This window comes from Lachnoanaerobaculum sanguinis (assembly GCF_033242365.1).
Lineage (GTDB): Bacteria > Bacillota > Clostridia > Lachnospirales > Lachnospiraceae > Lachnoanaerobaculum > Lachnoanaerobaculum sanguinis.
Map to the genome: position 1 here is coordinate 1 of NZ_BTHK01000001.1, position 57,671 is coordinate 57,671.

Annotated in this window: 51 protein-coding genes; 28 read left to right on the forward strand and 23 right to left on the reverse strand. The window is 34.7% G+C overall.

Translation table 11 applies throughout. The features are described 5' to 3' along the window. Window positions 1-278 precede the first annotated feature (278 nt). The 26 genes from SBH76_RS00005 to SBH76_RS00130 all read left to right on the forward strand — a co-directional run bounded on the left by SBH76_RS00005 (window position 279) and on the right by SBH76_RS00130 (window position 28,779). The gene (locus tag SBH76_RS00005; RefSeq protein ID WP_317976322.1) at window positions 279-2,564 is read left to right on the forward strand and encodes a RelA/SpoT family protein; all 2,286 of its coding nucleotides are present in this window, start codon (window positions 279-281) and stop codon (window positions 2,562-2,564) included. After that, window positions 2,564-3,226 (forward strand): MBL fold metallo-hydrolase, encoded by a 663-nt coding sequence (locus SBH76_RS00010; RefSeq protein WP_317976323.1) that lies wholly within the window; start codon window positions 2,564-2,566, stop codon window positions 3,224-3,226. The genes SBH76_RS00005 and SBH76_RS00010 overlap by 1 nt, the downstream gene beginning before the upstream one ends. Beyond that, window positions 3,223-4,647 (forward strand): coproporphyrinogen dehydrogenase HemZ, encoded by a 1,425-nt coding sequence (hemZ, locus tag SBH76_RS00015; RefSeq protein ID WP_317976324.1) that lies wholly within the window; start codon window positions 3,223-3,225, stop codon window positions 4,645-4,647. The genes SBH76_RS00010 and hemZ overlap by 4 nt, the downstream gene beginning before the upstream one ends. Beyond that, window positions 4,634-5,893, forward strand: coding sequence for a histidine--tRNA ligase (hisS, locus tag SBH76_RS00020; protein WP_317976325.1), 1,260 nt, complete (start codon window positions 4,634-4,636; stop codon window positions 5,891-5,893). Before hemZ ends, hisS begins: the two co-directional genes overlap by 14 nt. A 14-nt stretch (window positions 5,894-5,907) precedes the next feature. Then, complete coding sequence (aspS, locus tag SBH76_RS00025; protein ID WP_317976326.1) at window positions 5,908-7,695, forward strand: aspartate--tRNA ligase; 1,788 nt, start codon at window positions 5,908-5,910, stop codon at window positions 7,693-7,695. Between the two features lie 30 nt (window positions 7,696-7,725). Next, the gene (locus tag SBH76_RS00030) at window positions 7,726-8,403 is read left to right on the forward strand and encodes a response regulator transcription factor (RefSeq protein ID WP_317976327.1); all 678 of its coding nucleotides are present in this window, start codon (window positions 7,726-7,728) and stop codon (window positions 8,401-8,403) included. A 32-nt stretch (window positions 8,404-8,435) separates the two neighbouring features. Further along, window positions 8,436-9,887, forward strand: coding sequence for a glutamate--tRNA ligase (gene gltX, locus SBH76_RS00035; RefSeq protein WP_317976328.1), 1,452 nt, complete (start codon window positions 8,436-8,438; stop codon window positions 9,885-9,887). Continuing rightward, on the forward strand, window positions 9,862-11,703 hold the full coding sequence (locus tag SBH76_RS00040; protein WP_317976329.1) for an ATP-dependent helicase: 1,842 nt from the start codon (window positions 9,862-9,864) through the stop codon (window positions 11,701-11,703). The genes gltX and SBH76_RS00040 overlap by 26 nt, the downstream gene beginning before the upstream one ends. A gap of 10 nt (window positions 11,704-11,713) precedes the next feature. Beyond that, window positions 11,714-13,231 carry a sensor histidine kinase gene (locus tag SBH76_RS00045; RefSeq protein WP_317976330.1) on the forward strand — a complete coding sequence of 506 codons (1,518 nt, stop codon included), beginning with the start codon at window positions 11,714-11,716 and terminating at the stop codon, window positions 13,229-13,231. 2 nt (window positions 13,232-13,233) lie between these two features. Next, window positions 13,234-14,418: a cobalt-precorrin-5B (C(1))-methyltransferase CbiD gene (cbiD, locus tag SBH76_RS00050; protein WP_317976331.1), complete on the forward strand. Its 1,185-nt coding sequence runs from the start codon at window positions 13,234-13,236 to the stop codon at window positions 14,416-14,418. Further along, window positions 14,415-15,101 carry a precorrin-2 C(20)-methyltransferase gene (cobI, locus tag SBH76_RS00055; protein ID WP_317976332.1) on the forward strand — a complete coding sequence of 229 codons (687 nt, stop codon included), beginning with the start codon at window positions 14,415-14,417 and terminating at the stop codon, window positions 15,099-15,101. Before cbiD ends, cobI begins: the two co-directional genes overlap by 4 nt. Continuing rightward, on the forward strand, window positions 15,098-15,829 hold the full coding sequence (cobJ, locus tag SBH76_RS00060; RefSeq protein ID WP_317976333.1) for a precorrin-3B C(17)-methyltransferase: 732 nt from the start codon (window positions 15,098-15,100) through the stop codon (window positions 15,827-15,829). The genes cobI and cobJ overlap by 4 nt, the downstream gene beginning before the upstream one ends. Next, entirely contained in the window at window positions 15,822-16,586 is a 765-nt protein-coding gene (cobK, locus tag SBH76_RS00065; protein ID WP_317976334.1) for a precorrin-6A reductase, read from the forward strand. The genes cobJ and cobK overlap by 8 nt, the downstream gene beginning before the upstream one ends. 2 nt (window positions 16,587-16,588) lie before the next feature. Beyond that, complete coding sequence (gene cbiE / locus SBH76_RS00070; RefSeq protein WP_317976335.1) at window positions 16,589-17,812, forward strand: precorrin-6y C5,15-methyltransferase (decarboxylating) subunit CbiE; 1,224 nt, start codon at window positions 16,589-16,591, stop codon at window positions 17,810-17,812. Window positions 17,813-17,913: 101 nt separating this feature from the next. Then, a complete protein-coding gene (locus SBH76_RS00075) occupies window positions 17,914-18,744 on the forward strand; it encodes a formate/nitrite transporter family protein (RefSeq protein WP_315051888.1) in 831 nt (276 codons plus the stop codon). A 132-nt stretch (window positions 18,745-18,876) separates the two neighbouring features. Next, complete coding sequence (locus SBH76_RS00080; protein WP_317976336.1) at window positions 18,877-19,434, forward strand: peroxidase; 558 nt, start codon at window positions 18,877-18,879, stop codon at window positions 19,432-19,434. After that, window positions 19,406-20,017, forward strand: coding sequence for a DUF6707 family protein (locus SBH76_RS00085; protein WP_317976337.1), 612 nt, complete (start codon window positions 19,406-19,408; stop codon window positions 20,015-20,017). Before SBH76_RS00080 ends, SBH76_RS00085 begins: the two co-directional genes overlap by 29 nt. A 4-nt stretch (window positions 20,018-20,021) precedes the next feature. Then, a complete protein-coding gene (locus SBH76_RS00090; RefSeq protein ID WP_317976338.1) occupies window positions 20,022-21,374 on the forward strand; it encodes a cobyrinic acid a,c-diamide synthase CobB in 1,353 nt (450 codons plus the stop codon). Further along, a complete protein-coding gene (locus SBH76_RS00095; protein ID WP_317976339.1) occupies window positions 21,367-22,524 on the forward strand; it encodes a nicotinate-nucleotide--dimethylbenzimidazole phosphoribosyltransferase in 1,158 nt (385 codons plus the stop codon). The genes SBH76_RS00090 and SBH76_RS00095 overlap by 8 nt, the downstream gene beginning before the upstream one ends. Continuing rightward, window positions 22,521-23,045: a bifunctional adenosylcobinamide kinase/adenosylcobinamide-phosphate guanylyltransferase gene (locus SBH76_RS00100; protein ID WP_317976340.1), complete on the forward strand. Its 525-nt coding sequence runs from the start codon at window positions 22,521-22,523 to the stop codon at window positions 23,043-23,045. Before SBH76_RS00095 ends, SBH76_RS00100 begins: the two co-directional genes overlap by 4 nt. Further along, complete coding sequence (locus SBH76_RS00105) at window positions 23,042-23,800, forward strand: adenosylcobinamide-GDP ribazoletransferase (RefSeq protein ID WP_317976341.1); 759 nt, start codon at window positions 23,042-23,044, stop codon at window positions 23,798-23,800. The genes SBH76_RS00100 and SBH76_RS00105 overlap by 4 nt, the downstream gene beginning before the upstream one ends. A 6-nt stretch (window positions 23,801-23,806) precedes the next feature. Continuing rightward, window positions 23,807-24,829 carry an adenosylcobinamide-phosphate synthase CbiB gene (gene cbiB / locus SBH76_RS00110; protein ID WP_317976342.1) on the forward strand — a complete coding sequence of 341 codons (1,023 nt, stop codon included), beginning with the start codon at window positions 23,807-23,809 and terminating at the stop codon, window positions 24,827-24,829. Further along, complete coding sequence (cobM, locus tag SBH76_RS00115; protein ID WP_317976343.1) at window positions 24,814-25,575, forward strand: precorrin-4 C(11)-methyltransferase; 762 nt, start codon at window positions 24,814-24,816, stop codon at window positions 25,573-25,575. Before cbiB ends, cobM begins: the two co-directional genes overlap by 16 nt. After that, window positions 25,562-26,593: a pyridoxal phosphate-dependent aminotransferase gene (locus SBH76_RS00120; protein WP_317976344.1), complete on the forward strand. Its 1,032-nt coding sequence runs from the start codon at window positions 25,562-25,564 to the stop codon at window positions 26,591-26,593. The genes cobM and SBH76_RS00120 overlap by 14 nt, the downstream gene beginning before the upstream one ends. Window positions 26,594-26,598: 5 nt before the next feature. Next, a complete protein-coding gene (locus SBH76_RS00125) occupies window positions 26,599-28,104 on the forward strand; it encodes a cobyric acid synthase (protein ID WP_317976345.1) in 1,506 nt (501 codons plus the stop codon). 18 nt (window positions 28,105-28,122) lie between these two features. Continuing rightward, window positions 28,123-28,779: a precorrin-8X methylmutase gene (locus SBH76_RS00130; RefSeq protein ID WP_317976346.1), complete on the forward strand. Its 657-nt coding sequence runs from the start codon at window positions 28,123-28,125 to the stop codon at window positions 28,777-28,779. Window positions 28,780-29,880: 1,101 nt separating this feature from the next. Here the strand turns inward: SBH76_RS00130 and SBH76_RS00135 are convergent. The 8 genes from SBH76_RS00135 to SBH76_RS00170 form a co-directional block, all read right to left on the reverse strand. Then, window positions 29,881-30,057: a DUF4250 domain-containing protein gene (locus tag SBH76_RS00135; protein ID WP_317976492.1), complete on the reverse strand. Its 177-nt coding sequence runs from the start codon at window positions 30,055-30,057 to the stop codon at window positions 29,881-29,883. Window position 30,058: 1 nt separating this feature from the next. Continuing rightward, a complete protein-coding gene (locus SBH76_RS00140) occupies window positions 30,059-30,787 on the reverse strand; it encodes a YebC/PmpR family DNA-binding transcriptional regulator (RefSeq protein WP_317976347.1) in 729 nt (242 codons plus the stop codon). Window positions 30,788-30,833: 46 nt separating this feature from the next. Beyond that, window positions 30,834-32,234 carry an MATE family efflux transporter gene (locus SBH76_RS00145; RefSeq protein WP_317976348.1) on the reverse strand — a complete coding sequence of 467 codons (1,401 nt, stop codon included), beginning with the start codon at window positions 32,232-32,234 and terminating at the stop codon, window positions 30,834-30,836. After that, on the reverse strand, window positions 32,212-33,504 hold the full coding sequence (locus tag SBH76_RS00150) for a hemolysin family protein (RefSeq protein ID WP_317976493.1): 1,293 nt from the start codon (window positions 33,502-33,504) through the stop codon (window positions 32,212-32,214). The genes SBH76_RS00145 and SBH76_RS00150 overlap by 23 nt, the downstream gene beginning before the upstream one ends. 82 nt (window positions 33,505-33,586) lie before the next feature. Then, on the reverse strand, window positions 33,587-34,765 hold the full coding sequence (gene alr, locus SBH76_RS00155) for an alanine racemase (protein WP_317976350.1): 1,179 nt from the start codon (window positions 34,763-34,765) through the stop codon (window positions 33,587-33,589). Then, window positions 34,752-35,630 carry an NAD(P)H-hydrate dehydratase gene (locus SBH76_RS00160; RefSeq protein WP_317976351.1) on the reverse strand — a complete coding sequence of 293 codons (879 nt, stop codon included), beginning with the start codon at window positions 35,628-35,630 and terminating at the stop codon, window positions 34,752-34,754. The genes alr and SBH76_RS00160 overlap by 14 nt, the downstream gene beginning before the upstream one ends. 17 nt (window positions 35,631-35,647) lie before the next feature. Beyond that, on the reverse strand, window positions 35,648-36,016 hold the full coding sequence (gene acpS / locus SBH76_RS00165) for a holo-ACP synthase (RefSeq protein ID WP_034214985.1): 369 nt from the start codon (window positions 36,014-36,016) through the stop codon (window positions 35,648-35,650). Next, window positions 36,009-36,665 (reverse strand): redox-sensing transcriptional repressor Rex, encoded by a 657-nt coding sequence (locus tag SBH76_RS00170; RefSeq protein WP_317976352.1) that lies wholly within the window; start codon window positions 36,663-36,665, stop codon window positions 36,009-36,011. Before SBH76_RS00170 ends, acpS begins: the two co-directional genes overlap by 8 nt. Window positions 36,666-36,904: 239 nt before the next feature. Here SBH76_RS00170 and abc-f point away from each other — a divergent pair, with 239 nt between their 5' ends. Beyond that, window positions 36,905-38,833, forward strand: a complete 1,929-nt coding sequence (abc-f, locus tag SBH76_RS00175; RefSeq protein WP_317976353.1) for a ribosomal protection-like ABC-F family protein — start codon at window positions 36,905-36,907, stop codon at window positions 38,831-38,833. A gap of 1 nt (window position 38,834) precedes the next feature. After that, a complete protein-coding gene (locus tag SBH76_RS00180) occupies window positions 38,835-39,047 on the forward strand; it encodes a cell division protein DIVIC (RefSeq protein ID WP_317976354.1) in 213 nt (70 codons plus the stop codon). 75 nt (window positions 39,048-39,122) lie between these two features. On the opposite strand, the gene topA is transcribed toward SBH76_RS00180, so the two are convergent. From topA to SBH76_RS00255, 15 genes are all read right to left on the reverse strand, one after another. After that, the gene (gene topA, locus SBH76_RS00185) at window positions 39,123-41,201 is read right to left on the reverse strand and encodes a type I DNA topoisomerase (RefSeq protein ID WP_317976355.1); all 2,079 of its coding nucleotides are present in this window, start codon (window positions 41,199-41,201) and stop codon (window positions 39,123-39,125) included. 12 nt (window positions 41,202-41,213) lie between these two features. Further along, entirely contained in the window at window positions 41,214-42,329 is a 1,116-nt protein-coding gene (gene dprA / locus SBH76_RS00190; RefSeq protein ID WP_317976356.1) for a DNA-processing protein DprA, read from the reverse strand. A gap of 9 nt (window positions 42,330-42,338) precedes the next feature. Further along, window positions 42,339-43,853 (reverse strand): YifB family Mg chelatase-like AAA ATPase, encoded by a 1,515-nt coding sequence (locus SBH76_RS00195; RefSeq protein ID WP_317976357.1) that lies wholly within the window; start codon window positions 43,851-43,853, stop codon window positions 42,339-42,341. Window positions 43,854-43,907: 54 nt separating this feature from the next. Beyond that, window positions 43,908-44,975 carry a UDP-glucose 4-epimerase GalE gene (galE, locus tag SBH76_RS00200; RefSeq protein WP_034214997.1) on the reverse strand — a complete coding sequence of 356 codons (1,068 nt, stop codon included), beginning with the start codon at window positions 44,973-44,975 and terminating at the stop codon, window positions 43,908-43,910. A 110-nt stretch (window positions 44,976-45,085) separates the two neighbouring features. Next, the gene (locus tag SBH76_RS00205; RefSeq protein WP_317976358.1) at window positions 45,086-46,264 is read right to left on the reverse strand and encodes a phosphoribosylaminoimidazolecarboxamide formyltransferase; all 1,179 of its coding nucleotides are present in this window, start codon (window positions 46,262-46,264) and stop codon (window positions 45,086-45,088) included. Then, a complete protein-coding gene (locus tag SBH76_RS00210) occupies window positions 46,264-46,965 on the reverse strand; it encodes an IMP cyclohydrolase (protein WP_317976359.1) in 702 nt (233 codons plus the stop codon). The genes SBH76_RS00205 and SBH76_RS00210 overlap by 1 nt, the downstream gene beginning before the upstream one ends. A gap of 8 nt (window positions 46,966-46,973) precedes the next feature. Next, a complete protein-coding gene (locus SBH76_RS00215) occupies window positions 46,974-48,335 on the reverse strand; it encodes an ABC transporter permease (protein WP_317976360.1) in 1,362 nt (453 codons plus the stop codon). Then, entirely contained in the window at window positions 48,336-50,078 is a 1,743-nt protein-coding gene (locus SBH76_RS00220; protein ID WP_317976361.1) for a COG1361 S-layer family protein, read from the reverse strand. A 5-nt stretch (window positions 50,079-50,083) separates the two neighbouring features. Next, window positions 50,084-50,761, reverse strand: a complete 678-nt coding sequence (locus SBH76_RS00225) for an ABC transporter ATP-binding protein (RefSeq protein ID WP_317976362.1) — start codon at window positions 50,759-50,761, stop codon at window positions 50,084-50,086. 155 nt (window positions 50,762-50,916) lie between these two features. Beyond that, a complete protein-coding gene (locus tag SBH76_RS00230; RefSeq protein ID WP_317976363.1) occupies window positions 50,917-53,406 on the reverse strand; it encodes an ATP-dependent Clp protease ATP-binding subunit in 2,490 nt (829 codons plus the stop codon). A 12-nt stretch (window positions 53,407-53,418) separates the two neighbouring features. Beyond that, window positions 53,419-54,450 (reverse strand): ATP--guanido phosphotransferase, encoded by a 1,032-nt coding sequence (locus SBH76_RS00235; protein WP_317976364.1) that lies wholly within the window; start codon window positions 54,448-54,450, stop codon window positions 53,419-53,421. Beyond that, entirely contained in the window at window positions 54,440-55,009 is a 570-nt protein-coding gene (locus tag SBH76_RS00240) for a UvrB/UvrC motif-containing protein (protein ID WP_034215011.1), read from the reverse strand. The genes SBH76_RS00235 and SBH76_RS00240 overlap by 11 nt, the downstream gene beginning before the upstream one ends. 8 nt (window positions 55,010-55,017) lie before the next feature. Then, window positions 55,018-55,407 (reverse strand): GntR family transcriptional regulator, encoded by a 390-nt coding sequence (locus SBH76_RS00245; RefSeq protein ID WP_315085759.1) that lies wholly within the window; start codon window positions 55,405-55,407, stop codon window positions 55,018-55,020. A 465-nt stretch (window positions 55,408-55,872) separates the two neighbouring features. Next, on the reverse strand, window positions 55,873-56,304 hold the full coding sequence (locus tag SBH76_RS00250; protein WP_315085761.1) for an HIT family protein: 432 nt from the start codon (window positions 56,302-56,304) through the stop codon (window positions 55,873-55,875). Between the two features lie 22 nt (window positions 56,305-56,326). Continuing rightward, on the reverse strand, window positions 56,327-57,625 hold the full coding sequence (locus tag SBH76_RS00255) for a dihydroorotase (RefSeq protein WP_317976365.1): 1,299 nt from the start codon (window positions 57,623-57,625) through the stop codon (window positions 56,327-56,329). Between the last annotated feature and the right edge of the window lie 46 nt (window positions 57,626-57,671).

Consider the following 57,671-nt stretch of genomic DNA (forward strand, 5'->3'; position numbering starts at 1 on the left):
ACATAAAATACTAGAAAATACTATATAATAAAACGAATATTTTGACAAAAATTTCAACTGAAGAATGTAGGTTATATGCGGGTTGTAGGACTTTTTTAATGATTATTTAGGTGAACAAACTGTCAAAGACCCGAAAATAGACTTTTACCGGCACGTAAGTGTCGGTTTTTTCTTAGGTTTTCTTGCTTTTTTTACATTAAATTCGTATAATAAAAGCTTAGACATATATAACCCAAACTATAGCTTTGTAATATTTTAGCCTGAGAATGAGGAATTTAATGAAAGAGGATAAGTTGAACTTTCTGGATGAAAATATAGAAACACCAATTGATAAACCGGCAGATTTTACTTCGCCGGAAAGCTTGTATAAAAAACTTGTTGATATCATATTACATTATCATCCTTCAGATGATATCACGATGATATCAAAAGCCTATGAACTGGCAAAAAAAGCACATAATGATCAAAAAAGAAAATCGGGTGAACCATATATCATTCACCCTATTTGTGTTGCAATTATTCTTGCCGAGCTTGAACTTGATAAGGAGACAATAGCCGCAGGTCTCTTACATGATGTAATAGAAGATACGGCTATATCATTTGAAGAGCTCTCAGATATATTCGGTGTGGATGTAGCAAATCTTGTAGACGGTGTTACAAAGCTTACACAGCTTTCATTAAAGAATGATAAAATAGAGATGCAGGCTGAAAACTTAAGAAAGATGTTTTTGGCAATGGCAAAGGATATAAGGGTTATTCTTATAAAGCTTGCTGACAGACTTCACAATATGCGTACACTGCAATATATGAAGCCTGAGAAGCAAAAAGAAAAGGCAAGGGAGACTATGGATATATATTCTCCTATTGCACAAAGACTTGGTATTTCAAAAATAAAGGTGGAGCTTGATGATCTGTCATTAAAGTATCTGCATCCTGATGTTTACTATGATCTGTCTGAAAAACTGGCATTCAGGAAAGAGCAGAGACAACAATTTGTCGATGAGATAATAAAGAAGTTCAATGAGCATTTATCGGATACAGGAATGAAATATCAGATAAGCGGAAGAGTTAAGCATTTATTCTCCATATATAAAAAGATGGTAAATCAAAATAAGACTCTGGATCAGATCTATGATGTGTTTGCCATCCGTATAATCGTTGAAGATGTTGCAGCGTGTTATCTTGCTCTCGGTACGGCACATGAAATATATAAACCGATACCGGGAAGATTTAAAGACTATATTGCAATGCCGAAACCGAACATGTATCAGTCACTTCATACCACACTTATCTCAGATACGGGACAGCCGTTTGAGGTACAGATAAGAACTTTTGAGATGCATAAAACTGCAGAGTTCGGTATTGCCGCTCACTGGAAATATAAAGAGAGCGGAAGCGGTACATCTGCACAGGGTTCAGAGGATGCCAAGATGAACTGGCTCAGACAAATACTTGAGTGGCAAAAGGACACCTCTGACAATGCGGAATTTTTAAAGGTTATAAAGAGTGACTTGGATCTTTTCTCAGACAGTGTATATTGCTTTACGCCTAATGGTGATGTGAAGAACCTGCCTGCAGGATCAAACCCTATAGATTTTGCCTATTCGATACATTCAGCTGTCGGGAATAAGATGGTCGGTGCAAGAGTTAATGGTCGCCTTGTAAATATCGACTATGAATTGAAGAGCGGCGACAGAGTCGAAATCATAACCTCTCAAAATTCAAAGGGACCAAGTAGAGACTGGCTAAATATAGTCAAGTCAAATCAGGCTAAGTCAAAGATACAACAATGGTTTAAGACTGAGCTTAAAGAAGACAATATACTAAGAGGAAAAGATCTCTTAGAAAGATATTGCAAGGCTAAGGGTATAAACTGGAATGAGATAAACAAGCCTCAATTCCAGGAGAAAGTTATGAAGCGCTATGCCATCAAGGACTGGGATTCAATTCTTGCATCTTTAGGTCATGGTGGTTTAAAAGAAGGTCAGGTCATCAATAAGATGATTGAAGAACAAAAGAAGGTTGCAAAGAAAGAAATTTCCGAGTCGGCTCTTTTGGAAAGTCTTAGTGATAATAACAATACGGCAATACATAAGAAATCTAAAAACGGTATTACCGTAAAGGGAATAGAGGATATAGCTGTCAGATTTTCAAAATGTTGCAATCCTGTTCCGGGTGATGAGATAGTTGGTTTTATTACAAGGGGAAGAGGAGTTTCAATACACAGAACAGACTGTATAAATGTGATGAATCTTCCTTCGGATGACAGAACAAGACTTATACCTGCCGAGTGGCAGGAGTTTGAAGATGCCAAACTTGAAGAGAAGTATCAAACAGAATTGCAGATATTTGCGCACAATCGTCAGGGACTTATATTCGACCTTATAAGAATTTACAGTGAAAACAACATCACTATCAACAATATGAATGCCCGCACAAACAAGCAGGATATTTCAACCATAAATCTTGTGTTTGATATAAAGGGAAGAGAAGAGTTAAACTCTTTGATCGGTAAGCTCAGACAGATTACCGGAGTAATAGATATTGAAAGGGCTACAGGCTGATGAATAAATTAGGAATATATGTACTTACACTCGGTCCGGTACAGACCAACGTGTATGTTGCATACAACAAAGAAACTTTAGAATGTTTGATAGTGGATCCTTCTGCCCAGGCGCAGTCTATTATCAAAGTTATAGAAGAGAATAAGTTAAAACCAAGTGCAATACTTCTTACACATGGACATTTTGACCATATAATGGCGGTAAATGATTTGGTGGAAAAATATAAAATAAAAGTATACATATCAAAAAATGATGAGGAAATGCTTGGAGACAGTTATAAATCCGGTGGAAAGTCATTTATCGGACATGGATATGTTACAAAGGCTGATTTCTTGTTGAATGACGGTGATGTTATCCGCTTACTGGATGAAGATATAAAATTTATCGCTACACCGGGACATACAAAGGGATCGGGTTGCTATTATATAGAGTCTGAAAAGATTTTATTCTCAGGTGATACTGTTTTTAGAGAGGACTGCGGAAGAACGGATCTTTACGGAGGAGATAATCCTACTATAATAAGATCGATATATGATAAGGTCCTTACTTTGCCTGAAGATGTAAACATATTACCCGGGCATATGGATATGACTACGGTAGGACATGAAAAAAAATTCAATCCTGTTGCAATTTATGTAGAAAAGCATGGGATAGATAGATGATTTCATTACTATTGGAAGATATGACCTTCGAGCAGGATATCAGAGAGCTTTTGATGGCTTTTTATCCGGAGGAAAAATATATTTACACAGATGAAGATGTATTTATTTCACTGCTTTTATCAAAGGACAATACTGATTATCATATTAAAATCAAAAGTGAAGACAATGTATTGGAGTTTAGTTCACCGCTTAGAGATACAAAATTTGACACCAAAAATGATTTAAAAAGAAATATTTACATAAATCTTTTAAAGCTTGGCAACAAGGAACTTCCTTGGGGAACTCTAACCGGAATAAGACCCACAAAGATAGTAATGGAAATGCTTGAAAACGGTATGTCTTTAGAAGATATAAAAAAACATTTAAAAGAAGTCTATCTTGTAAGCGATAAAAGAATTAAGCTTTGTACCGATACGGCAAAAAATGAATTCAATATATTAAAGAAAATTGATTATAAGAACGGCTACAGTCTTTATATAGGCATACCGTTTTGCCCTACGAGATGTTTATACTGTTCTTTTACATCTTATTCTATTGCACAGTGGAAGAAAGATACCGATACCTATGTAGAAGCACTTTGCAAAGAGCTTTTAGCAGTATCAAAGATGTATGAAGGAAAAAAGCTTCAAACTGTTTATATGGGTGGCGGAACACCTACTTCACTTGAAGGATATCAATTATCAAAGATTTTAAATGTTGTAAAGACAAATTTTGATCTTTCAAATCTTTTCGAGTTGACAGTTGAAGCCGGTAGGCCTGACAGTATAACAAAAGAAAAGCTTGAGGCATTAAAGGACGTGGGAGTTGACAGAATATCAATAAATCCACAGACAATGCAGCAAAAGACTCTGGATCTGATAGGAAGACATCATAGTATTGAAGATATATATGAAAGCTATAATCTTGCAAGAGATGTAGGATTTGAAAATATAAATATGGACTTTATAATCGGACTAAACGGTGAAACTTTGGAGGATGTAATAGACAGCTTCACAAAGGTGAGAACCTTTGCTCCTGAATCTGTTACCATACATTCTCTTGCACTAAAGAGAGCTGCCAGGTTAAATACAGAAAATAAAAGAGAGATTATGGACAATGATCTGATTTTATCAATGATAAATACAGCTACCGATACCTGTGCCGATTTGGGGTTGGAGCCGTATTACTTGTACAGGCAAAAAAACATGGCGGGCAATCTTGAAAATATAGGATTTTCAAAACCGGGTAAAGAATGTCTGTACAATATATTGATTATGGAAGAAAAACAGACTATCATAGCTTGTGGAGCAGGTACATCAAGTAAAATAGTATTCGGAGACGGCAGAATTGAGAGAATTGAAAATGTCAAGGATCCGAAACTTTATATAGAAAGGCTTGATGAAATGATAATGAGAAAGGAAAGTATGCATGGCATTGATTAAAAAAGGTGTCACAGGAATGAAGGATATTCTCCCTGAGGAAATGGTTATCAGGGATTATTTGATAAATATAATAAAAAAGACTTATGGAAGTTTCGGCTTTACCTCAATAGAGACTCCTGCAATGGAGCATATTGAAAATCTTTTAAGTAAACAGGGTGGTGACAATGAAAAGCTTATTTTTAAGGTTTTAAAAAGAGGTGAGAAATTAAAGCTTGATGATGTTAAAGATGAGAATGACTTGGTAGATGCAGGACTTAGATATGATCTTACATTACCGCTTGCAAGATACTATTCAAATAATCAGGCAAATCTTCCAAATCCGTTTAAGGCATTGCAGATAGGCAATGTATATAGAGCCGACAGACCTCAAAAAGGTAGATTCAGACAGTTTACACAATGTGATATAGATATCCTCGGTGAGGCTTCAAATCTTGCAGAAATAGAGCTTATCCTTGCCACAACAAAAGCACTTAGTGAGATTGCAAAGGGAAAGAAGTTCACTGTAAGAATCAATGACAGAAGAATTCTTCTGGCAATGGCACTTTTTGCAGGCTATTCTGAGGACAATATAAGTAATGTATTTATTATCCTTGATAAGATGGACAAAATAGGACTTGATGGAGTCAAGAAAGAATTGACAGAGCTTGACGGAGCAGATAAATGTGAGAAGTATCTGAATCTTTTTGACGGATTATCCGGTGATACAAAGGCTCTTTTATCTTTAAAGGAAAGTTTGTCCTGTTTTATTGAAGAAGGTGTACTTGACAGTTTATCTGAGATAATGAATACAGTACTTGATGTAAAGGAAAATGATTTTTCACTGGAGTTTGATCCTACTTTGGTTCGCGGTATGGGATACTATACAGGAACCATATTTGAAGTAAGTATGGAGGGATTCTCAGGTTCGGTAGCAGGTGGCGGAAGATATGACAAGATGATAGGAAAATTTACAGGAAGTGATACACCTGCCTGCGGATTTTCTATCGGTTTTGAAAGAATTATCACAATACTTATGGACTCGGGATTTAAGATACCTGATGAGAGCAAAAAAATAGCATTCCTTTATGAAAAGAATATTGATACAAGTGTACTAACATCTATATTAAAGGAGGCATCAGCCCTCAGAGAAGCAGGAAATATTGTCTTGGTTTCAAAGATGAATAAGAATAAGAAGTTCCAAAAAGAGGGACTTGAAAAACAAGGATATGTAGAATTTAAAGAATTTTATAGAGAAGCTTTAAAATAGTGAGGAGATAAAAAATGGCAGAATCAATGCTCGGCTTAAAGAGAAGTCACAGATGTGCAGAGGTGGTTAACGCACCTATTGATAGTGAAGTTACAGTAATGGGTTGGGTTCAAAAGAACCGTAACAAAGGTGGAATTATTTTTTGTGATTTAAGAGATCGTTCAGGTATCTTACAGATTATTTTTGAAGAAGATGAGTGCGGCAGCGAAGTATTTAACAAGGCAATGAAGCTTAAGCAGGAGTTTTGTATTGCTGTAACCGGAATTCTCAAGAAAAGAAGCGGTGCTTTTAACGAATCACTTGAGACAGGAGAGCTTGAGGTAAGAGCAACAGGGCTTAGAATACTTTCAGAGTCTGAGACACCTCCATTCCATATAGAGGAAGATTCAAAAACAAAGGAAGAACTTAGATTAAAGTACAGATTCCTTGATCTTAGAAGACCTGATCTTCAAAGAAATCTTATGATAAGAAGTAAGGTGGCTACAACCACAAGAAACTTCCTTGCAGAAAACGGATTTTTAGAGATTGAAACACCTACATTGATAAAGAGTTCACCTGAGGGAGCTAGAGACTATCTTGTGCCAAGCCGTGTATATCCGGGAAGCTTCTATGCACTTCCACAGTCACCTCAGCTTTTTAAGCAGCTTTTAATGGTATCCGGATATGACAGATATTTCCAGCTTGCAAGATGCTACAGAGATGAGGATCTAAGAGCAGATCGTCAGCCTGAGTTTACTCAGATAGATATGGAGCTTTCATTTGTTGATGTGGATGATGTTTTGGATGTAAATGAGAGACTTTTACAGAGACTTTTCAAGGATGTACTTAATGTTGATGTTAAGCTTCCTATACAGAGAATGACATGGCAGGAGGCTATGGACAGATTTGGTTCAGATAAGCCTGACCTTAGATTCGGTATGGAATTAAAGGATGTTTCAAGTGTTGTTGCAAACTCTGAATTTGTAGTATTTAAGAATGCATTGGCAGCCGGCGGCAGTGTAAGGGGTATTAATGCTACAGGACAGTCAGGTATGCCTAGAAAGAAAATAGATGCCCTTGTAGAGTTTGTTAAGAGCTACAGAGCTAAGGGACTTGCATATATGGCTATTGAAGCTGACGGAAATATCAAGTCTTCTTTTGCAAAATTTATGACTGAGGCTGAGATAGAAGGTCTTAAGCAGGCTATGGATGCCAAACCGGGTGATATGCTCTTCTTTGCTGCAGACAGCAATAAGGTTGTTTGGGATACTCTGGGTGCTCTTAGAGTTGAACTTGCAAGTCAGCTCGGTCTTTTAAAGAAAGATGATTACAGATTCCTTTGGGTTACAGAATTCCCACTTCTTGAGTGGTCAGAGGAAGAAAACAGATTTAAAGCAATGCACCATCCGTTTACCGCACCTATGGATGAGGACTGGCAGTACATTGACTCGGATCCGGGTAGAGTAAGAGCAAAGGCATATGATATCGTACTTAACGGAACTGAAATAGGTGGAGGTTCAGTAAGAATCCACCAAGGTGATGTTCAGGCAAAGATGTTTGATGTACTTGGACTGTCAAAAGAAGTTGCACAGGAGAGATTCGGTTATCTTCTTGATGCATTTAAGTATGGTGTGCCGCCTCATGCAGGACTTGCATATGGTCTTGACAGAGTTGTAATGCTTATGGTTGAGGCTAACTCTATAAGAGATGTTATTGCATTCCCTAAGGTAAAGGATGCATCAGATCTTATGACAAATGCTCCTGACAGAGTAGATGATGCACAGCTTAAGGAACTTGGACTTATAATAAAGAGCGAACAGTAATCTAAATATTTATGCTGTTGTGGGGATTATATGGAAGATGTAAAAATACTGGTGGTTGACGATGAAGCCAGAATGAGAAAACTTGTAAAAGACTTTCTTAGTATAAAGGGGTTTATAGTTTTGGAAGCCGAGGACGGTGAGGAAGCTCTCAAAATTTTTGATTCCAATAAGGATATAAAACTGATTCTTTTAGATGTAATGATGCCAAAACTGGACGGCTTTGAGACATTGGAAGTTATAAGACAGTATTCCAAAGTACCTGTTATGATGTTGACTGCAAGAAGTGAAGAAAGAGACGAGCTGAAAGGCTATAAACTTGGTGTTGATGAATATATCACCAAACCTTTCTCACCTAAAATACTTGTTGCCAGAGTTGAAGCGGTGCTTAGAAGAACAATGGGTGAATCTGAAGAAAAACTTATTGCAGGAGCAATTGAGATAGATAAGGTTGCCCGCAGTGTTTTTATAGATGAAAAGCCAGTTGACTTAAGCTTCAAAGAATATGAACTTTTAACCTACTTTATTGAAAATAAAGGTATTGCATTATCCAGAGAAAAAATCCTTAATTCAGTATGGAATTACGATTATTTCGGAGATGCCAGAACCATTGATACCCATGTAAAAAAACTTCGTGCCAAGATGGGTGATAGAGGTGACTATATAAAAACAGTATGGGGCATGGGCTATAAGTTTGAGATAACACCATAAATAATAATTATATATATAGATAAGGAGCATTTATGACAAAAATAAGGACAAGATATGCACCGAGTCCTACCGGAAGAATGCATGTTGGAAATCTTAGAACCGCATTGTATGCATATTTGATAGCAAAGCATGAGGGTGGAGATTTTCTGCTTAGAATAGAGGATACAGACCAGGAAAGATATGTGGAAGGTGCTACAGAGATAATCTATAGAACATTGGCAGAGACAGGACTTATACATGATGAGGGTCCTGACAAAGACGGCGGTTGCGGTCCATATGTACAAAGTGAGAGACAAAAACAGGGACTATACCTTGAGTATGCAAAAAAGCTTATAGAAAAGAAGCAGGCGTACTATTGTTTCTGTACTCCTGAAAGACTTAATTCTCTCAGATCAAATGTGAACGGTGAGGAAATCATGAAATATGATAAGCACTGCCTTTCATTATCTGAAGAAGAAATAAAGAAAAATCTTGAAAGCGGTATACCATATGTTATCCGCCAAAATAATCCTACAACAGGTACAACATCTTTCCATGATGATATCTATGGAGATATCACAGTGGATAATTCAGAGCTTGATGATATGGTACTTATAAAGTCTGACGGTTATCCTACCTATAATTTTGCAAATGTTGTAGATGACCATCTTATGGGAATCACACATGTTGTCAGAGGAAATGAGTATCTTTCATCATCACCTAAGTACAACAGATTATATGAAGCATTCGGATGGGAAGTGCCTACATATGTTCACTGTCCTTTGATAACAAATGAGGAGCATAAAAAACTTTCAAAAAGAAGCGGCCATTCTTCATTTGAGGACCTTATTGAACAGGGCTATGTATCTGAAGCTATAGTAAACTTTGTAGCCTTACTTGGATGGTCACCTGAAGATGATAAGGAAATATTCTCATTAGATGAGCTTATAAAAGCATTTGATTATAAGCATATCTCTAAATCACCTGCAGTCTTTGATATGGTAAAGCTTTCATGGATGAACGGCGAGTATTTAAAGAATATGAGTGAAGATGATTTCTTCAAACTGGCGGAACCATATATTAAAGAAGTTATAAAAAAGCCTCTTGATTTAAAGAAGATCTCAAATATGGTAAAGACCAGAATAGAAGTATTGCCACAAATTGCTTCACATATTGATTTCTTTGAAGAGTTGCCTGAATATGATACTGAAATGTATACACATAAAAAGATGAAAACCAACTCTGAGAATTCATTATCTCTTTTAAAAGAGGTATTACCGCTTCTTGAAAATACAGATGACTATACAAATGATAATTTGTTTGGTATCTTGCAGGAATTTGGTAAGGAGCATGAATATAAGACAGGATTTGTTATGTGGCCGATAAGAACAGCTCTTTCAGGAAAGCAGATGACTCCTGCAGGTGCTACAGAGATTATGGAAGTTCTCGGAAAAGATGAATCAATAAGAAGGATTAAGATTGGAATTGATAAATTACAGCAGTAATCAAAAAAAAGCCATAGAGCATGGGGTAGGGCCCTTAATGGTATTGGCAGGTCCCGGCTCCGGAAAAACCTTTGTAATCACACATAGAATAAAATATCTTATAGAGGGGTCGGGTATAAACCCGGCCCATATTTTGGTTGTTACATTTTCAAGAGCTGCAGCCAAGGAAATGAAAGACAGATTTGAAAAACTTATCGGAAAAACTCTTGTAACATTTGGAACATTTCATTCGGTGTTTTTCAATCTTCTAAAAACAGCTTACGGATTCAGTGCGGAACAGATTGCATCTGATGAATTAAGATATACCCTTATAAAGGAATTGATAAAGAAAAATGAAATAGTGAATGAAGATATCAATACACTTTCCGGTAATCTTTTAAATGAAATAGCTCTTATAAAGCAGGATAATATAAATATAAAAAACTATTATTCAAACAGTATTGCAAGTGATACTTTTAAGAAACTTTACAATGAATATGAAGCTGAGCTTGAAGCAAGAAATAAACTTGACTTTGAAGATATGCTTTCACTTACATATGAGCTATTAAGCGAAAGAACAGATATTTTATCCGCGGTACAAAACAGATATCAGTATATCTTGGTAGATGAGTTTCAGGATATAAATTTTTTGCAATATAATATCATAAAACTTATGGCAGGCAAGAATCAAAATATCACTGTTGTAGGAGATGACGATCAATCTATCTATAGATTTAGAGGTGCAAGACCCGAGATAATGCTTGGATTTGAGAGAGACTTTAAAAATGTTTCTAAAGTATTTTTGGATATAAATTTCAGATCAAGTACTCAAATAGTGGATGCCTCGACCAAACTTATATCTTTTAACAGTAAGAGATTTCCTAAAACTTTTACGGCACATAACGGAAGCGGTGCACCTGTATCGGTAATAGAATTTAAAAATCCTTTTGCCGAGGTAAATACTATAGTAAATGATATAAAAGAATATATAAAATCCGGACAGGATATAAACAATATTGCAGTGCTTTATCGTACAAACCTTTCACCGAGACTTTTAATTGAGAGGATGATGAAGAATAATATTCCTTTTACTATAAGAGATTCTATTCCGAATCTTTTTGAGCATTGGGTATCAAAGGATATTATATCTTACATAAAGCTGGCTATAAATTCAGGAAACAAATCCGATTTGCTTCGTATTTCCAATAAGCCTAACAGGTATATAAGCAGAGATTCTCTTTCCTCATCAAAGGCAAGTATAGAAACACTATTTGACTATTATGAGGATAAAAGCTATATGATTAAAAGAATAATAGAACTTAGAGAACATTTAAGAACTATAAAAAATCTTAAGCCTGCAACGGCTCTCAGATATATAAGAAATGTAGTAGGATATGATGAGTACATAGAAGAGTACTGTGATATTAACGGTATAGAAAGTGATGACTGCTATACAGTTTTGGGGGATCTTGAAAACAGCGCGTCCGAATTCGGTACATTTTCCGACTGGTTTGTACATATGGAAGAGTACAAAGAGGAACTGATAGAGGCAAGAAAAAAGTCAAATGAAGATGATAACGGCGTAAGGCTTATGACCTTCCATTCCTCCAAAGGACTTGAATTTGATATTGTTTATATTATTGATGTAAATGAGGGAAGTGTACCGTATAAAAAAGCAAAAGGTGCTGATGAGATAGAAGAAGAGCGAAGAATGTTTTATGTTGCAATGACAAGAGCCAGACATAAACTCTTTATTTGTTGTTGCAAGGAAAATTTTGGAAAGTCTGTAGGTAAGTCTGATTTTATAGTGGAACTTTCTTCCAAGACTAAGCCATAAAGAGGTATATATGATACAAAAATTCAGCCATTCACTGCGTATGAAGATAACCTTGATAATCTTATTGATTATTTCGGTATTATTACTTTCAATAGGTCTTTTAAACAATTTCGGACTGAGATGGTTTTATCAGAATGAAAAGGTAAGTGAAATAAAAGAGGCATACCTTAAAATAGATAATGAAGTAATGAAAATCGGCTCCTCGGGTCAGCATATCATTGATGAAAGTACTGAAGAATCTGTTATTAATAACAGCCTTAAAAGTATTATTCTGGATTACTCAAATAAATATAATATAACCATTGCCCTTGTAGACTCTTTTACAAATAAGGCCATATATTCATCAGCAAGGGAGGGTGACGGATTAATAAGTAGAATCCAGGACGGATTTATAGGAAATCAAAATCAGGATATTTTATACAGTAATAATAATTACACAATAATACTTCATAAGACTATGCAAAACACATCTTTTATAGAAGGTTTCGGTTATTGCAGTGATAATCAGACAATGGTTATAATGTCTACTCCTGTTGCAAGTTTAAAAGAAAGCGTAAGTATTTCAAACAGATTTCTGATATATATGGCAATTATAGGATTCATTATAACTGTTATACTTACATTTATTATTGCAAAAATGATTACCTATCCGATACTTGAGTTGGCTGAGATTTCGAATAAAATGGGTAAACTTGATTTTACCGCCAAATATATAGGTAACAGAAGTGATGAAATACAGACGCTTGGACAAAATATGAATTATATGTCCGACAGACTTAAAAAGGCTATTGACGAATTACAGGAAGCCAATGAACTCTTAAAAGAAGACATTAAGAGAAAAGAAGCTATTGACGAAATGCGGAAAGATTTTATTGCGAATGTTTCTCATGAATTAAAGACACCTATTGCACTTATTCAAGGATATGCGGAAGGACTGAATGAAGGACTCTGTGAAGATGAAGAGAGCAGAAAATACTATACAGAGGTAATACTTGATGAAAGTGAAAAGATGAATAAAATGGTAAAACAATTACTTACACTTTCTTCACTTGAATCCGGAAACAGTATTTTGCATAAGGAGAACTTTAATCTGACTTCTCTTATTGAGTCGGTGCTTGGTTCAATATCAATACTTATAGGTGAAAAGAATGTAAATATTGAATTTGATTCCGACAAGGAAATATTTCTTAATGCTGATGAATTCAAAATAGAAGAGGTGGTTACAAACTATATCAGTAATTCTATTCATCATGTAAGTGACTCCGGGGAAATAAAAATAAATGTATCAGATGATGGAGAAAATATAACTTTTAGTGTTTATAATACAGGTAATCCTATTCCTGAAAAAGATTTAAACAATATTTGGGAAAAGTTTTTTAAGGTGGATAAGGCACATTCCAGAGCATATGGAGGAAGCGGTATCGGACTGTCTATAGTAAAGGCGATAGTAGAAGCTCACAACGGTACTGTTGCTGTAAGAAATATACTTGACGGTGTTGAATTTTCATTCAAGATACCAAAGGCATAAATATGACAATTGATGAATTTAATATAAAAAACGGCCATACACAAAGGTATGGCTTTACCACAGGAACTACAGCAACTGCTGCTGCAATAGGAGCTGCATATATGTATCTGGATGATAAAAAGGATATAGTGGATGTAGAGTTACCTGCAGGTATAACACTCAGTATTCCAATAGAATATCACAAAGTACAAAATAATTTATTTATCTGTGGTGTAAAAAAGAATGCAGGTGATGACCCGGATGTTACTGACGGAATAATAATCAGTTCAAAGCTTGAATTTATAAAAAAAGAAAACGGTCTTGAGTTTAATTTTTTTGCCGGAGAAGGTGTAGGAATATTTACAAAAGACGGACTGGCCTTACCAAAGGGAGAAGCGGCTATAAATCCGGTTCCAAGGCAGATGATGATTGACAATCTTTCACGTATATTAAAAGAAGCAGGATTTAGCGGTATAGTAAATATAACCGTTATGGTAGAAAACGGAGTGGAGATAGCAAAAAAGACCTTTAATGAAAGACTTGGAATTATAGGTGGAATCTCAATACTCGGGACCTCAGGTCTGGTACTGCCTATGAGCAAAACAGCACTCTTAGAAACAATAGAAGCTGATATCAAATTCAGGTTAAAAAATTCAAAAGAAGGACGAGTATATTTGGCACCCGGAAATATAGGTGCAAAATACTTGGAAAAAAATTTTAATATAAACAGCACTACAGTGGCTATTATAAGCAATTTTATAGGTGAAAGTATTGATTATGCAATCTCAAATGATGCAAGAGAAATTGTACTATGTGGCGACTTGGGCAAACTTATAAAGTTGTCGGGTGGAATAATGAATACACATTCAAATGATTCGGATTCCAGACTTGAATTGCTTGTAGCGGCAGTAACAAAACTTTGTATAAAAGAAAACAAAGAATTACCGATTCAGGCTGTTTCAAATATATTTGAACAAAAGACCACAACAGGTGCCGTAAATATAATTAAAGAAAATAACTTTGAAAATTGCTTTGATATACTTGCAGATCGGATGCTTTACTATGCATATAACCGTGCATTTAAGGCTGAGATATTTTATCATAAAAACAGATATGCAAATATTGAAGAGTTTAAAAATAATTTAAAAATCAGAATTATTGTATTCAGTGATAATATAACGATTATAGATACAGGAGAAAATAAATGAGTAAATTATATGGTGTAGGAGTAGGCCCGGGAGACCCTGAGCTTATGACAATAAAGGCTTTAAATGCAGTAAAAATATCAAAAACAATATGTTATCCCGGGAAAAGCGAGGATACTTCCATTGCTTTTAATATTGCAAAGCAAGTGATTCCTGAGATAAATGAAAAAGATAAATTATGTGTAGACTTTCCAATGACAAAGGATCCTGATATATTGGAAGAAGCACATTCAAAAATCACCGATGAGATAAAAGAACTTTTAAAAGAAGGAGATGTAGCACTCCTGACACTTGGTGATCCCGGAGTTTATGCGACTTACTCATATATTGCACAAAGACTGAACGCAGAAGGGATAGGAGTAATCACTATACCCGGTATCACATCATTCAGTGCCGCTGCCGCTACACTTGGTATTCCGCTTACATTGGCAGATGAAGAGCTTCATGTGATCCCATCATCATACTCATTTGAAGAGGCATTCAAACTTAAAGGTACTTTGGTATTTATGAAATCCGGAAGAAGCTATGAGAAGCTGGCTTCATATATCAAGAAAGAAAAGTTTGATTATGATATCTATATGGTGGAAAATTGCGGTATGCCAAATGAAAGATTATTTGTCGGAGCAAAAAATCTTCCTGAAACAAGCGGATATTTTACAATAATTATAGTAAGAGGTTTAAAATGAAACAAATATATATAATCGGTATGGGACCGGGTAAATATGATCAGATGACGGTCGAGGCGATAAAGAAAATAGAAGAGAGCGATATAGTTATAGGTTATACGGTATATACAGATTTGATAAAGGAAATATGGCCTGATAAGGAATGCCTTTCAACACCCATGACTAAAGAATATGAAAGATGTGTAATGGCATTTGAAGAGGCTGATAAGGGAAAAACGGTAGCAATGGTTTGCTCAGGTGATGCAGGTGTATACGGACTTACAGGGCTTATGCTTGGTATAGCTCCGGATTATAGAGATGTAGCAGTGAAAACAATTGCCGGAGTTACCGCGGCAATTTCAGGTGCCGCTATTATAGGAGCACCACTTATACATGATTTTGCGGTAATCAGTCTCAGTGATCTTTTGACACCTTGGGAGAAGATAGAAAAAAGACTTGAATGTGCGGCATTAGGAGATTTTTGTATCTCAATATATAATCCCGGAAGTAAAAAACGTGTAGATTATCTTCAAAAAGCCTGTGATATCTTGCTTAAGTATAAGAGTGAAAATACACCATGTGCCATAGCAAAAAACATAGGGAGAGAAGGTGAAGGATATAGCGTCTATACTCTTTTGGAATTAAGAGATGTGACAGTCGGCATGTTTGAAACGGTATTTATAGGTAACTCTATGACTAAAGTTATTGACGGTAAACTTGTAACGCCAAGAGGATACTCCAATGAGTGATGTTTTAATCTTTGGCGGTACTACTGAAGGAAGAGAGATTGCTACCTACTGTGATAAGCTTAAAATAGATACTATACTATGTGTAGCTACCGAGTATGGCAAGGAAGTTCTTCCGGAATTTAAAACTGTCAAAGTTAGTAATAAACGACTGGGTACAGAAGAGATAGCTAAGCTTATAAAAGAAAATAATATATCCTGCGTCATAGATTCAACACATCCATATGCTTATGATATATCTAAAAATATAGAATCTGCATTAAAACTCTTAGAAAAAAATATCACTTTTTTTAAAATAAAAAGAGAGTCTATGGATGTGAGTTTAGAAGATGTTCTTGAGTTTTCAAGTAATTTTGATGCGGTTAATTATCTTTTGAATACAGAAGGAAATATTTTACTTACAACAGGCAGTAAGGAAATATCAGCTTTCAGTGAGCTGTCAAATCGTATATTTCCAAGGGTACTTCCAAGTATAGACTCTATAAATGCCTGTATATCTGCCGGTGTACCTTCAAAGAATATTATTGCAATGCAGGGACCTTTTTCTAAAACTTTAAACGAAGCAATTATAAAAGAATTTGATTGCAAATATCTTGTAAGTAAATTATCGGGAAGAAGCGGTGGCTTTGAAGAAAAGATAGAGGCGGCAAAAAATACCGGTTGTATTCCTGTGATTATTATGCCGAAGACTGAGATAACAGGTATTTCTGTAGATGTTTGCAAATTTAATTTAAATAATATATATAGTAAACAGGGATAAGTATGGTAAATACAAAAAATATAAATCTTGTAGGAATTGGACTTGGAAATCCAAACCTTTTAACAAAAGCTGCAATTTCTGCACTGGAAAGGTCTTCAGTAATTATCGGTGCAAAAAGAATAGTTGACAGTGTAAAAGAAGATTTTCCGAATAAAAAATATTTTACAGAGTATAATACAGATAAGATAATTGAAATAATAAGAGAAAATATGGATAGCGAAACAGCTGTAGTATTCAGTGGGGATATTTCTCTTTTTAGCGGAAGTTTAAAACTTTTTGATAAATTAAAGGATTTTAAAGACTGCAATATAAATACATTTCCCGGAATATCAAGTCTTAGCTATTTATGTGCAAAGTCAAATACCGATATTTCAAAAGTAAAGATATTATCATTCCATGGTAAGGAAGAGCTTTTATATCACAATATAGATTCAAATGAATATACATTTATTATCACATCTAAGGGTGAAGGAGTAAAGGAAATCTGTAGAAAACTTATAGACTTCGGATTCTTTGACCTTGATATAACACTGGGAGAAAATCTTTCTTATGAAAATGAAAGAATAACAAAGGCAAAGGCATCTAAACTTATAGAAATGGAAATATCTGATTTAAACTGTATGCTTATTTCAAATCCGGATGCAGATAAGTCTATAAGTATCGGACTTCCCGATGAAGTATTTGCAAGAGATAAAGTGCCGATAACAAAATCCGAAGTTAGAGCCGTTATTATGAGTAAGTTGGATGTTTGTCCAAACAGTATCTGCTATGATATAGGTGCAGGAAGTGGATCTATAAGTATTGAAATGTCAAGGCTTGCATATGAAGGAAAAGTATATGCTATAGAAAAAAATCCTGTTGCAGTAGAACTTATAAAAAAGAATATTCATAATTTCAGTGCTGAAAATATAGAGCTTATACATGCAAAAGCACCTGACGGACTTGATAATATCTTAGATGCGGATAAAATCTTTATAGGTGGCAGCGCCGGTGAACTTATCAGTATGATGGAGATGATATTTACCTCAAAGAAAAATCCTACTATCGTAATCTCAGCTATAACAATGGAAACTATTGCACAGATAACAGACATAGTAAAACTTGCAAAAGAAAAAGGTTATGATACCGAAATCACAGCTGTAAATGTATCTAAGTCAAAAGAAGTCGGAACTTATAATATGATGATAGCACAGAATATGGTGTTTATAGGCGTAATTAAAATGTAAAAATTAGGAGGGTATAAATTCATTTTGTCTTGACATATATCCTATTTTTTGTAAAATATATAAGGTTATTTTTTTAACAAGAATAGGAGAGAAATGTATTTATGAACTTTTCAAATACTACAGCTGAGGTTACACAAAATCTCATAGAAGCCGGTGAAGGCAAAGTAAAACGTCCGCTACACAAAATGATTTTATTGGGAATCCTTGCCGGTATGCTTATAGGAGCAGGAGCAATGGCGAGCAGTGTAGCGATACACGATATTTCAAATACAGGAATTGCAAGACTTGTAGCAGGACTGGTATTCCCTATAGGTTTTGTAATGATGGTATTGTTTGGCGGTGAACTCTTTACAGGTGCATGCCTTATGATAATCGGTGTTTTAAAAGGAAAATATAAGGTATCGGATATGATTAGAGTGCTTATCGTTGTATTTATATCTAATCTTATAGGTGGACTTTTATTTGCAATACTGGTAGCTTTCAGCGGTCAGTTCAAATACAGCGACGGCCTGATGGGTGCATTTACAATAAAACTTGCATTGTCAAAAGCAAATATACCTTTCAGTTCCGCACTTATATCAGGTATATTATGTAACTTCTTTGTCTGTCTTGGAGTAGTTATGGCAGGTTTGTCTAAAGACATATCAGGAAAGGTATTGGCAAGCTTTTTACCTATTATGACTTTTGTAACAGGAGGATTTGAGCACTGTGTTGCAAATATGTTCTATATTCCTGCAGGTATATTTGCCGCCGGTAACAGCAAATATGCGGAAGTAGCTATGACAAAGTATGGAATAACTGCTGAAAAACTTGCAACATTGAACTGGAAAAACTTTTTACTTACAAACGAACTTCCTGTAACAATCGGTAATATAATAGGTGGTATGCTCCTTATTGGAGTTGTAATGTATATTGTTTATAGTAAAGAATGATAGAAGATGATGTTAAAAGGCTGTCACAATATGTGGCGGCTTTTTTATATAAGAATATATTTACTGTAAAGGTTTACTTTACTTATAGAAAAGATGTGATAAAGTATTTATATAAACATATCGGAGGTCTTTATGGACACATTTGAAGAATTGAAAAGAGTTATTACAAACGAAAAATTAGATGATAAAGCTAAAGAATTCTATTTATCCAATATTTCAACTTTGGATAAAGAAAAGCAGCAGGCAATACTTGATCTTGTTATAAAGATGAATAATGCCGGTTTTAAGAATAATATACCTGCCGCATACAGTGAAGTTACAGAAAACATTCCACAATTTGCCAGGATGTCGGTTTTTAAGGAAATGCAAAAGATAGTAAGAGATATTGAAGGAAATCTTGAGCTTGCCGATGAATTTTATGAAGATGACAGTGAACTTCTTGACAAATTTAACGATTGCTTCAGTGAGAGTGAGGCTCGAAAGTTTTTACAGATTTATACAAAAGCTGTTATATCAAAGTTTTATTCTTTTCTTGAAGAGGGAAACCCAAGGGCGCAAGAAGATGATTTAAACTGGGCCTTACTTGAAACAAAAGCTGACGGAAATCATAGTGAAAGAATTATTGAGGGCTTTCTTGAAGATGACTTTAATGAAGAAGATTATGATTGGGAGATGGAAGATGAATTTTGATGAGCTTAGCTTAAAATATAAGGAAAAGAATATTGTAAAGCTTTGTAAGAAGCTCTCAAAGAGTTTTGCTCTTACAAGAAGTAAAGACATGACAAATCTATATGAATTGGCTTTTTGGCTTTATATTTATGATTATAAGGATGAAATCTTAAATATATATAATCTTGTAAATATTGATATACCTGAAAAGATTGATTTTAATATTTGGACTTGGATTTTATCTATTTGGGGATTACAGGCTTATATTTATGAAACCGAAGGTGAGATAAATAAAAAAGATGAGATTGTTGCCAATATGAAAAGAGTATATTCCGTCCCTCGTACTAAAGAAGATACACAGGAAAATACTTGGAAATTTTATTTAAAGATTGCCGGCAGACAAACTTTGGAATCAGTATCCTACGAAGCAGAAATTGAAAGAGCAATACAGACTGAAAATAAAAAGGGTGAAGAAGCTTATAGATTTTCAGGACTGTGTAAAATGATTTCATACGGTGTAACAGGCTTTTATCCTCATTTGGTTGAAAACAGAGATAAACTTGAGGAAAGAATAAAAGAATACATTCAGTATTTGAGAAGTTAAATTTATGATATTACCAAAGGAAAAACAAGCCTTTATGGTTTCGGCAATGAAATCAGGGAGCGGAAAAACTCTTATTACATTGGGGCTTATAAATATATTAAAAAAAATAGGGAATACCATTTCTATATATAAAACAGGACCGGACTATATAGATACCATGTATCATGAAAAAATTGCAGGAAGTCCGTCTACTAATCTGGATCCTTTCTTTTTGGAACCGGAATATAGACCCGGAGAATTGAAAAATCTCTTCTTCAAAAACTTTTTATATGATACAGCCATTATTGAAGGTGCTATGGGACTTTTTGACGGAGTATACGGTGAGGGTAAAAGATGTAGCGCCTGTATAGTTTCGGAAGAAATAGGCGTTGATGTTATTCTTGTAGTAGATATGGATGAAATCAAAAATCTTGAAGAATATCTTAACAAGTTTTCCCATCGTGTGAAAGCGGTTATTGTAAATAAATTGCCACCTGACTGTGATATTGAATTGTTAAAGACAAAAATCAATGCTATGGATCTTGTTTTACTGGGCTATCTATACATGGATGAAAGCTATCGTATAGAAAGTCGTCACCTTGGACTGTATGAACCTCAAAAGGATATATTCTCAATAGTAGAAAGAGTATCAGAGCAGCTTGAAAAAAACCTTGATTTTGATGCACTTTATAAGTTTATTGTCAAAATTGAGAGTTCTGATAACTTTACCGCAAAATCCGATCCTAAAATTCCAAAGTATAGACTTGCCTTTGCCTATGATGAAGCATTTTCTTTTACCTACGAAGAAAATATAGAGGTATTAAAAGAATACGGTTTTGATATAGTGAAATTCAGTCCCATACATGATAAAAAACTGCCTGATAATATAGATGCTACATGGCTTTCAGGAGGTTATCCCGAGCTTTATGCAAAAGAATTGAGTTCAAATACTTCCATGCTAAACAGTATAAAAGAGGCAAAGAATATACCGATTATTGCTGAGTGTGGAGGCTTTATTTATCTTCATGAAAGCTTTGAGAACAATAATGGTGAAGTTTTTAAAGGGGTAGGCTTGATAGAGGCAAAAGCCTTTAAAACTCAAAAACTTGTAAGATTTGGTTATATTGAAATAGAAGCAAAATCAGACAGTTTCTTGATGAAAAAAAATCAAAAGTTTCGCAGTCATGAGTTCCATTACTATGACTCTACAAACAACGGCGAGTATGCACATGCAGTGAAGGCAAATAAAAGTAAGGAATGGAACTGTGTCAATGCATATGAGAATATATTTGCCGGATTTCCACATATTTACCTTCGTGGCTATGAATTTTTAGTAGAGAATTTAGTTGAATATTTAGAGAGGCAAAGAAATGTATAAACCACCGGTTTTAACAAATATACAAAATGAATTACTGGATAAATTTAAAAATCTCTTATCCCGAATTACAAATACTTCAACAGTATACGAAAAACTTGCAAAAAAACACTGGGACAGTATTGCAAAACCTCTTGACAGTCTTGGAGAATTTGAGAGAATATTCCAAAAACTCTCAGCTATATTTGAAAGTGAAATCCCATGTATAGACAAGAAATGTGTCACAGTTATGTGTGCCGACAATGGAGTGGTCGAAGAGGGTATATCTCAATCAGGTAAAGAAGTGACTTTAGCTGTCGCAAAAAGTATGGTTCTTGGTACATCAAGTATATCTGTTTTATGTAAATCCGCCGGTTCCGACCTTATGGTTATTGATATGGGTATAGACAGCTTTGATATCGATATTTATTCAATGGGTGTTATCAATCATAAGTTAATGCATGGAACAAATAACTTTTACAAAGAAAAGGCAATGCCTATAGATATAAGTTTAAGAGCAATTTTTACCGGTATTGAAATAGTGGAAAATTTAAAAAATAACGGTATCAATATAATAGGTACCGGTGAAATGGGTATAGGAAATACCACTACATCATCGGCACTTTCAGCCGCTCTATTAAATCTACCTGTTACAAATGTTACAGGACGTGGTGCGGGATTAAATGATATGAAACTTAAAAGAAAAATAGAAGTTATAGAAGGTGCCATAGAAAAGTACGGTTTTAGAGATAAAACATTCTTGGATTTAATCAATTCGTCTGATGATACAAGGATTTTAACTGTAGTCGACTTGCTTTCATCAATTGGAGGTTTGGATATAGCCGCCCTTACCGGGATTTTTATCGGTGGAGCTATATACAAGATTCCTATAGTAATAGACGGTGTAATTTCAGAGATTGCGGCACTTTTGGCATACTTTTTCAATCCTCTGTGCAAAGCGTATATGATTGCCTCACATCTAAGCCGTGAACCTGTAGCCTCCGCTATATTTAAAATTTTAGAGTTGAATCCGGTTATTGACGCTTCACTTGCTCTTGGAGAGGGAAGCGGTTGCGCCCTGCTTTTCTCACTCCTTGATCTTGTATCTGAAATTTATACTAAAAATGCCTCTTTTTCCGATATTAAGATAGATGAGTATGAAAGATTTGTATGATAGTTTATATTTATGGCGGTGTATCAAGCGGAAAGTCTGAATATGCCGAAAGTCTTATATCGGAGAAGTTTGATAAAAAAATATATCTTGCAACAATGGAAAATATCGGAGATTATGCCTGTAAAAGAGTACAAAAGCATCTCTTGCAAAGAGCAGGTAAGGGCTTTTTTGCTGTTGAAGAACCGAGACATATTAAAGATTTGAATGTAAATTTCGAAGACAATATTTTGCTTGAAGATTTGACAAACCTTTTGTCCAATAATCTTTTTGATGAATCAGGACTCAAAAATAACTTTAAACAGATTACAGAAGAGATTTTTTCTGATATAATTACTCTTAAAAGCAGATGTAATTCTGTTTTTATTGTAGGAAATGATATATTTTCTACCGAAAAAAATCAAAGCAGAGAACTTGATATATTTATTGATTGTTTGTATTCTCTGCATAAACAAATAATTGAGGTAGCAGACAGGGTTATAGAGGTAGTCTACGGTCTACCCTATGATAGAAAGTTAAAATGAGCAATTTATTAAAATCAATGGCAATCACATTTGCCATGTATTCAAAGATTCCTGTAAGGAGTTTTAAATGGGAAAAAGAAAATATGAAATATTGCCTTTTATTTTTACCTGTAGTCGGTATTGTGGAAGGAATTTTTTTGATTGTATTTTCCTTATTTTTTTATAAACTTAGAATCAATCCTATATTAATCGCGGCTTTTCTTACGGTTTTACCTATTTTATATACAGGAGGCATACATATGGACGGCTTTTTAGATACAATGGATGCACTGGGGTCAAATCAGGATAAACAAAAAAAGCTTGCTATATTAAAGGATTCCAATTCCGGGGCTTTCGCCATAATAGGTGGTTTGGTCTATATATTATTATATTTTGCAGCTATGCTCACATTTAACAGTGTTGTAAAGATATACATACTGGCTATTTCATATATGCTTATAAGGGCATACAGCGCGTTGGCTTTAATAGTATTTAAGAATGCCAGAGGTAGCGGATTGGCCTTTGAATTTTCGGAAAAGAGTCTTATATATACAAATAGGACAGTACTTATTATATTTATTTTACTAGGAAGCGCTGCCATGATTATAGTCAATGTTAATTATGGATTATTATGTGCAATTTCAACATTTTTAGTTTTTTTATATTATAGAGTGAAATCTTTTGAAGAGTTTGGGGGTATTACAGGTGATTTGGCCGGCTATTTCCTACAACTTGCCGAGCTTGTTGTGGTTTTGGTACTGGCACTGGCACCTTAAACAGAAATGATTCATTATTTGGCATTTATTTCCGGATTTATCTTGGATTTCTTTATTAGAGATTTTCATAATTTACCGCATTTAGTTAGATTTATGGGAAACAGTATTTCCGGTCTTGAAAAACTTTTCAGAAAAATATTTAAAACAAAAACCGGACTATTGTTTGCCGGATTTCTTATTGTGTTTTTAAATATATTATTTTGGGGTTTTCTCGTATATTTTATTGATATATTTATATACAAAATAAATTTCTATTTAGGTTTTATTGTGGAATGCTTTTTATTCTTTCAGATTTTTGCTAAAGCCTCATTAAGATATGAGAGTATGAAAGTATGTCATTCCATAAAATCAGGCGATATAGATGAGGCTAGGAGATCACTATCTATGATAGTGGGAAGGGATACAGACCGTCTTGATTTTGAACAGATAACAAAGGCTGTTATAGAAACTGTGGCTGAAAATATGTCTGACGGAATTGTAGCGCCATGGTTTTACGCCACATTGGGTGCTATAATTGCAATATTCTTTGATAGAAATCTTTCATGGCTTATTTTAGCCCTACCTGTTATATACAAGGCTGTAAATACAATGGATTCTATGATAGGCTATAAGGATGAAAAATATTTTTATATAGGTAAAGTGGCGGCAAAGCTTGATGATGTGGTTAATTTCTTACCTGCAAGATTTTCCGCTATTACTCTTCTTTTCATTATTTTTATTGTATCAATTGTTAAAAACAATTTTAACATGTTTAAGAACTCCGGTCAGGCGTTTTTTAAATACAGATATATTCACTCCAGTCCTAATGCCGGACAAACGGAGAGTGTAATTGCAGGTTTTTTAAATACAAAACTGCTCGGTGATGCATATTATTTTGGTAAGTTGGTAAAAAAAAGAAGTATCGGAGACGGAAATAATACTGTAAATGCTGATGATATTGTAAAAGTGAATAATATTACATATTTATCTTATATAGTTTTACTCATAATAAATTTGATAATTGGAGGAGTAGCATGCTTTATTTTATAGGTGCAGGAGCCGGAGATCCTGAGCTTTTGACAATTAAAGGAAAGAGAATTATAGACAATTCGGATGTTATTATTTATACGGGTTCTCTTGTAAATAAAGAGTTGTTTAAAGATATTAAAACCGAAGCAAAGCTCGTAAATTCAGCATCACTTAGTTTGGATGAGGTGCTTGATATAATATTTGATTCAAATGAAAAGGGACTTAGTATAGCCAGGGTTCATACAGGTGACCCTGCCATGTACGGTGCTATCAGAGAGCAAATGGTAGCTCTTGATAAAAAGGGTATAGAATACGAGGTTGTGCCGGGTGTAAGCTCGGTGTTTGCAGGTGCAGCCGCTTTAAAGCGTGAATTTACCCTCCCCGGTGTTACACAGACAATGATTCTTACAAGAATGGCCGGGAGAACTCCGGTTCCTGAGGCTGAGAGTATTGAAAATCTTGCAAAGATACAGGCAAGTATGGCTATATTCTTAAGTATTGCAAGTATTGAGGAATTGGCAAATAAACTTATGACTTCTTATCCTAAGGATACCCCTGCGGCAGTAGTATATAAGGCCAGCTGGCCCGATCAAAAGATTATAATGTCTACTCTGGAAAATATTGCAGGAGAGGTTAAGAATGCTGATATAAATAAAACAGCTCTTGTATATGTCGGCAGATTTTTAGCTGATGAATTTGAGCTCAGTAAACTCTATGACAAGCATTTCAGCCATGAATATAGAGAGGCCAAAGATGCACGGAGGTAGACTTTTAGAATTCTCCAAAAGCGGAAAGAAATATATAGATTTTTCTGCAAGTATAAATCCTTATGGTATAGATCCTAATTTAAAAGATATTTTAAAGGAATCTATAGATATTTTAGTACATTATCCGAATCAAGATTACAGTGAAATAAAGGCTTTGATAAGCCGGAAGCATGATGTAAGTGAAGAGTGTATCTATCTTGGAAACGGTGCTAACAGCATTATTTTCAGGCTATTCAGTATATTTGATAAAAAATTAAATATATGTATACCTGCACCAAGTTTTGAAACCTATAGACTTGCTGCAGAATCTGTGTCAGCAAATATAGTTTATTATGATATGAACGGATTTAAGATAACAAACGAAATATTTGATATATTATCAGACAATATTGATATTTTAGTATTAACAAATCCAAATAATCCAACCGGATATCTGATAGAGGAGGAACTGTTACAAAGATTACTTGAGTATTGTAAAACTGAAAATATATTTGTCTTACTTGATGAATGTTTTTTGGAATTTGTTGAAGACGGTGAAAAGTATTCGCAGATATCCAATCTTTCAAAATATACCAATTTGGCAATACTTAGATCTCTGACCAAATTATATGCCTTTCCGGGTCTTAGATTCGGCTATCTTTTGACTGAAAATAAAAAAATAATAGAAAACTTAAACAAACTCACTCCTTCATGGGATATTAATACTTTAGCACTTGAGGCTGCAAAGTTTTCTTTAACACAGGATATGAGTCAGGTTGTTTTAAAAATACAAAAGGAGAAGAGTATATTATTAAAAAATCTTAAATCTGTCGGGATAGAAGTTTTTGATTCTAAAGCAAATTTTCTTCTTTGCAGATACAAAAAAAATCTGTCAAATGCTCTGTTAAATCAAGGAGTTATTGTCAGAGACTGTTCAGACTATAGGGGAATGGATGATACCTATTTTAGAGTTGCTGTAAGGACAAACTCGGACAACATGATATTGTTTGAAAATATTAAAGAACTTATCGAGAGGTAACATATATGACAAAAGTTATAATGGTTCAAGGCACAATGTCAAACTCCGGTAAAAGTTTTCTGGTTGCCGGACTTTGCAGAATGTTAAAAAGAAAAGGTTTTAAAGTAGCACCTTTCAAATCACAGAATATGGCTCTGAATTCTTATATAACGGAAGACGGAATGGAAATGGGCAGAGCACAGGTAATGCAGGCGGAAGCGGCAGGTATCAAACCTTCTGTTGAAATGAATCCTATACTTTTAAAGCCTACTTCAAATACAGGAAGTCAAGTGATTCTAAACGGCAAGGTTCATGCAAATATGGGAGCCTCTGAGTATTACAAAAACAAGAAAAAATTTATACCATATATACTTGAAGCATATAATAAACTTTGTGAATCATATGATATCATAGTTATAGAAGGGGCAGGTTCACCTGCTGAAATAAACTTAAATGAAAATGATATTGTAAATATGGGCTTAGCAAAGCTTGTTGATGCTCCTGTTATTTTGGTTGCCGATATAGACAGAGGTGGTGTATTTGCATCTGTTTACGGTACTGTTGCCTTAATGGATGATGACGCTAAAGCAAGAATAAAGGGTATAGTTATAAATAAATTCAGAGGTGATAAAAATTTACTTACACCGGGATTTGATATGCTGGCAGAGCATTTTAAAAAAATAAATATAGATATTCCGGTATTGGGTGTTATACCAATGAAGAAGATAGATATAGATGATGAAGATTCTTTATCTGAGAGACTGGAAACAAATAATGTAATATTTAATACAAAAAAAATAAATATAGCAATTATAAAGTTACCTCATATTTCAAATTTTACAGACTTCAATCCGCTTAGCAGAAGAAAAGAAATTGTAATGAAATATATCAGCACTCCAAAGGAAATGGAAGATGCGGATCTTGTTATAATCCCAGGTACAAAAAATACCTTGTACGATCTAAGATGGCTAAAAAATATGGGATTTACTCATACTAATCTGTCTAAAAAAAATATTATCGGAATCTGTGGAGGATTCCAAATGCTTGGAAATGAGCTTATAGATGAATACGGTGTAGAAGAAGGGGGCACTGAAGAAGGTTTAAAACTTTTAAACTTCAGCACAATTTTTGCAAAAGAGAAAACAACAAGACAAACTGAAACAGAAATAATAAATACACCTGATTTTATTGATTTATGCAATTCCACTATAAAGGGCTATGAAATTCATATGGGAAGTACAATAGATCCTAAGGAGAATCCTTTTACAAAGTCCGATATTACTGACAATGGCGGTTTTGTAAATAATAATATAATGGGTACCTATATACATGGTATATTTGAAAATGACAATTTTGTAGATGCAATTATTTCCGGTCTAATAAAGAAAACAGGTAAGAAAGTTACAATAGATACAAATATTAATGATTTTGATATCTACAAAGAGTCACAATATGATCTGCTTGCTAATTTAATTGAGGAGTCATTGGATATAAATGCAATACTTAATATACTGGATAAATCAGAAAAGTAAATATAGAAAAGGAGTTTTATGTTAGAAGTAAGACCTGAAGATATAGAAAAGAAAAGTTTTGAAATATTGACATCCCGGATGGATGAAAACAGACTGAAATTTTACTCAGAAGATGAGCTTTTGGTAGTAAAAAGGACAATACATACAACAGCGGATTTTGATTATCAAAATAATGTCATTTTCCAAAACAATGCATTGCAAACAATTAAAGATTGTATACAATCCGGTGCAATGATATTTACAGATACAAATATGGCACTTAGCGGTATCAATAAGCGTATTTTGACCGGTAAATTCGGTATTGAACCTTTATGCTTAATTGCCGACGAAAAGACCATAGAATATGCAAAGAAAAATAATACGACAAGAGCAAATGCGGCTATAGATCTGGCATATAAAATGCACGAAGAAAAAGAAGCTTTGACAGGTAAAAAAATACCGATAGTATTTGCTGTAGGTAATGCACCTACAGCACTTATAAGGATCAATGAACTGTTGGATAAGTATAAGCCTGATTTTATAATTGCGGCACCTGTAGGCTTTGTAAATGTAATAGAAGCAAAAGAACTTGTAAAGCAACGTAATATACCTGCAATAATATGTGACGGAAACAAAGGCGGAAGTAATGTATGCGCAGCAATAATAAATGCTGTATTGTTACAGCTGTCAAAGTAGCGTGCATATAGAGAGTTTAGTGCATTAAACTCTCTATATTTTTATCATATAAACTATTCGTTAAACTTGAGTTTTGCGAATAATTATATCTATATAAATAAAGCTCAAAAGCAATAAATCCCCCTCTTTTAGCTCTGCAATACTCTTTAATATACTATTTTAAGACCTATAATACGCTTTATAGCTTCTTTTTTATCTTTATTTCACTTTATTCTTTATAATATGATTTCATTATTTCGATTATATTATTCTATTAGAGGTTTAAGATAGTCAAATATTTATGCTTAAAGTGATCACGGCTTACATAAAACTATTTTTATTTCATTAACTTATAATAATATCCGGGCATATTTATATGTAATATCATTTATCCAATTATTGATTCCCAAAGTTTTTAGACATGCTTTTTCTCTACTATATTTTCTATTTATGTAATATATTACTGTATTTTCTTGATTTAATATTTTTAAACTATAAATTTAATATTTTTAAATCATTTTAATATCAGATCTACTAAATCCTAATCACTAAATCTTTCTTATAATCACAAAGTAACAGATGTTACAACAATTACATGTCTTTATTGTTACTACTCTCCTGCAATCGACTATGTACTACTGTTAATGAAACCTTATGTGATTTACTATACTCTTCTTTACTATAATTGTTATAGTATATAATACAATTTACAGTTTTAGATACAAACAATATAAGTAAAACTATATACAATAGATAAAATACTTTATGTATTCCTAATTTATATTGTCTTAAAAAATATATTAAAGACAATACAAATATCTCAATTATAACAATACAAAATAAATAAAAAGTCTCAAAGTATTCTCCATCGTTCATTATATTATATTGATCACGAATATATCCCGACCAATAAAATACTATACAACTTATAATAAACATAAACAAATTTAGTATACTACAAAAAAATATAATATCCTTTTTAAAGATTCTTCTTACCTGATAAACTGTCATTCTTATTCTCCTTCAAACAAAAAATAGTATTTAAATAATTAGTAATGACTAACTATTTAAATACTATTTTATAATTATAATATGAGCAATATGAAATATTAACAAATAGAATTATACAAATTGGTTACGCTCTTCGTTATAATGATAATCAATCATTGAAAGCTTTTCTATAATATACTCTTTATCCAAATTATACTCTTTACATAAATCATCCAATGATGAATTATAATCTCTGAGCTTTGTATTTATAAGTGATAATAACATCACCGGATCCTTTGGTAATGTCATATTACTCATCCCAGCTATGATATACATTTTGTACATCATCTTCTGCATCTAAAAGATCCAAGATACGATTCATCTTCTTGATATCTTCTTCATCTGAAAGTGTAACCCAGTTTTGAGGAATCATGGTAACTTCAGCATCAGCCATTGGTACACCAAGCTTTTCAAGTCCTTCTCTTACCGCTGAGAAATTCTCAGAATCTGTAAGTATCTCATAGCTGTCCTCCTCGTCATTGAAGTCCTCAGCACCAAGGTCAAGTGCGGCCATCATAAGCTCATCAGCATCCATATCGCACTCTTCTTTATCTATAAGAATTTGTCCTCTTTTATCAAACATAAATGATACACAGCCTGGTGTCCCTATATTTCCACCACCTTTTGTAAAAGCGGCTCTTACATTTGCTGCAGTTCTGTTTTTATTATCTGTCAATGTCTCAACAATAATTGCAACACCGTTAGGACCATAGCCTTCATAAGTGTTCTGCTCATAGTTTACAGAGTTTACATCACCGGCAGCCTTTTTAATACCTCTTTCAATTGTATCATTTGGTACATTGTTTGCCTTTGCCTTTGCAATAACATCTCTAAGTCTTGAGTTATTGTTCGGGTCAGGTCCGCCCTCTTTTACCGCTACTGCTATCTCTCTTCCGATTACAGTAAATATTTTACCCTTCGCCGCATCATTTTTCTCTTTTTTATGTTTAATATTTGCAAATTTTGAATGTCCTGACATAATATCTCCTTTATTTACTAATCCAAAAAACTATTTTATACTGAAATTAATTTGCTGTCAATTCTATGGCAAGGTTTTTCAACCATTTCCCCTGTTTGTATCTGATGTATCCTACCAATGCTTTATAAACTTCCGATGAAAGTACCATTGCATAAACTATATAAATGGGAAATTTAAAATATAATCCTCCAATAAATGCCATGGGTACACCTATAAGCCAAACTGCAGATAAATCCAAGAACAGACAAGCCAATGTATCTCCTCCACTTCTAAGTATGCCTACGATATTTACAGTTGCAATCGCTTTAAAAGGGAAGAAAAAAGCAAACACCATAAGGCATAACTTTACATTCTCTATCACATTATCGGAAACTTTATAGAGTGATACGAAAGGTATCCTGAATATCATAATAAGTATGGATGCAAAAAGTCCTACTAAAGAAGTTAAAACATAAGAATATGAGCCATATTCTTTAGCTTTTTTAAGATTATTTGCTCCCATCTCATTTCCAAGTATAATTACTGTTGCTATTGCAATTCCCTGGAAAGATACTACCAGCAAATCCTGTAATGCAGTTGAAATGGTTATCGAAGCTATAGCGGCATCTCCCATTCTTCCGTATGCTATAGAAAAAAGTGTGGTGCCTACTCCCCAGAAAAATTCATTGATTATTACAGGTAAAGCCGTTTTTCCAAACTGTGATATCAACTCTTTTGAAAACGGATTTAACTTTGCTACGGAACATATGATAGGTGATTTCTTTATTGATATAAGTATAATTGTCAATAAAAATTCAAATATTCTTGCCGCTACTGTCGCAACAGCCGCACCTACAACTCCAAGTACAGGCATGCCGAATTTACCGAATATCAAAATATAATTCAATATAATATTAACTATAATTGCAAAAATACTTGATATAACCAGTACCTTTACTTCTCCTACTGCACGCATTATAGATACATATATATCGGTTGCAGCAGTAAATGGATATGAAATACATACAACACCCAGATAAGCGACACCTATAGCAATCGCATTATCAGATTCCGTAAATATCATCATCAATTTATCCGGCATAATAAATGCAACAGACGAAAAAATAATACTACCGGTAATTGATAATAACAGTCCGATTCCAAGTACTTTTCTTATGTTTTTTATATCATTGTTCCCCCAGTATTGTGATGCCAATACTCCGGTACCGCTTTCTATTCCGAATATCAACAATATAAAAACAAAGAAATATTTATTTGCCAACCCTACACCTGCAATGGCGGTCTCCCCCAACTTCCCTATCATTACAGTGTCTACAAAATTTACTATCATTTTTAAAAATGTTTGGAACGATACCGGAAGTGCTATATATAATACTCTACTGAGATACTCCCTGTCCTTAAACATATTTAAAGGTAAAAACAATTTATTCTTCGTTAAGCTTTTCATCCTCTTGTAATTCTGTTACTTTAATGGTATTGATCATTCTGTTTGATACATGTAAGGCTTTAAACTCGTAGCCATACATTATTATATCGAATTTCTCATTATCCTCCGGTATCCTGTCAAGTCTTGATATCATAAGACCATTTATAGTATCAAAATTTTCCAACTCCTCTTCATCAAATTTTATATTTAAAATATCTTCTATATCAGACAGTGGAGTCATTCCCTTCATTATAAATGAACCGTCAGGAAGCTCTTTTATAAGCTCCTCATCTTCATCGTATTCATCCATTATATTTCCTACAATCTCTTCAAGTATATCTTCCATAGTAACTATACCTGAGGTCTGTCCATATTCATCCACTACAATTACCATATGATTTTTCTGAGATTGCATATCCTTAAACAATGTAACAAGGTTTTTATTTTCCGGAACAAATGTAATCGGTCTCAAAATATTAGGTATATCCTTGATTGAAGTATTCTGATAATCTGACGTATTTTCACATATAAGCGCATCTTTCATATTTAAAATACCCATTATGCTGTCTATATTATCATCATACACAGGATATCTGGAATTGATACCTGAAGTAAGCATAAAATCAATTACAGTCTGTAAGCTGTCTTCACCGTTTATAAATACAACATTTTTTCTGTGTGTCATAACATCTCTTGCCTGCTTATCATTAAGCTCGAAGATATTTGTGATCATTTCAGCTTCAGAACCTTCAAAGATACCCTGCTCGTGGCCTTCATTTACCATACTCATTATATCTTCTTCACTTACAGTTTCCAGCTGTGCCTTTATATCAAGTCCGAACACCTTCAAAATAACATATGAAATACTGTCAACAATATAAATAACCGGTAAAAAAAGTAAAATCAAAACACTTGAAATGTTCATAAATGTATAAGCACTTTTTTTAGGCGCTTTTCTTGCAAGCTTGTTCGGTATTGATATACCGAACACAACAAAAAATATGCAAAACAGTAATAATACAATCAGTATAGAAAAAAACGTGGATACCGATAAGGGTAAAAAATTTGATAATATTGATTTTATACCGGATGAAAACAACCTGACAAAAAACCATCCGAAAAATATTCCGGAAAGAACATTTATTATATACATGCAGTAAAGTACTTTACCGATATTATCTATGTGATACTTCAGTCTCTCCCCGTTTTTATCCTCGTCAATATCCGAACTGTTCAGCTCATTTATAGCTGAATTAAACGAATGAATCGAAAAATTAATAAATAATACAATTACACAAATTATAATTAATAATGCCGAATGAGCATCGTCCATGAAAAACTCCTACTTATCTTATATCTAAAACTTTTAAGGACTATATCATAGTGTATAGATCTCTTATATAGTCCTTTTTACCAACATATTCACCATTTGAATAGTAAAGTCTCGGTACTCTCTTATTAATACCGCAAATAAATTCATAGGAAAAAGTGTTTGAATCTTTTGTGAGCTCGTCAACAGTTATACTGTATCCATCGCTTTTTCCTAAAATAACTACCGTATCTCCTATATTAACATTTGGAACATTGCTGACATCGACTATTGTCTGATCCATGCATATTCTGCCGATAATATTACATTTTACACCGTTAATCAATACATATCCCTTATTACTCAAATCTCTGGGATATCCGTCTGCATATCCGAAGGAAATTGTAGCAATGTCCATATCTTTTTCAGCTCTAAAAGTGGCGCCGTAGCTTACACATTCACCTGCTTTTATTCTCTTTATATATGTAATTGTTGAGTAAATGCTTAATGCCGGCCTGTAGTCAAAGTCAGTCAAATTCACTTCATTTGAAGGTGCAACACCATACATTGTAATTCCCAAACGCACCATATCAAAGTCTGTACCGATACCGTTTACTATAGCCGCTGAATTTGAAGCATGTACTATAGGAGGTTCTATTCCCATACTCTTTAGTAAATCCAAAAATTGCCTGAATAAGCTCTCCTGTTCTTTTGCAGACGTAAGATCACTTTCATCAGCACTGTGAAAATGTGTGAAAATACCTTCAATCTCAATATTACCCATTTCACTTATTTCTTTTATAATGTTTGCACTCTCTTTTGTAGGCTTAAAACCGATTCTGTTCATACCTGTATCTATTGCGATATGAATAGATATCTTTTTCCCAAGCTCTCCGGCTTCTTCATTTATTTTCTTAGCCTGATCCAGTGTAAAAACCGATTCCCTTATATCAAATACTATTGATTCTTTGTAGCTGTTTCTTGGAATACATGCCAGTATCAAAATAGGATTTGTGATACCATGGTATCTAAGATTAACACCTTCTTCAAGTGTGGCTACGCAGAAAAAGTCCACAATATCTTTTATATATAATGATACGGGAACACTTCCATGTCCATAACCGTCAGCCTTTACAATTGCCGCCAGTTTCATATTCTCTTTTAAAGCTTTTTTTGTAACTTTTAAATTATGCTTTATTGCATCCAGATCAACCTTTGCATAAGCACGTCTATATGAGTCCATTTCTCTTCCTTCTATTAAGCACTTCACCTATATTATCTATAATTTCTCTTGCCAAAATACTGTGCTCTCCATGTTTTTTACCGGCAATACTGCCGGCCATGCCGTGTATGAAAACTCCAAGCGCCACAGCCATATCATCATCTATGCCAAGACAAAACATGCCTGCAATTATACCGCATAGAACATCTCCGCTTCCGGCCTTTGCCATGGCTGCACTTCCGGATTTATTTATAAATGTATCCTCCTTTGCGGCGATAACACTTTGATGAGATTTTAAAACTACTGTAATACCGTATTTATTTGCATATTCCTCGGCATACTTTACGGGATCCGATAATATATCATCTATAGATACATCTATCAATCTTGACATCTCCCCTATATGAGGAGTGATAATGATATTATCTGTATAATACTTTGTAAGTGTAGTATCAGCTGCAATAATATTCAAAGCATCCGCATCAATTATCATAGGAACATAACATTCGGCCAAAACATATTCTACAATGATTTTAGCATAATAATCTGTAGAAAGTCCCGGTCCAAGTACCACTACGCTTGACCAATCAAGACATGACTTAATCTTATTTATAAAGCATTCCTTATTCTCATATGCTTCTCTCTCATCATAAGTTGTTATTATTGCTTCAGGTAAAAGTGTTTGTAAAATTGTACGATTTTTACTTACCGTAAGTATTCTAACCAAACCTGCGCCTGAACGATATGCCGCCATTGCACTCAAAAATGCTGCACCGCTCATTCCGTTACTTCCGGCAATAACCAGAACATGCCCATAGCTGCCTTTATTTGCATTCTTAATTCTTTCAGGTATATATTTTAATGCAGTTTCATCAAGAATTCTCATATCCCCATCTCCACATATTAGTCTGTTTCTATTACTACCATTGCAATTGCCAGTGAGTCGGTATTGCTTATGGATACATGGATTTTATTCTCATCAATTCCTTGTAAATGTCTGTTTGAATTATTACAGATTTTTATAAAAGGCTTTCCAAGTTCATCTCTGAGTACCGCCAAGTCCTTAAGTTCAACACCTCTGAAACCTGTTCCCAATGCTTTTACAAAGGCTTCCTTTGTAGCAAAATTTCCGGCCAGAAAACTGTCTCTGTTTCTGCCTCCGGCCATATCTATTTCACTATCATTGAAAGCCTTCTTTAAAAAAAATTCCTTTTTAATTGCATTTGATATTCTGTCTATTTCGACTATATCAGTGCCGATTCCTCTAATCATACTTCCCTTCAAAAGGAACGGCATCTACATTACTGACTCTATATGACAGCCTCATAAGAGATTCTGAAAGATGCACATTCTCAACAACTACATCATCCGGAACCGATAAATCCGTATGTGCAAAATTCCAGATTGCCTTTATACCGGACTTTATAAGTCTGTCCGCAACTTCCATTGCTCTGGTCTTCGGTATTGTAAGTGCCGCTATCTGTATGTCATTTTCAGATACAAACTTTTCAAGGTTATCAAGAGAATACACTCTTGCACCACGTATGGTTTTTCCGAAAAGATTAGGATCCACATCAAACATTCCCTTAATAAGAAAACCTCTTCTCTCAAAGTTTGCATAATTTGCAATAGCCTGTCCCAAATGACCTGCACCGATTATTATAATATTGTGCTGACGGTCAATTCCTAAAATCTTTGCGATCTCATTATACAGATATCTTACATTATATCCGTATCCCTGCTGTCCGAAACCTCCAAAGTTATTTAAATCCTGTCTGATTTGAGAAGCCGTAACCTTCATTCTCTCACTGAGTTCTTTTGAGGATATTCTTTCAACACCCTCTTCTGAGAGTTCACCTAAGTATCTATAGTATCTTGGCAGTCTTGAAATGACTGCTCTGGATATTTTTCTTTCTTCCATATTTATTCCGTTCCAAATATTAATTTATAAATTATTCTCAGCAATTCCATTTGTTAAGAATTCTACAATTAGTATATTATCTATTAATATAAATGTCAATACAGATATATATGGTGAATATTATATATTTTATTAAGTTTTTGAGCATATAAAGGCTTCATTTGTATCATGAATTGTCTTGCATTTAAGCATGTATTTAAGCTATACTTATGTGGATTATATGACTAAGGAGGCAAATTTTGATTTTAAATGCTACAAATATCTCAAAGTCTTTCGGAAGCAATGAGATAATAAAAGATGCAAATTTTTTAGTCAATGAACATGAAAAAGTTGCCATTGTCGGTGTAAACGGTGCCGGAAAAACCACACTGCTAAAAATACTTACAGGTGAGGAACATGCCGACAGCGGTAATGTTATACTTGCAAAGGATGCAAAACTCGGATACTTAAGACAGATAAATAATGTAGATTCCACATTAAGTATTATAGATGAGCTATATACAGTTATAGAGCATATCCTTAATATGGAAAAAAGAATGTTAGAGATGCAGGAACAGATGCAACATCTTTCAGGCGAGGCACTTGAAGAGTTATATTCTTCATATACCGCTCTTACTCACAGTTATGAGCTGATGGACGGATATGCCGCAAAGAGTAAAGTCATCGGTATTTTAAAAGGACTTGGATTCGATGAAAATGATTTTGACAGAAAGATAAATACATTATCAGGAGGTCAAAAAACAAGAGTATTCCTTGCAAAACTGCTTTTGGAAGAACCTGATATTATTTTACTTGACGAGCCGACAAACCATTTGGATCTTCGCAGTATCGAATGGCTTGAATCCTATCTGCTAAACTATAAGGGTGCAGTAATTATAGTTTCACATGACAGATATTTTCTTGATAAGATAGTAAGTAAGGTTATAGATATAGAAAACGCCGAAGTCCAAATGTATTCCGGAAACTATTCAGACTTCTCCGCAAAAAAGCAGATGCTTTTAGATGCCAAAATGAAGGAATATTTGAATCAGCAACAGGAAATAAAACATCAGGAAGCTGTTATTACAAAGCTTAAGCAATTTAACAGAGAAAAGTCGATAAAACGAGCCGAGAGCCGACAAAAACAGCTTGAAAAGATTGAAAGAGTCGAAGCTCCAAAAACTCATATAGAAAATATGAGACTCTCTTTGGATATTTCAAAAGAAAGCGGTAAGGATGTGCTTACAGTACATGATTTGTCAAAGAGTTTTGATGAAAAGCATCTCTTTTCAAATATAAATTTTGAAATAAAAAGAGGGGAAAGAGTCGCTATTATAGGTGATAACGGTACAGGAAAGACTACCCTACTAAAGATTATAAACGGACTTTTAACTCCTGATACCGGTGAAGTAATCTACGGGTCAAATGTTTCCATTGCGTACTATGATCAGGAACACCAGGTACTTCATATGGACAAGACTTTGTTTGATGAGATTTCAGATACTTACCCTGAGATGAACAATACTCAAATAAGAAACATACTTGCAGCTTTTCTTTTCACAGGTGAGGATGTGTATAAAAAGATCGGTGATCTTTCAGGTGGAGAAAGAGGCAGAGTATCTTTGGTTAAACTTATGTTATCAAAAGCAAATTTCCTGCTTTTGGATGAGCCTACAAACCATTTGGATATTCTAAGTAAGGATGTACTTGAAAGTGCCTTAAACAGTTTCCCTGGTACTATTTGCTATGTATCACATGACAGATACTTTATCAATAAGACCGCAACAAGGATTCTTGATCTTACAGGAAACAGATTACTTAACTATATAGGAAATTATGATTACTATATTGAAAAAAGAGAGGCGGTAGAAGGTGCAGCCAATCTTTCAAATAATAATATAGAAGAAAAACCTACAGAAATCTCAGACTCAAAGCAGGAATGGATTGAAAATAAGACTGCACAGGCTCAAAAAAAGAAAGTAACAAATGCCTTGAACAAATGTGAAAAGGAAATAGAAAAACTTGAAGAAAAACTCGCTCTTATCGATGAGGAATTTGCCAATCCTGAGATTTCCTCAAATGTTGGTAAGCTTATGGAACTGCAAAAAGAAAAAACAGCTCTGGAAGAAAAGCTTGAAAAGCTTATGAACGAGTGGGAAGAACTGACTTTAAGTTTGGAGGAAAATTAATATGAAAATGAAAAAGTTTTTTGCGATAATAACCTTACTTTTACTTATATTCAGTTTGATCTCAACTGTTCTTGTTGCAATATTCTCAGACAATATCAGATTGCTTTTTGTATTCTTGTTTATTGATATTGTAATGCCTGTAATAATATATGCATATCTTGTAATAACAAAACAGATAAGAAATCTTGATAAAAAAGATGATGATAAGGAATAACAAAGCAGCTATAATAAAGTACTTGTGTGTAAATAAACGACCGGCTTATTAAGTCGGTCGTTTAACTTTAAATATTTATTCTTCTTTTGGCTTATTCTCGGAATATCCGCATTCTTCATTCATACAAAGGAGCTTATTTCCTTTTTCAACCATATATGAGCCACATTTTGGACAGGCTATAGAAGAAGGCTTATTCCATGACATAAAATCACATTCCGGCGCATTGCTGCAACCATAGTATATTCTGCCTTTCTTTGTCTTCTTTATTACTACTTCACCGTCACATTTAGGACATTTAACTCCTATTTTCTCAAGATACGGCTTTGTATTCTTACATTCGGGGAATCCCGGACATGCTAAAAACTTTCCGTGCGGACCATATTTTATAACCATGTTTCTTCCGCAGTTTTCACATATCACATCTGTAACTTCATCGGCAATCTTTACATTTTCAAGCTCCTTTGAAGCCTGCTCTACTGCCGACTCAAGATCAGGATAAAAGTTTGATACAACAGTTTTCCAATTTACACTTCCGTCACCTACAGAATCCAGTAACTGCTCAAGATTTGCCGTAAATTCCTTATCCACTATGCTCCCGAAATAGTTAACCATCATAGAGTTTACAATCTGTCCAAGCTCTGTAACATAGAGATTTTTTTGCTCTTTAACAATATAATGTCTTGCAAGAATTGTAGTAATAGTAGGTGCATATGTTGACGGACGTCCTATTCCCTGTTCTTCCAATGCCTTTACAAGGCTTGCCTCCGTAAAATGTGCAGGCGGTTGTGTAAAATGCTGTACATCCAAAAGTTTTTCAAGTTTAAGTTCATCTCCTACCTTAAGCTTTCCTATAACAGCATCCGAACTTACCTTTTCTTCATCATCATCAGTATAAACACTCATAAATCCGTCAAATACTATTTTTGAGCCGGACATAGTAAAAATATAATCTCCTGCACTGAGCTTCACTGAAGTAGTCTTATACTTTGCATTTTCCATTCTGCTGGCAACAAATCTCTTCCATATAAGCTGATACAGTCTGAAAAGCTCTCTTGGCAAAGATTCTTTAACCATTGCCGGAGTAAGATTCACATCTGTAGGTCTTATAGCCTCATGTGCATCCTGAACATTATTGTTATTTGTCTTTGTAACAACATTTTTTGAAACATATTCAGGTCCGTAGCTTTTATCTACAAACTCTCTTGCAGCGGCATCTGCCTCGGCAGCTATTCTGGTTGAGTCTGTACGCAAATATGTTATAAGAGCAATTGTTCCCTTACCCTTTACTTCCACACCTTCATATAATTGCTGTGCAAGCCTCATTGTCTTTTGAGTTGAATAGTTTAACTTTTTGCTGGCTTCCTGTTGCAAGGTAGATGTTGTAAACGGAATCGGAGCCTTCTTTACTCTTTCACCCTCATTTATCTCTGAAACCACATATGAGGCAGCCTTCAATGCCTTTAATATTTTATCCATCTCTGCTTTATTGTTTATGGCAAGCTTACTCTTTTTACCATAGAACTTGGCATTTACAGTCTTTTTTGAGTGCTCGGTCAAAAGCTCGGCTTCCAGTGTCCAATACTCCTCCGGAATAAACTCATCTATTTGTGCTTCCCTGTCACATATCATTCTAAGTGCTACAGACTGTACTCTACCGGCAGACAATCCTCTTTTTACCTTTGCCCAAAGTAGAGGGCTGATAGAGTATCCCACCATACGATCCAATACTCTTCTCGCCTGCTGCGCATCCACAAGATTCATATCCAGATTTCTTGGATGCTTAATAGCCTCTTTTATTGCATTTTTTGTAATCTCATTAAAACTGATACGAAATACCTTCTTTTCACTGTCTTCAAGCTTTAAAGCCTTTGACAGATGCCAACTGATTGCCTCACCCTCACGGTCAGGGTCGGTTGCAAGATATATTTTATCAGCTTTTTTAACGTCTTTTTTCAGTTTAGCAAGTAACTCGCCCTTGCCTCTTATGGTAATATATTTCGGTTCAAAGTCATTTTCAACATCAATACCCATTGTGGATTTAGGCAAATCCCGCACATGCCCGTTTGACGCCGTAACTTCATACCCCGAACCTAAATATTTTTTTATGGTCTTTACCTTTGCAGGCGACTCCACTATCACTAAACTTCCAGCCATTTTAACCCCTTACTAACTTAATCTCTTACAATAATAATTTGATGATACTTGTACGATAAAACCTTCCAATTCAAGTAATAAAAGTGAGCTAAGCACTTGAGAGATGTCTAAAGCGCTTTCTTTGATTATGTCATCTATATATTTCGGTTTTAAATCAAGGCAACTATAAACCTTTTTATCATTCTTTGCAAGTATATTAGCGTTTTTTTCATTATATACTTGAATTTTTTTATCAACATTAAGATCAAGTGCTTCCAAAATATCCGTAGGTGAGGTTATAATACCGGCACCGTCGGATATCAATTTATTACATCCAAGACTCATACAATCTGTTATTCTTCCCGGTAGTGCAAATACTTCTCTCCCCTGTTCTATGGCATGTGTTGCCGTTATAAGTGAACCCGACTTAAGTCTTGCTTCTATTACTACAGTAATATCCGCCAGACCTGAAATAATACGATTTCTTATAGGAAAATTAAACTTTAAAGGATTTGTTCCCAAAGGAAATTCAGATATAACACCGCCAAAGCCTTCACTACATAACTTATTGTATAGAGTAAAATTGCTATCAGGATAACATACATTTACTCCTGTGCCAAGTACTGCATAAGTTTTTCCTTTAGAAATAACAGCACCCTCATGTGCCATACTGTCGACTCCAAGTGCCATACCGCTTATTATATCCACATCATTTGCAGCCAGTTCCTGTGCAATAAACTTTGCCATTCCAAGTCCATATTCACTTGCACCTCTACTGCCCACTATTGCTACGCTCTTTCTCCGCCTTGGAATATCACCTTTTACAAATATGCCGAAAGGATAATCTCTTAAATCCAAAAGCTTTTTGGGATAATCATCTTCAAACGGAAGTATAAATTTTATTTTTCTTTCATCTAAAGACAGATATTTTTCATGTAGTTCATTTAGTTTAACTTTTAATCCTAAAACAGCCTTAATTTGCTTTTCACTTAGTTTTACTTTCATCTTTAAATTTTCAAAGTTCATTTCAAAAATACTGTATAAAGGCTTAATATTCTCATATATAGAACGCTTTGAAGCATAACCAAGCTCCGCTAAACTTGACAGAAAAAACATTGCTTCTCTGTCTGAAATATTATTTATCTGCATATTTCCTCCTTACCAATATTTATCTTCTAAAGAGCGATATGATATAGCCTCACATATATCATCATGCTCAATATTTTTATGTTCATTAAAATCTGCAACAGTTCTTGCAACTTTTAATATTTTATGAAGTCCCCTTACACTCATCTTTTTCATCTCATATAAATCAGATAGAAAAATATCATCACTCTTTTTTAAAGCGCAGAATTTATTTATAAGACCTGCCGGAATTTCAGAATTGTAAGAAAACCCATAATCTTTATATCTGTTCAGCTGTATCTGCCTTACTTTTTCTATGTAATTTTTTATTTCTTCGCTGCTGATATTTTTAAATTCACCTTTAAGCTCTGCATATTTTATCAGCGAAGTCTCAACAGTTATATCTATCCTGTCAAGTAAAGGTTTTGATATTCGTGACAGATATTTTCTTACCTGAGCCTCATTACAACTGCATTTACTTCTGTCAGGATAGTAACCGCATTTACACGGATTTGTAGCCGCAACCAGCATAAAATCTGAAGGATATTCAATACTTGCATTTACTCTTGAAATACTTACAGTTTTATTTTCCATAGGCTGCCTAAGTACCTCTATCGTATTTGTCTTAAATTCAGCCAGCTCATCTAAAAATAATACGCCCTTATGTGCCAGAGAAATTTCACCCGGCTTGGGTATCCTTCCACCTCCTGAGAGTGCCTGTGGGGAAACACTGTGATGAGGATCCCTGTAAGGTCTTATCTTTAATACCGGTTCTTTTGAATTAAGCAATCCACATACGCTGTATATCTTTGAAACTTCCAAAGCCTCTTCATCACTCATATTGGGCATTATTCCGGGAATCCTTTTTGCAATCATACTTTTACCTGTACCTGCAGGTCCTATAAATAATATGTTATGCCTTCCTGCAACAGCAATCTGCACAGCCCTTTTTAGTAATATCTGTCCGTTTACATCCGAAAAGTCACTGTATTCTTTTGTTTCCGGGATTTGTATTTGAATATTTTCCGAATAAGTTTTTTCACCGTTTAGAATTTCAATCAGATCTTTTAGATTTTTTATACCATAATTTTTAATACCTGTAACTATATTTGCCTCAGCAAGATTATCATATGGAAGAAATACATTCTCAAATCCGTTTTCTTTTGCAAATATAACAATCGGCAGTATGCCTCTTATAGGAAGTAATTCACCACTGAGTGAAAGCTCACCAACAAAAAGTGATTTGTTTAATATATCGGATTTTATTGTTCCAAGGGCCTCAAGAATTGATATGGCAATAGGTAAATCATAGCCACAACCTTCTTTTTTGATTTCTGCAGGGGATAGATTTATAACGATTTTTCTGGGATAAAAAGAATATTTAGAATTTTTTATTGCGGTCTTTACTCTGTCTGCCGCCTCTTTGACTTCACCGGATAGAGAACCTATTAGAATAATTCCCGGCAGACCGTCACCAATATCGGTTTCACAGCAGACATGAAATGCATTGATACCTAAAAGACCTGCTGTATGTATTTTACTAAGCATAATCTCCTTTATAAACCGCCTTACGGAAAACTCCGTAAGGCAGATAATTTATATTTATTTTTTAATAACTGAACCGTCTTTTCTGACTACTATATCGGAGTTCTCCTCTTCAAATCCGTTCGGATTTGCCTTTTGCCATCTGAAAGAGTCTCTACACATATCTTCAATATTTTTCTCAGCCTTCCAGCCAAGCTCTTTAAGCGCAAGTGAAGGATCTGCATAACAAGCAGGTACATCGCCGGCTCTTCTGTCTTTGAATACATAATTGATTTTTAAATCATTTACTTTCTCAAATGCATTTATTACATCAAGTACACTGTATCCTATACCTGTTCCAAGATTATAGATATCCACCTTTCCCGGATCTCTCATCATCTTTTCAAGAGCCTTCACATGTCCCTTTGCAAGGTCGACAACATGGATATAGTCTCTTACACATGTACCGTCCTTGGTATCGTAGTCATTTCCGAATACTCCAAGGCATACAAGCTTACCAACGGCAACCTGTGTGATATAAGGTAATAGATTGTTTGGAATTCCCTTAGGATTTTCACCGATTCTGCCTGACTCATGTGCTCCTATAGGATTGAAATATCTTAAAAGCATTACTGAGAACTTTTCATTTGCAGTATGCAAATCTGTAAGGATTTGCTCAAGCATTCCCTTTGTTCTTCCATATGGATTTGTTATAACACCGAGCGGTGCATCCTCTGTAATAGGAACAACCTTAGGATCTCCGTATACTGTAGCACTTGATGAAAATACTATCTTTTCCACTCCGAACTCTCTCATTACTTCACATAAAATAAGAGTTCCTGTAATATTATTGTGATAATACTCAAGCGGTTTATATACAGACTCTCCAACCGCCTTTAATCCTGCAAAATGTATAACTGCATCTATATTATTTTCTTTGAATACATTTGTAAGAGCCTTTTGGTTCAACAAATCGACTTCATAGAAACGTAAAGACTTTCCGGTAATCTCTTCCACTCTCTTAAGTGATTCCTTTGAAGAATTTACCAAATTGTCTACTACAACCACTTCATAACCTGCATTCAACAATTCAACACAGGTATGACTTCCGATATAACCGGCACCACCGGTAACTAATATTGCCATAACCCCTCCATAATATCCGGAATATCAATAAAAACTGTTATAAACCTATTGATTATTTAAATTTTATAATAAAATATATATTAAATCAACAAATTTTTTCAATAATATGCTTAATGATGGAAAAGCCTAATGCCTGTGAATGCCATGGTGATTTTATATTTATTACAACATTCTATAACCGCATCATCTCTTAAAGAACCTCCCGGTTGTGCAATAAATTCCACACCGCTTCTTTTTGCTCTTTCAATATTGTCACTAAACGGGAAGAATGCATCCGAACCAAGGCTTACCCCCTTTAGATTCTTTAACCAATCTCTCTTTTTTTCCCTTGTAAATTCATCCGGTTTTTGTGTAAAGATATGCTCCCACATTCCTTCGGTTAAAAGCTCCTCAACGCTGTTATCACCTATGTAAACATCAATTGCATTGTCTCTGTCCGCTCTTTTTATTCCCTCTTTAAAAGGAAGATTAAGCACACATTCAGCCTGCCTTAAAAACCAGTTGTCAGCCTTATTTCCTGCAAGTCTTGTACAATGTATTCTTGACTGCTGCCCCGCTCCTATACCTATTGCCTGTCCGTCTTTTACATAGCAAACGGAATTTGACTGGGTATACTTTAAAATTATTAAAGATATAAGCAGATCAAGTTTTGCACTCTCAGACAAATCTTTGTTTTTTGTCACAATATTTTCAAGCAGGCTCATGTTTATATCCAAATCATTATGTCCCTGTTCGAATGTAATACCGAAGACCTGCTTTTTTTCCGATTTTGCCGGAATATAGTTTTCGTCTATTTGAAGGACATTATATTTTCCGTTTTTCTTTGCTTTAAGTATTTCAAGAGCTTCATCACTATATCCGGGTGCTATTACACCGTCAGATACCTCCCTCTTTATAAGTAAAGCGGTTTCTTTATCACAAATATCACTTAAAGCGATAAAATCACCGAATGATGACATTCTGTCCGCACCTCTGGCTCTTGCATATGCACAGGCCAGAGGTGAAAGTTTTTCATCCTCCACCCAATATATTTTCTTTAATACATCATCAAGCGGAAGTCCTATTGCAGCGCCTGCAGGTGATACATGTTTAAAGCTTGTTGCGGAAGTTAAAGAGCTTACTCTTTTCAGCTCTGAAACAAGTTGCCACCCGTTTAAGGCATCAAGTAAATTAATATAGCCGGGATTTCCGCTAAGTACTTTTATAGGAAGTTCCTCACCGTTTTCCATAAAAATTTTTGCAGGTTTTTGATTAGGGTTACAGCCATACTTTAAAATCAACTCTTTCATTACATACCCTCCAACTTATTCTTTATAACCTGTATATATTCACCGGTTTCCAAATTTATATACCTGACTGCCAAAGATATTTTATTTTCCGAATCAAGAGAGTTCCAAAGTTTTTCGCTGAATTCATCTATATCTCCGGTTATCTGTATCTTTTTCGGTTCACCTTCAAAACTTTTTAGAGGATCCGAATTTTCTTTATAGGTATGAATCAAAAATCCCTCACCTGCTTTTACATTGTCATAATTATAGAAAAATCTTAAAGTCTGATTTTCATCCCCTTCATCACTCTTTAATATAGAAAGTTTAAGTTTAAGTCTGTCTTTTAGTTCAATAAGTCCTGATATTCTCGGTGTAAAATTCGGTGCATCAGGTTCAAAAGTTCTTGTATACAGTGCATCTTCAAAGCTTTTACCGGTCTTTAAATATTCATAAACCGTGTCCGTTTGATCACCGTTTGTTACTATTATATTATCTCCTAATACTCGTACAGGAGAATAGATAATTAAAGACGGATCGCCAAGCAGACTTTCATCAAAAGCCTTTGTGCTTATATCATCACCATGTACTTCAAATGTCCTGTTTCTTGAATTTACACTTCTCCCCATGATAAAATAGGCAAAGACGGCATTCTTACCGTCATCCGACTTTCCAAGTACAATTCCTCTACCCGGGTACTCTAATTTTGACAGATACTCAAACATAAAACCTCCTAATCGTTTCTAAGTGCAGTTAGCGGACTTAACTTCATCGCTCTTAAAGAAGGGAAGAAACCTGCCAGCATTCCTATAATAACCGCAAAAATAATTGCTGATATTACAAGCCACGGCGGTATTCTTGATATATTTCCGTCTACTCCGGAAACAGCCACCGCCACTCCAAGAGCATTGATTACAATTGAAATAATAAAACTAAAAATAACTCCGGTCAAGCCTCCTATAAGTCCGATAGCACCCGATTCTATAAGAAACATATCTCGTATACGATTCATATCACAGCCTAAGACCTTCATAATTCCGATTTCTTTGGTTCTTTCATATATACTCATCATCATAGTATTTGCAATACCTATAGAAGCAACAAACAATGACACGGCTCCGATACCGCCAAGTACCATCTGAATCATATTTGTAGAGGCTTTACTTTGTTCAATCCACTCCATTTGAGACTCGGCCTGAAAGCCCATATCTGTGATTTGCTTTTGAACTGTCAAAACATTTTTCATATCATCCACATATATCTTAGCAGAATCATACACCAGATACTTTAAAGGCTTACCTTTCTTTGTTGTAGGTTGATTTGGAATAGGTTTGTTTTTATAGACTTTCTTCAGCATTACTTTTAAAGCATCTATATTACAATATATTCCGAAGCTGAAATTATTGTAACTGTCATAATCATCCATTAAAGCACCTCCCTTTACCACACCTGCAGTATCTATAATATACTTCTTCGGCGGTTTCGGTGCATTCTCTCCTCCTGCATTTGCCTTATCATAGGCCTCGGTATCAAAAATAACAAACATGGGCTTGTTGTAGTCCACATTTGGAAGTTTGTTAGTCTCATAAAATGATTCATTAGGCTTTTTAGGATTCTGAAAATCTTTAATAACAAAATTTCCATATACAAATTCAAGATTTTTCTTATCTGTAGGAATATGACCGCTCTCAAGTTTTATTTCAGCCATATATTCTTCATTAACTCCGTTTATTTGAGTGTTTTGCATATAAGGGCCCTGCATTATAATTACATAAGTTGACAGCACCGGGGACACTCCTTCAACATGCTCTATCTTTGAAAAAGTTTCAATAGTATCATCCTTTATACGCAAAGGTTCCGTCTTTTTATTTGATGAATCATCTTGCCTGTTGTATGGAACAGTAACATCTATAGCCTTTAGTGATCCTGACTGTGCTATGCTCTCTTTATTTAATTCATCAAGCCCGATACCAAGTGACAGCATGGTTACAACGGAAGCCGTACCTATAAGTACACCCAGTACGGTAAGTACAGTTCTAAGCTTTCTTCTTTTCAGGTTTGAAATACTTAATTTAAGTAAATCAAGCAGTTTCATTTACATCTGCTCCTTTTTTGATTTTCTTTTCTTCAATATCAAAGCACCTGCTATAATAACAGACGATAAACCTCCTCCGATAATAACAGGTAAAGGATTAAATCCCCTGTTCTCTTCTTCAGGTATTTGCTGATCTGTTATATCAAAATCAGTTTCCGCCTCTTCGTTTACATTTAAGATAAAATCTCTTGTTTCCTCTGTAATATTTCCGTTTTCATCTTCATAGCTTATAGTAAGGTTTATCTTACCGTCATCTGCAGTTACAGCTTTACCTGTCAAATTTACATCCACATTTCCGCTTTCACCGGGCTTTACATTTCCTATATAGGCTTCATTCTCCTTTATTGAATCCGCCTTAAACTTTGCCATAAGATTATAAAGAACTACCTTTCCGGTATTATTTATCTGAAATGTAATATTTGCATCATCACCGACGTTTATGCTGTCAGGGTTGATTTCAAAGCTTCCGATATTCATCCTTGCCACCTGTCTTACAGGTATATCTACACTTACCTTATCTGTTGCATTTTTATACTCAGGTGAATCATACTGCTCATTTATTGTAATGGAATATGACCTTTGATCCACACCCGCCCTTGCACTCATCTTAAGTCTAAGCTCAGTAGTTTGATTTGCAGGCAGAGAATTCACTGCATGAGAGCTTGATCCCTGCTCCATACTGAATACCGCGCTGTCATTTGCCTTCTCCGATTCCAAAGTAAATAAAATATTGCTGGCGGCTACACTCGCAGAAGCATTCTTCATTACGATAATCAAATCAAAAGTTTCTCCGGCATATACATCCTTCGGCTCTGTTCTGTAACTGTCTACTACTATTCTTGCCTTTGTTCTGTCATTCGGATTAAACTCTCCCGGCGAAGTGGTTGTTTCGTCCTTATCTTTATTTTGTATATGTACAAAAAATTGCTCTTCAGTCTTTTTTATTTCACCTTCTGTAGAGTCACGGTATGTGATTTCAAGCTTTATCGGATAATAACCTGTATAGGTATTTTTTTGTATTGCAAAACTGTAATCAAGGCTTGTAACTCCTCCGCTCTCAATCTTATCAAAATGTCTGTCATAGTTGGCATCATTTATTTCAAACGGAAAAACAGTATTGTCCTTATCCATCACCATATGTGCAGTAACATCAAAGGCTGTAAGTTTACCTGTATTTGCAAGATTAAGACCGAAGTTTAATACATCAGGATATTTACCTCTGGGTGTTGACTGTCCTTCACCTAAAGTAAACTCCACATCCTTTACCGCTTCCAATTCACTGCTGTCGGTTGTAGCTGATTTTTGAATATAAACATTTATATATTCCTGTATACCTCTTCCACCTTCTTTGTCATCTGCCAGATAAACAGGAATACCGTAGTAACCTTCAGGAATATCTCTTCTTACTCTTGCTGAAATAGTAATGCTTTTTTTCTTACCCTTACTTATCTTTCCTACATGCTTTCTGTCTGTAGTCTCGGATGTAAGTTCAAAAGGAAATTCTATATTTTCATCCTCTTCATCATCATAAGCTATACCTGCCCATGCATCCGCATAGTCGGAACCCGTTTCAACATAAAATGTTACACTCATCATTTTACCTGTTTTTCCGACAGGTATCTTATCCTGATGAAATACATTGTTGCTTTCTATGTTTCTTAACTTTGCAAAAGATTCTACCTGTGGGATAATGACCATTAAAAGAATCATCACAATTCCCCAAGTTTTCTTTACACCGTTCATCTTAACTAAACCGCCTTTCCATCTACTATTCTGATTTGTCTGTCTGCAACATTAGCTATATCATTATCATGTGTAACCATAATAAGAGTTTGATTTTCCTCTTTTACAATCCGCTTCATCAGCTCAAGTACTTCAGCCGTTGTCTTTGTATCCAGATTTCCTGTCGGTTCATCTGCAAAAATTATTTTCGGCTGCATAGCGAGTGCTCTTGCTATACCTACTCTTTGTTGCTGACCTCCACTCATGGCATTTCCGTTTTGATATATCTGTTTTTCAAGACCTACCAAAGTAAGATATTTCTTAGCCGTTTCAATCCTTTTCTTTACATCAACACCTCTGAATACCAGCGGTAAAGCCACATTGTCAAGTGCATTCATAGTTGGTAACAGATTGTATGATTGAAAAATAAACCCTACATTGTTTCGTCTGAATGCCACCAATTGATTTTCTTTAAGCTTTTCAAGATGAGTTCCGCTGATTATTATCTCTCCCTTAGTCGGTTTTTCAAGTCCTGCCAGCATATTAAGGAGTGTAGATTTTCCGGAACCCGAAGGACCTACTATCGCCACGAACTCTCCCTTATTTATAGTAAAATCCAAGCCGTCAAGGGCATGTACTATATTTTCGCCTGCTTTATAGAACTTATAAAGCCCTTTTACTTCAATTATTATATCATCCATCATACTCACCCTTTTATAAATACGATATACTTCTATGTACATTCTATCATAGCATATATTTTGTGTATTTATCTTTTTATTTTTGAATTTTTTATGTTTTTATTAAATATAAAAAAGCCGACTGATAAATGTGTTATACAAATATCAGTCAGCTCTATTTATTGGGTTACAAGCTCTTTTACTTTATTTTTCTTAACAATCGGTTTAAATACAAGTTCTCTGTCTTTGTCCTCGCCTTTGCAATCCACCTTAAGAGAGTCTCCCTGCTTTACATTTCCAAGCAGTATCTGCTCAGCCATCTTATCCTCTATCTCATTTTGCAGGGCTCGCTTTAACGGTCTTGCACCGTATTTCTTATCATAACCCTTATCAATAAGGAATTCCTTGGCCTTTTCTGTAAGTTTCAGATTCATCTGCATCTGCTCGGAAAGTCTGTTGTTAATCTCCTTAAGCAATATGTCCAAAATTTCTTTTAAGTTATCACGTGTAAGCTGATGGAATACTATAGTTTCATCAATTCTGTTTAAAAATTCAGGTTTAAACATCTGCTTCACTTCATCCATAACATTACTTTTCATTGCCGAATAGTCTTTTTCATCATCGGAGTTTGAAGCAAATCCGAGATGTTTCGGCTCCACTATTCTCTGCGCTCCGGCATTTGAAGTAAGAATAATAACCGTATTCTTGAAATCAACAGTTCTGCCGCTTGAATCTGTAATATGTCCGTCATCAAGCACCTGTAAAAGTATATTGAACACATCAGGATGAGCCTTTTCAATCTCATCAAAGAGTATTACCGAATATGGATTTCTTCTTACCTTTTCAGAAAGCTGTCCGCCTTCATCATATCCTACATATCCCGGAGGCGATCCTACCATCTTAGAAACCGAATGCTTTTCCATGTACTCACTCATATCAACACGAATAAGTGCACTTTCAGACCCGAACATACTGTATGCAAGAGCTTTTGAAAGTTCAGTCTTACCGACACCTGTAGGTCCTAAGAACAAAAATGAACCTATAGGTCTTTTCGGATCTTTAAGACCTACTCTGCCTCTTCTTATAGCTCTTGCTACCGCATTAACCGCCTCTTCCTGTCCTACAACTCTTTCATGTAAAACCTTCTCAAGATTATTGAGTCTTTGAGAATCGTTTTCGGTAATCTTCTTTACAGGAATTTTTGTCCAAAGTGCAACAACATCCGCAATTTCATCCTCGTCTACAACAAGCTTTTTATTTCTCTTGTCTTCAATCCATTTGTCACGCAGTTTATTTTGCTTTTCTCTGAGTTTTTCCTGCTTTTCTTTTATTTCACCGGCTCTTTCAAACTCTTCGGCACTTACGGCATCCTCTTTTTCTTTTTCCATTTTTTCAATTTCAGCTTTTATTTCCTTTATCTTTTCAGGTTCCATATAATTGCTGATTCTTGTCTTGGAAGCCGCCTCATCTACAAGATCTATTGCCTTATCCGGCAAAAATCTGTCTGAGATATATCTCTTTGACAACTTTACGGCACTTTCAATTGCTCTGTCTGTAATGGATACCGCATGATGTTCTTCATACTTATGTTTAAGACCCAGAAGTATCTTAGTTGCATCTTCCAAAGAAGGCTCTTCAACTATTATAGGCTGGAACCTTCTCTCCAGTGCTGAGTCCTTTTCTATATGCTTTCTGTACTCATCTATTGTGGTTGCACCTATAAGTTGCAACTCACCTCTGGCAAGTAAAGGCTTTAAAATATTTGAAGCGTCCACCGCTCCTTCGGCGCCTCCTGCACCGATAATAGTATGAAGCTCATCAAGGAAAAGTAATACATTTCCGGCACTTACCACTTCATTTATTACTTTCTTTATTCTTTCTTCAAATTCACCACGATATTTTGAACCTGCAATCATAGCCGGAAGATCAAGTGTCACAAGTCTTTTATCAAGCAATGTGTCAGGCACTTCCTTTGATATAATACGTGATGCCAGTCCTTCAACTACAGCAGTCTTACCGACTCCCGGCTCACCTATAAGTACCGGATTGTTCTTGGTTCGTCTTGATAAAATCTGCATAACTCTGTTTGTCTCATTATCTCTTCCGATAACCGGATCAAGTTTTCCTACTCTTGCAAATTCTGTAAGATCTCTGGAATATTTATCAAGTGTAGGGGTTGCAAGTGAATTTGACTTATTGCTCGTCTTTTCATAGTTTTCCCTTCGCTCAGTCTCTTCACCCATTGCAGATAAAATTTCCATATAAAGTTTTTGAATATTTATATTCATTGTCAAAAGGAGCTTATGTGCAATACATGCACTGTCCTTTATTATTGCAATCAAAATATGTTCCGTACCGATAAGTGCGGATTTATATCTTGTGGCTTCTCTGTATGCATTTTGTAATACACCGATTGCAAGCGGTGAATAATTTTGCCTGCTCTCTATCGCCACATTATAATTTGAAACTATAAGTTGATCTATTAAATTTAATATTTTTTCTTCCGTTATTCCGTTTTTCTCAAGTATTTTAGCTGCAACACCGCTTCCTTCTTGTACCAGACCAAGAAGGAGATGTTCGGTGCCGACATAATTTTGCGATAATTCTTTAGCAGCCATCTCGGCATACTTAATCGCCTCCTTTGCTTGAGATGTATATCTTTCAGCCATTAATTTCCCTTTCTATAGTAATTCTCCTATATTGTCCCTTATATATTTTGCTCTTATTTCATCTATTTCATCTTCACTTAAAGGTCTGCCTGCCATCTTCAAAAGATTTGAAGACTGAACGCCTATCATCATTGAATATAATTTACTTTCATTAGTAAGATCAATCAATCCGTCGGCACTGCCTGCCATAAGTGAACTTAAAAAACTCAGTGCGTCCTTTAAAGAAAGCTTTCTTGCATATTTTAAAACACCGAATGATTTATATGCTTCATCCTGCTTCTCAAGTCTTTTTTCAATGATTAGTGATTCCCTGAGTTTCCTTTCATTTGCATTCAGTTGATTTGCCACCTTAATTACAGTGTCTATAATCTCTCTTTCTGAAATTCCCAAAGTTTTAGGATTGCTTATTTCAAACAATGCACCGTGATTTTCTCTGCCTTCACCATGTAAGCCCTTTATAGCCACTCCAAATCTTCCTACACTTGAAATCAGTTTTGAAAAGCCTTTGCTCTGTGTGGATGCAGGTAAATGAAGTACTATTGCAGCACGCATTCCTGTGCCGATATTTGTCGGATAAGTTGTCAGATAACCGTACTTTTCATTAAAAGCATATTCAAAATGCTCGTTTATATAATCATCGATTCTGTTTGCCTTTTCAAGTAGTTCATATAAAGATATACCTACGGAAAGTGTTTGTAATCTTATATGATCATCACCGTTTATTACAATGCTTATATCTTCATTATCGTTTAATATAATACCTGTAGGTGTCTTCTTCTTTGCCAGTGTCAAATTCAATACTTTCCTGTCATACATTGACATTCTTTCTATTTCTGAAATCCTGTCAAGTATATCGGCATTCGTATGTATTCCTAAGTCTGTAGATATATTTGACAATTCTCCTATGGTATTATCAATAAGTTTTTTTGCTTGCGTATCTGAGAGTTTACTCGGAAACAATGCATTGTCAAAGTTTCTTGCAAGTCTTATTCTACTACTTATATAATTATAATCTGTATTCAAAGATACATTGTCATACCACATCTTCTTTGTCCTCTTTGATAGTCTTTATTTTGTCTCTAAGTATAGCCGCCTGTGCAAAATCCTCTTTTTTAATCGCATCTTCAAGTTTATGTTTCAAGTTTTCAATTTTTTTATCCTCATTGTTGAAGATATTATCAATGCTGTCTGTAACTATTGATTTTGGAAGTATCTTGTCATTTTTATGATAGTTCTTAGGAATTTTACCTACATGAGTATCATTTCCATGAATTTGCTTTATATTGTCATTTATCAAAAGATTAAAAACTTCAAAGCAGTCTTTACATCCGAACATTGAGTTTTTAATAAAATCATCATAGCTCGTATTACATGTCGGACATACAATCTGTCTATATTCATTGTTCTCTTCCTTTTCAAATACATCTCCAAGTATTCCTGAAAGCAGCTTTGAAAAGCTGAAGTCTTTATCAAACAAACTTGAATATTGATCTATCTCTCCGGCACATTTAGAACATAAATGATGTTCATTTTTTTGATCTCCGTCTATTATTTCAGTGTAAAAGACATTTGCTTCTCTAATCTTACATTTTTCACATAACATCTTTGTTATTACATCTCCTCAAATTCTTGTAATTCAAACTCATTATAAAGTTCATCTATAAGTTCATGAGCTTCTCTCCTCGTAACACCGTTGCATATTCCCCTTGCCACAACTACTCCGAACTCTTTTCTCATATTATCAAGTACCCGCAGTTTGTCGGCATCCACTTTTATAACTGCACCTTTTCTTCTGTCAAGCTGTACAAAGCCTTCTCTTTTTAATGTAGCGTAAGCTTTGTTCACCGTATGCATATTGATACCTATTTCTTCGGCCAATTGTCTTACAGAAGGTAAAATGTCTCCTTCGTGGTATTTGTTTGTTGCAATTCCAAATATTATTTGATTACAAAGTTGTACATATATAGCTTCTTCACTATGAAAATCTATTATTACATCCATACCCACACTCCAATATAATATAAAAATTTGTCTAATTTATGTTTTACGCATCCTATATTGATAAGAAAATATAGGTTTGCTATTTAAGTAAGTTATAAATGTTATAGTGATAGTATAACACATCACCATTTGAAAAACAATATTTTATACTCTGAAGATATTTGCACATTATCAAACAACATTCATACTAAAAGCTGAATATAACTTTCAGTTTATATTAAGTCCAGTTGAATTGCATAAAATTTTCGCCCTTATATCTGTATTTATGTGCTTATCGTTACTAAAGTTCATAATTTATTAACTTTTTTACTATTGCATATATGCTCCGATTATGTTATTATACTCTTCGTAGTTGAGAGTTTTCTTGCGTTGACCTCTCACTACAAAATGTGCATTATGCACTCCTATATCACTCTAACAGGGAAACAGCAGCCGCGAGGCTGCTGTTTCTCGTTGTATCAATATTTATTTTTCTATGTTTAAATCTCTTCTAAAGATCTTAGCCATCTCCTCATAGTCGCTGTCTTTCAAATACTTTTTGTCAGGATTCATAGTAAATGTGGAACCCCATTCATCTCCACCCTCATATTTTGGAACTATATGCATATGTAAGTGGCAACCTGTATCTCCATACATACCATAATTTACTTTGCTTGGTGCAAAAACCTTGTGTATCACTTTTGCTATTTTGTTTACATCCGCAAAGAACAGATTTCTTTCTTCATCGGAAATATCCACTATTTCACTTACATGGTCTTTATAAGCCAGTATTACTCTGCCCATCTTTGTCTGCTCTTTAAATATATATAAATATCCGCTCTCCATCTGTCCTACAGGATATCCGAATTTATCAAGTAAATCTCCCTGTACACAGTAAGCACAATTATTATCTTTCATCTTTACTCCTTAAACTTTATTTTTAATCAACATTCTCATAAACTACATTTCCTTCACAAATAGTATATACTATCTTCCCCTGTAATGTATCTCCAAGCCATGGTGAGTTACTTGATTTACTCTCACTCTTATCGTATTTCCATTCTTTATTTATATCAAATACTACAATATCTGCAATTTCATCCTCTCGTAATACTCCTCTGTCCATATTGTAAAGCCTTGCAGGTTGATAGCTCATTCTGTTCATAAGCTCCATTAAAGTAAGGTGTCCCGGTTTAACAAGATACATATATCCAATAGAAAAACTCGTTTCAAGTCCGATTATACCGCTTGGTGCATCTACAAAGTTCTTATTTTTTTCTTCAACGCTGTGAGGTGCATGATCTGTAGCAATAATGTCTATTGTACCGTCCTTTAATCCTTCGATAATTGCGAGTCTATCCTCTTCTTCTCTCAAGGGAGGATTCATTTTTGCAAGTGTACCGTATTTTATTACATCCTTATCCGTAAGCGCAAAGTGATGTGGAGTAGCCTCGGCAAATACTCGAAGTCCGGCTCTTTTAGCTTTTCTTACAAGTTCAACGCTTTCCTTGGCGCTTATATGCTGTATGCTGATTGTTGCTCCCGTTTCCCTTGCAAGTTTACAATCTCTTGCAACCATAGATATCTCAGCCTGTCTGTCCGAGCCGTAAATATGTAACTCATTTGATGAAGAACCGTGGTTGATTCCGTTTTCTTTAATAAACTTAGGATCCTCTTCATGAAATGAAAGCGGCATTTTAATATTTCTTGCAAGCTTCATAGCTTCTCGTGCCAGATTTTCATCAAGTAAAGGTCTTCCGTCATCTGTAAAGCCTACCGCACCGGCCTCTCTAAGTTCTTTTAAATCTGCAAGCTCTTCACCCTTCATACCCTTTGTGATGCAGGCACATGTTTTTACATTTATCGGTGTATTTCTTCCCTTTTTGAGCACTTCAAATATAAGTTCAGGACTGTCGATTGCAGGCTTGGTATTTGCCATAGCAACTATTGTGGTAAATCCTCCTTTGGCTGCAGCTCTTGCACCGCTTGCTATATCTTCCTTATATTCAAATCCCGGCTCTCTTAAATGTACATGTACATCTACAAATCCGGGTGCTGCACAAAGTCCTGTACAATCATAAACTTTCAGTCTCTCTCCGTTGGCTCTTGCCATAAGGGTCGCATCCAGGTATAAATCCTTATCTATCTTCGTAATTCTACCCTCTGATATGAGTATATCTCTTATATCGTCAGTCCTTGTACAGGGATCCAACAATCTGACATTTTTCAACATTATCATATAAATATATTCCTTTCTGTAATACTTATACCGGGCTATATTATAT

Excerpts from the sequence above, each read along its gene's own strand:
- SBH76_RS00250 (WP_315085761.1), bottom strand. The coding sequence starts at position 56,304 with ATGAAAGATAATAATTGTGCTTACTGTGTACAGGGAGATTTACTTGAT.
- cobJ (WP_317976333.1), top strand. The coding sequence starts at position 15,098 with ATGAAACAAATATATATAATCGGTATGGGACCGGGTAAATATGATCAG.
- SBH76_RS00085 (WP_317976337.1), top strand. The coding sequence starts at position 19,406 with ATGATTGGGAGATGGAAGATGAATTTTGATGAGCTTAGCTTAAAATAT.
- SBH76_RS00100 (WP_317976340.1), top strand. The coding sequence starts at position 22,521 with ATGATAGTTTATATTTATGGCGGTGTATCAAGCGGAAAGTCTGAATAT.
- cbiB (WP_317976342.1), top strand. The coding sequence starts at position 23,807 with ATGATTCATTATTTGGCATTTATTTCCGGATTTATCTTGGATTTCTTT.
- SBH76_RS00240 (WP_034215011.1), bottom strand. The coding sequence starts at position 55,009 with ATGTTATGTGAAAAATGTAAGATTAGAGAAGCAAATGTCTTTTACACT.
- SBH76_RS00170 (WP_317976352.1), bottom strand. The coding sequence starts at position 36,665 with ATGGAAGAAAGAAAAATATCCAGAGCAGTCATTTCAAGACTGCCAAGA.
- SBH76_RS00195 (WP_317976357.1), bottom strand. The coding sequence starts at position 43,853 with ATGCTTAGTAAAATACATACAGCAGGTCTTTTAGGTATCAATGCATTT.
- SBH76_RS00230 (WP_317976363.1), bottom strand. The coding sequence starts at position 53,406 with ATGGCTGAAAGATATACATCTCAAGCAAAGGAGGCGATTAAGTATGCC.
- hemZ (WP_317976324.1), top strand. The coding sequence starts at position 3,223 with ATGATTTCATTACTATTGGAAGATATGACCTTCGAGCAGGATATCAGA.
- SBH76_RS00210 (WP_317976359.1), bottom strand. The coding sequence starts at position 46,965 with ATGTTTGAGTATCTGTCAAAATTAGAGTACCCGGGTAGAGGAATTGTA.
- SBH76_RS00080 (WP_317976336.1), top strand. The coding sequence starts at position 18,877 with ATGGACACATTTGAAGAATTGAAAAGAGTTATTACAAACGAAAAATTA.
- SBH76_RS00090 (WP_317976338.1), top strand. The coding sequence starts at position 20,022 with ATGATATTACCAAAGGAAAAACAAGCCTTTATGGTTTCGGCAATGAAA.
- SBH76_RS00225 (WP_317976362.1), bottom strand. The coding sequence starts at position 50,761 with ATGATGGATGATATAATAATTGAAGTAAAAGGGCTTTATAAGTTCTAT.
- SBH76_RS00160 (WP_317976351.1), bottom strand. The coding sequence starts at position 35,630 with ATGAGAATTCTTGATGAAACTGCATTAAAATATATACCTGAAAGAATT.
- topA (WP_317976355.1), bottom strand. The coding sequence starts at position 41,201 with ATGGCTGGAAGTTTAGTGATAGTGGAGTCGCCTGCAAAGGTAAAGACC.
- cbiE (WP_317976335.1), top strand. The coding sequence starts at position 16,589 with ATGGTAAATACAAAAAATATAAATCTTGTAGGAATTGGACTTGGAAAT.
- cobK (WP_317976334.1), top strand. The coding sequence starts at position 15,822 with ATGAGTGATGTTTTAATCTTTGGCGGTACTACTGAAGGAAGAGAGATT.
- SBH76_RS00010 (WP_317976323.1), top strand. The coding sequence starts at position 2,564 with ATGAATAAATTAGGAATATATGTACTTACACTCGGTCCGGTACAGACC.
- SBH76_RS00105 (WP_317976341.1), top strand. The coding sequence starts at position 23,042 with ATGAGCAATTTATTAAAATCAATGGCAATCACATTTGCCATGTATTCA.
- SBH76_RS00205 (WP_317976358.1), bottom strand. The coding sequence starts at position 46,264 with ATGAAAGAGTTGATTTTAAAGTATGGCTGTAACCCTAATCAAAAACCT.
- SBH76_RS00215 (WP_317976360.1), bottom strand. The coding sequence starts at position 48,335 with ATGAAACTGCTTGATTTACTTAAATTAAGTATTTCAAACCTGAAAAGA.
- cobM (WP_317976343.1), top strand. The coding sequence starts at position 24,814 with ATGCTTTATTTTATAGGTGCAGGAGCCGGAGATCCTGAGCTTTTGACA.
- SBH76_RS00125 (WP_317976345.1), top strand. The coding sequence starts at position 26,599 with ATGACAAAAGTTATAATGGTTCAAGGCACAATGTCAAACTCCGGTAAA.
- SBH76_RS00235 (WP_317976364.1), bottom strand. The coding sequence starts at position 54,450 with ATGTGGTATGACAATGTATCTTTGAATACAGATTATAATTATATAAGT.
- cbiD (WP_317976331.1), top strand. The coding sequence starts at position 13,234 with ATGACAATTGATGAATTTAATATAAAAAACGGCCATACACAAAGGTAT.
- SBH76_RS00130 (WP_317976346.1), top strand. The coding sequence starts at position 28,123 with ATGTTAGAAGTAAGACCTGAAGATATAGAAAAGAAAAGTTTTGAAATA.
- SBH76_RS00005 (WP_317976322.1), top strand. The coding sequence starts at position 279 with ATGAAAGAGGATAAGTTGAACTTTCTGGATGAAAATATAGAAACACCA.
- SBH76_RS00255 (WP_317976365.1), bottom strand. The coding sequence starts at position 57,625 with ATGATAATGTTGAAAAATGTCAGATTGTTGGATCCCTGTACAAGGACT.
- SBH76_RS00180 (WP_317976354.1), top strand. The coding sequence starts at position 38,835 with ATGAAAATGAAAAAGTTTTTTGCGATAATAACCTTACTTTTACTTATA.
- cobI (WP_317976332.1), top strand. The coding sequence starts at position 14,415 with ATGAGTAAATTATATGGTGTAGGAGTAGGCCCGGGAGACCCTGAGCTT.
- acpS (WP_034214985.1), bottom strand. The coding sequence starts at position 36,016 with ATGATTAGAGGAATCGGCACTGATATAGTCGAAATAGACAGAATATCA.
- SBH76_RS00075 (WP_315051888.1), top strand. The coding sequence starts at position 17,914 with ATGAACTTTTCAAATACTACAGCTGAGGTTACACAAAATCTCATAGAA.
- dprA (WP_317976356.1), bottom strand. The coding sequence starts at position 42,329 with ATGCAGATAAATAATATTTCAGACAGAGAAGCAATGTTTTTTCTGTCA.
- SBH76_RS00245 (WP_315085759.1), bottom strand. The coding sequence starts at position 55,407 with ATGGATGTAATAATAGATTTTCATAGTGAAGAAGCTATATATGTACAA.
- SBH76_RS00135 (WP_317976492.1), bottom strand. The coding sequence starts at position 30,057 with ATGACATTACCAAAGGATCCGGTGATGTTATTATCACTTATAAATACA.
- SBH76_RS00140 (WP_317976347.1), bottom strand. The coding sequence starts at position 30,787 with ATGTCAGGACATTCAAAATTTGCAAATATTAAACATAAAAAAGAGAAA.
- SBH76_RS00045 (WP_317976330.1), top strand. The coding sequence starts at position 11,714 with ATGATACAAAAATTCAGCCATTCACTGCGTATGAAGATAACCTTGATA.
- gltX (WP_317976328.1), top strand. The coding sequence starts at position 8,436 with ATGACAAAAATAAGGACAAGATATGCACCGAGTCCTACCGGAAGAATG.
- SBH76_RS00145 (WP_317976348.1), bottom strand. The coding sequence starts at position 32,234 with ATGAAAAGCTTAACGAAGAATAAATTGTTTTTACCTTTAAATATGTTT.
- SBH76_RS00120 (WP_317976344.1), top strand. The coding sequence starts at position 25,562 with ATGCACGGAGGTAGACTTTTAGAATTCTCCAAAAGCGGAAAGAAATAT.
- SBH76_RS00220 (WP_317976361.1), bottom strand. The coding sequence starts at position 50,078 with ATGAACGGTGTAAAGAAAACTTGGGGAATTGTGATGATTCTTTTAATG.
- hisS (WP_317976325.1), top strand. The coding sequence starts at position 4,634 with ATGGCATTGATTAAAAAAGGTGTCACAGGAATGAAGGATATTCTCCCT.
- SBH76_RS00095 (WP_317976339.1), top strand. The coding sequence starts at position 21,367 with ATGTATAAACCACCGGTTTTAACAAATATACAAAATGAATTACTGGAT.
- SBH76_RS00030 (WP_317976327.1), top strand. The coding sequence starts at position 7,726 with ATGGAAGATGTAAAAATACTGGTGGTTGACGATGAAGCCAGAATGAGA.
- aspS (WP_317976326.1), top strand. The coding sequence starts at position 5,908 with ATGGCAGAATCAATGCTCGGCTTAAAGAGAAGTCACAGATGTGCAGAG.
- galE (WP_034214997.1), bottom strand. The coding sequence starts at position 44,975 with ATGGCAATATTAGTTACCGGTGGTGCCGGTTATATCGGAAGTCATACC.
- alr (WP_317976350.1), bottom strand. The coding sequence starts at position 34,765 with ATGGACTCATATAGACGTGCTTATGCAAAGGTTGATCTGGATGCAATA.